Source organism: Arthrobacter sp. NPDC056886, from assembly GCF_042788715.1.
In the GTDB taxonomy this organism is placed as follows: Bacteria; Actinomycetota; Actinomycetes; order Actinomycetales; family Micrococcaceae; genus Arthrobacter.
This window is the reverse complement of sequence record NZ_JBHUBT010000009.1, coordinates 227,628-280,181: the sequence shown is the minus strand read 5'-3', so window position 1 is coordinate 280,181 and position 52,554 is coordinate 227,628. Positions and strand designations below refer to the sequence as shown.

Here is a 52,554-nt window from a genome sequence, read left to right as displayed (position 1 = left end):
GGCTCCCACCTTGAGGTGGGAGCCCGCCGTCGTTAAGTGTTCAGCGCGCGTGCGGCGTCCGGGCGGATGGGCCCACGCCCGCCGGGTTCCCTGACCGAGCTTGCGAGGTTAGGGTGCGGGCGGGGACTAGCTGGCTTTGGCCAGGCCCGTGCGGGCCATGGCATCCGCGTACGCGGTGTGCATCTCGGCCAAGTACTCTTCCTGCCGGGCCGGGGTGCCGGCGAATGCCCGGCCGCTGAGCGAGCGGACCTTGTAGGTCTTCAGGCCGCGGCGCCAGATCATGGGCACCTCGGTCTTGAGCAGCAGGTTGGCGAGGCGGTTGGCCTCGGTGCCGTGCGCCACGATCACGGACGCACGCGGGACCAGGGCGAGGAACTTCAGCAGCGGCTTGAGCCCGGCCGAGATCTGGTCCGGGGTGAACTTGCCATTGGGCTCGTCGCCCACGTGCCACGGGTGGACGTTCCACGGCATGACGTATTCAGGACGCAGGCCCAGCTTCCATTGGATGCCCAGCATGCGGGTGGCCGCCTCGTCGTCGCCGGCGGTGATGAAGCCTGACGCATCCGCCGTGCCGATGTTGGAGTACAGGCTGATGATGCGGCACTCATCGACGTCGTGCATGGGGTCCACGTAGGGGACAGCGGTGCCAGCCTTGGTTGCCTGGAGGGCATCAAGGAGCTCGTTGACGGGGGCGACGCTAGGTTCGTACCGGCGGCTCAGAAGCTCTTCGCGGAAATTTTCGGTGGCCAGGGCTGTCATATGTTGCTGGGTCTCCTGCGGGATTGGCAAAGCAGCCACACCGGATGCGGGCATGCCGAATATTGGGCATGCGCAGCAATGGTGTGGTGTGAAAATGTGGTGTGGACCGATTCCTGGTCGATCCTTATCAGTCTATCAAGCCCCGCGAAATGCAACGCCGGCCGGCGGCCTTGCCGGCCGGTGCTGCTACCAGAGCCGCTTGGTGGCGCGGCGTGCCCCTTCGCCGAGGGCCTCCAGCTTGGCGTAGGCAATTTGCGGATGCACCCGGCCGCCCAGCCCGCAATCTGTGGATGCAATCACGTTGTGACGCCCCACGAGGTCCGCGAAGCGCACGATCCTGTCGGCCACGAGGTCCGGGTGCTCCACGACGTTAGTGGCGTGCGAGACGACCCCGGGGATGATGACCTTCCCCTCGGGCAGCTTTGTATCCTCCCAGACCCGCCATTCGTGTTCGTGCCGGACGTTGGCCGCCTCGAACGAGTAGCCGCCGGCATTGATCTGCAGCACTGCGTCGACGATGTCCGCGAAGGGGATGTCCGTGGTGTGCGGGCCGTGCCAGGAACCCCAGCAGACATGGAGCCGGATCTGCTCCGGGGGAAGATCACGCAGCGCCCAGTTCGTTGCCTCGACCCGGAGCTGGATGAACTTCAGGTAGTCCGCCAGGCTCGGCTCGGGGTTGATCTGGTCCCAGCTCTCGGCCAAGGAGGGGTCGTCGAGCTGGACCGTCAGGCCGGCGTCGATGATGGCCTTGTATTCCTCGCGCATCGCGTCGGCGCAGGCGTAGAGGAGTTCCTCATCGCTCCGGTAGTACTCGTTGGCCACGCGGGCGCATGACCCGGGGGACAGGGAGGCGACAAATCCTTCGGTGAGGCCGGCCGTCGCCAGGCCGGTCTTCAAATTGGCGATGTCCGAGGCCACGAGATCCTGGCCCGTGTAGGTCAGCGGCCCGGCGATCTTCGGCTGCGTGACGGCCTTGCGGTGGGCCAGGATCCCGGAGGAGGGGTCGTTGTAGGCTTCGTCGAACGCCAGCCGGTCCCGGCGGTCGGGGAAGGAGGTCAGGACGATGTGGCCCGGGGAGGAGCGGTGCACCTTGGCGTCGGCCCAGCGGTCCACGTCGGTCGGCTCCAGGCCGCCGAGCCGGGAGAAGGAGTAATTCCACCACGCGCCGTAGTCCACGGAGCTGGACATCGTGTGCCCGTACTCGCCGTCGTTGGGGATGTCGATGCCCAGCTCTTTCTGGCGCTGGACGACGTCCACCACGGAAGTTTCGAGCAGGTCGAGGAACTCGGGCGTGATGCCGTCGGTTTCCTTGGCCTCGTTCGCGGCGATCAGCTCGAGTGTGCGCGGCAATGAGCCGGCGTGGGTCACGCGGATATGGTCGGCGTTCTGCGACATGGCGCGGTTTCCTTTCCATCGGTCCTGGCGGTAGCAGCCTGGCCGGCCACGGCGGCCGCGGTAAGCCGCTAGGGATGCTCACTCCCACTCAATTCCACTCCGGGTGGTCCCGCAAGTGGTGCCCGCTATGTGTCGAGCCTGACCTGGTGGATGATGCACCCGGAAGCCGCCCTCGCGTTCACCACAAGCTAGCTGCCAGGTCCAAGCAAGGACCCAAAGCGATGCCGATCACCGATTTCGGCTAAACTTGGGTGGTAAGAGCCCCGGAACTCTGGCGTTGGGTAAGAGCACAGCGGTAGATTCGGGGCATTCTCATGAACGGCGCTGAGCTGCGGCGACCACCTGGTCAATCCCGCAGTTCGGCCCGAACGAATGGGGGAGGATCCCATGCCAGCAATCGTGATCGTCGGAGCCCAATGGGGCGACGAAGGCAAAGGTAAGGCCACTGACCTGCTTGGTGGCCGCGTCGACTACGTCGTCAAGCCCAACGGCGGTAACAACGCCGGGCACACCGTCGTCGTAGGCGGTGAGAAGTATGAGCTCAAGCTCCTTCCGGCCGGCATCCTGAGCCCGAACGCGATTCCGATCATCGGCAATGGCTGCGTGGTGAACCTGGAAGCGCTGTTCCAGGAGATCGACGGACTGGAGGCCCGCGGCGCGGACACCTCCAAGCTGCGGGTTTCCGCCAACGCGCACCTCGTGGCGCCCTACCACCAGGTGCTGGACAAGGTCACCGAGCGGTTCCTCGGCAGCCGCGCCATCGGCACCACCGGCCGCGGCATCGGCCCGGCCTACATGGACAAGGTGGCCCGCCTCGGCATCCGCGTCCAGGACGTCTTTGACGCCTCCATCCTGCGCCAGAAGGTCGAAGGCTCGCTGCGCCAGAAGAACGAGCTCCTGGTCAAGGTCTACAACCGCCGCGACATCGAGGTGGACGAGATCGTGGAGTACTTCCTGTCCTTTGCCGAGCGCCTGCGCCCGCTGGTGATCGACAGCACCTATGTCCTGAACACCGCACTGGACGAGGGCAAGGTGGTCCTCATGGAGGGCGGCCAGGCGACGTTCCTGGACGTTGACCACGGCACGTACCCCTTCGTGACGTCCTCGAACCCGACTGCGGGCGGCGCCTCCGTGGGCTCGGGCATCGGCCCCACCCGGATTTCGCGTTCCATCGGCATCATCAAGGCCTACACCACCCGCGTGGGCGCAGGCCCATTCCCCACCGAGCTGTTCGACGAGATGGGCATGTACCTGCAGAAGACCGGCGGCGAGTTCGGCGTCAACACCGGCCGTCCCCGCCGCTGCGGCTGGTACGACGCCGTGCTGGCCCGCCACGCCTCCCGCGTCAACGGCTTCACGGACTACTTCGTCACCAAGCTGGACGTCCTGACGGGCATCGAGCAGATCCCGGTCTGCGTGGCCTACGACGTCGACGGCGTGCGGCACGACGAGATGCCCATGACCCAGACCGAGTTCCACCACGCCAAGCCGATCTTCGAGTACTTCGACGGCTGGACCGAGGACATCACGGGCGCCCGCACCCTGGAGGACCTGCCGGAAAACGCCCGGAACTACGTCCTGGCCCTGGAGAAGCTCTCCGGCACCCGGTTCTCCGCGATCGGCGTCGGCCCGGACCGCGACCAGACGATCGTGGTGAACGACCTCATCAACGACTGACGCTTCACTCACTGGCAATTCACTAGCCGGCGAACGACGGCGGCGGGCCACCCTGGAAAGGGCGGCCCGCCGCCGTCGACGTTTAAGCGCCAGCAACGCCGGCCCCCGCGTCGCCCAGCCACCGGCTGCGGGCTGCGGGTTGACGCCTGCCGGTGTCCGACCATGCAATGTATTGCATCTTTGGTATTGCATATGTGTTGTTCACCCAGCCGTTTCCCACCGCGAGCGAAGGACCGACGATGGCCATCACCGATTTTGAGCGCTACCCCCTGATGTTTGGACCGAGTCCCATCCACCCGCTGCCTCGGCTCAGCGCGCATCTGGGCGGGGCACAGATCTGGGCGAAACGGGAGGACGTCAACAGCGGCCTCGCCTTTGGCGGGAACAAGACGCGCAAGCTCGAATACTTCGTTCCGGATGCCCTGGCGCAGGGCGCGGACACCCTCGTCTCGATTGGCGGCTACCAGTCCAACCACACCCGCCAGGTTGCGGCGGTGGCCGCGAAACTCGGCCTCAAGGCCCGCCTGGTCCAGGAAAACTGGGTCGACTGGCCGGATCCGCTGTCTGACCGCGTGGGCAACATCCTGCTCTCGCGCATCATGGGCGCCGACGTCCGGCTGGAGAGTGCGGGCTTTGACATCGGCATCCGCAGCAGCTGGGAGAACGCGATCGAAGAGGTCAAGGCCGCCGGCGGCAATCCGTACCCGATCCCGGCCGGCGCGTCCGACCACAGGCTGGGCGGGCTGGGATTCGCCAACTGGGCCTATGAGGTGGAAGAGCAGGAGCGGGAACTCGGCATCTTCTTCGACACGATCATCGTCTGCACCGTCACGGGCTCCACCCACGCCGGGATGATCGCCGGCTTCGCCGGCCAGGACAAGCCGCGCCGCGTGATCGGCATCGATGCCTCGGCGACCCTGACGAAGACCCGCAACCAGGTCGAACGCATCGCCCGGAACACCGCCGAGCTGATCGGCCTGGGCCGGGAACTCCGTGACGACGAAATCAACGTCATGGAGGGTTGGGCCGGGGACCGCTATGGAATTCCCGTCGACTCCACCCTGGAAGCCATCCGCTTGGGCGCCTCGCTTGAGGCCATGATCACCGACCCCGTCTACGAGGGCAAGTCCCTGGCCGGGCTGATCGACCTCGTGAAAAGCCGGGAGATTCCGGCCGGCAGCAATGTCCTTTACGCCCACCTGGGCGGACAGCTCGCCCTCAACGCCTACAGCGGGCTCTTCCGGTCTTAGAGGCTGTTGCGCTATCACCTTGGGTCGTTCTGAGCTCTGAGAACCACCCTAGGTGATAGCGCAACCGGTCGGAGCGCCGCGCATTAAGCCCCGGAACGCCGGCCCGAAAAAAGAAATCAAGAAACTTTCGATTGGTGCGTAACCTTTCCGGCCCGCCCAGCGATTACCTCTTTGTAAGCGCCGCCGGAGTTCGGACCCCCCACCAGACCCCGGCTGGCCTTCCACCGTAAGTGCCGACCGGCGCCTTCCCCCATTTGGTCTCCGGTCGGCCCTTTACCGCAAGCGCTGCCGGCGCCTGCCCCCATGGGCGCCGGCCAGCCTTTTCTGGACGAGAGTGGGCTGTCGACTGCCCCCCAACGAGGCCTCAGCCCGCCTTCCACCAAAAAAACAAAGGATGTATGTCTGTAATGAAGAGTGTTAGCAAGACCACCAAGATTGCTGTCGGCGCCGCCATCCTGGCAGTCGGAGGGTTCTCCGGCATCGGACTGGCCAACGCGGCCCAGATGTCCGGTACCGAGCAGGCTGAAGTGAACCACGCTACGCCCGCCACGCCAGCTGTCCCTGCCGTCCCGGCCACGCCTACGCTCCCGGCAAAGCCCGCCGTGCCGGCCGTCCCCGCAGTTCCGGCGACTCCCTCGACTGATGGCGCGGCCAGCGGCCACACCGGCGCCGACGTTGACGTTGACGGCACAGAGGCGGCCGGCGAAGGCTCCGCCGACGGTTCCGTTGACTCAAAGGACGGCGCCACCGTCAAGGGCGACGCCCGCGTCAAGGGTGCTGCCGGCGAGGCACGCGCCAACGCCAACGTCAAGGCCGCCGTTCCGGCCACCCCGGCCGTTCCCGCGGTCCCCGGCGCCCACGGCGTCCCGGCAACCCCGGCCGTCCCGGCCGTTCCGGCCCAGCCGTCGGTCGAGCTGCCCCAGCACGACAAGTAATTTCCGGCTGTTTAGCCTGGACCCGGCACGGGTCTGAAAGCAAAGAGGGAGTCCTCACTTTGAAGGGCTCGGGGGTGCGGCCACTAGACTTGCGGGGGCCGCACCCCAGCAGTGATGGAAGGATGCCTCTTGGCGCAGCAGCTAAGCGACGACGAATTGTCAGCCGCCTTAGCTGGTGACCCATCAGGTTTCAGCGCCGTGTACACGGTGATTTCCCCGGCCGTGCTGGGCTACTTCCGGGCCCGGGGCGTGGATGACGCCGAGGCCCTGACCCAAGATGTCTTCGTGGACGTCCTGCCGAAACTGGCCGGTGTCAGCGGCGGTCACACGGGTTTGCGGACGTTCATTTTCTCTGTGGCCCACGCCCGGCTGGTCGACTACAGGCGGCGGGCGGAACGCACGCCGCACCTGGCCGAATACGACCCCCTGGACGACGCGCGCTACTCGGCCTCGGCCGAGGACGAGGCACTCGGATCCTTGGGCGGCATCTCGGACACTCTCGCCCAGCTCAATGAGGAGCAGCGGGAAGTTCTGGTCTTGCGGATCGTCGCGGACCTTTCCATCGAACAGGTGGCCGGCATCATGGACAAGACGCCGGGTGCCATCAAACAGCTTCAGCGCCGCGGGCTCAGTGCCCTGCGCGAACTCGTAACCGAAAAGGACCACGCAGCATCATGACCGGCACCCGCGACCCCCAGCAGGATGGCAGCATCCATGCGATGCTGTGCGACTCCGGCCTCGAATCAGCGGCCGAGCTCCGGAGTGCGCTCGAACAGCTCCGCACCGTGGTCCCGGATGCGGCTCCCGCGCCCCGCGCCGACCTCGCGGCACTGCTCGCCGCCGGAGCAGCCGATGTCACCGCCCCCGTTTCGGCCACGACGACGGCGCTCCCCGTCGCGTCCGCGACGACGGCGCTGCCCGTGGTCTCATCCGCGGAGGCTGCGGCCGATGAAGCGCTGCCGGCCGGGGTCACGAGCCTCGCCGAGCGCCGCGGCCGGAAGCGCCGGCTGGCAATCGTCGGTGGCGCCGTCGTGGGTGCCATGACCCTAGGTGCCGGCGCCGTGGCGGCGTCCAGCGAGGACTTCCGGCACGGCGTCAGCCAGAGCGTCAGCGTCATCTTCCAGCCCGCGGGGCACGGTACGCTGGCCCCTGAGCATGTCCAGCCGTCTCCGTCCTCGGTCCCGGCCCTGCCTGCGCCCGCCGTCACGTCGCGCCCCGGTACGCCCGGGGCCGCACCTACGGGCGCGGGAACGCCAAACAGCTCGAGCGCTCCGGGCTCCCCGGCAGCCGGACACAAGCCGCCCGCCACCCCGCCCGCCGTCGGCCGCGACGGTATTCTGCCGACACCCAGCCGGAGGCCCGATGCGCCGGGGCTGCCCGGATCGCCCGGTCTTCCGGGCGGCGGCGGAAACGGCGACAAGGACCTGCCGCGCGTTCCCGGCCACATCAGCCCAACCCTGCCCGGCGTCGTTCCGTCCAAGGCCCCCGGTCACCCTTAATCTCAGTTGCGCTATCACTTAGGGCTGTTCTCAGCGCTGAGAACCGCCCAAAGTGATAGCGCAACGGGTGGGTTGGCGGGTGCTGGGGTGTTAGGCCAGGACCTGCCGCTTGGAGGAGATGACGCCGGTGTCGAAGCCGGCCAGGTGCAGGCCGCCGTGGAACCGGGCATGCTCAATCTTCACGCAGCGGTCCATCACGACGTCGAGCCCGGCAGCTTCGGCCTCCTTGGCCACATCCTCATGCCAGCTGCCCAATTGCAGCCAGAGGGTCTTGGCGCCGGCGGCGATGGCCTCGTCCAGGACGCCAGGCAGGTCACCGTGCTTGCGGAACACGTCCACAATGTCCGGGCTCTCCGGCAGGTCCGCCAGCGACGCGTACGTCGGCTGCCCAAGGATTTCCTTCACCACGGGGTTCACGAAGTAGACCTTGTACCGGGTGGAGGACTGCAGGTAGGTGGCCACGAAATAGCTCGCGCGCGACGGCTTGTCCGAGGCGCCCACAATCGCGATCGACTTCGCCTGCCGCAGCAGGTTCAGCCGCTCCGGTGCCGACGGCCCGGTCCAGGTCCTAGCAACTTCTGCGCTCATGCGTTCGCTCCGATCGTGCAGGCTGCTGCTTCATCCGGTCCGGCAGGCAGTGCCTCCGCGTGCGGCTCTACGGCCCGCTGGGACGCGGCGTCGAGCGCCTGGTCCAGGTCCCAGAGGATGTCGTCGATGTCTTCGAGCCCGATCGAGATCCGGACGAGGTCCTCGGGGACACCGGCGGACTCGAGCTGTTCGGGGCTGAGCTGCTGGTGGGTGGTGGACCCGGGGTGGATGACCAGGGTCCGGGAGTCGCCCACATTGGCCAGGTGCGAGGCCAGCTGCAGGGACTCGATGAACTTCTGGCCCGCGGCGCGGCCGCCCTTGACGCCGAAGGAGAAGACCGAGCCGGGGCCCAGCGGCAGGTACTTCTTGGCCCGCTCGAAGTGCGGGTGTGAGGGCAGGCCGGAGAAATTCACGTAGGCCACGCGCTCGTCCGCCTCGAGCCATTCGGCCACGGCCTGCGCGTTCTTCAGGTGCTCGTCGAGGCGCTGGGGGAGCGTTTCCACGCCCTGCAGCAGCTGGAAGGCCGACTGCGGGGACAGCGCCGGGCCGATGTCGCGCAACTGTTCGCAGCGCAGCTTGGTCAGGAACCCGTACTCGCCGAAGTTGCCCCACCAGGACACATTCCCGTAGGAGGCCACGGGCTCGGTCATCGTGGGGAAGTTGCCGTTGCCCCAGTCGAAGCGGCCGCTTTCCACAATCACGCCGCCCAGGGTGGTGCCGTGGCCGCCGAGGAACTTGGTGGCGGAGTGGATCACGATGTCCGCCCCGTGCTCGATCGGCCGCACGAGGTATGGCGTGCTCAAGGTGGCGTCGACGACCAGCGGGACGCCGGCGTCGTGCGCCACCTGCGCGAGGGCCGCAAGGTCCTGGACCTCCGAGGACGGGTTGGCCACCACCTCGACGAAGATGGCTTTGGTGTTTTCCCGGACTGCTGCGGCGTAGTCCGCAGGGTCGGTGCCTGGGACGAACGTGGTGTCCACGCCGAAGCGGCGCAGCGTGACGTCCAGCTGGGTCACCGTGCCGCCGTAGAGCTGGGAGGCGGCGACGATGTGGTCCCCGGCCTGGGTCAGCGCGGCGAAGGTGATGAACTCCGCCGCCATGCCCGAGGACGTCGCCACGGCCCCGATGCCGCCCTCCAGGGAGGCGATGCGCTCCTCGAACGCGGCCACGGTGGGGTTGCCGATCCGGGAGTAGATGTTGCCGTACTTCTGCAGCGCGAAGAGGTTCGCGGCGTCCTGCGTGTCCTTGAACACGAAGGAGGTGGTCTGGTAGATCGGCACGGCGCGGGCGCCGTGTTCGGCGTCGGGGGTGCCGCCGGCGTGCAGCGCGCGGGTGCGGAAACCGAACTTGCGGTCAGCCATTACGCAGCCACCTCAACGTTTGCCACCGGGGTCTGGGACAGGTCCAGCTCGACGCCGTTCTTGCGTGCCAGGTCCGCCTCAAGTTCGCGGACGATCGGCAGGACGTCCTGGCCGAACGCCGCGACCTCCTCCTGGAAGTGCAGGTAGCCGGTCAGGAACAGGTTCACGCCGATCTTCTTGTACGCCACGAGCCTTTCGGCGATCTGCTCCGGGGTGCCGATCAGCTGGGTCTTGAAGCCGTCGTTGTACTGGACCAGGTCCTCGAAGCTCGAGTCGGCCCACATGCCCTTGCCGTCCTTGGTGGACGCTCCGGCTTCCTGGACGGCAGCGCGGAACCCCTCGACGGCGGGCTTGTGCGCCTTCTCGACGATCTCGCGGAGGGTGTCGCGGGCTTCCTTCTCGGAGTCGCGGGCGATCACGAAGCCGTTGAGACCGAACTTGGGGGCGGGTAGCGAACTTCCGCTCCCGCGTCCGGCAGCTCCGGACGCCGCGACCACGCCGGCGATGTTGTCCTTGAACCCCTCGAGGTCCTTGCCGTTGGAGAAGTACCAGTCGGCCACCCGGCCGGCGGTGGCCTGCGCGGCCGTGGAGTTGCCGCCGAAGAAGATTTCCGGGTGCGCCCGGCCCGGCACGTCCACCGGGGCCGGGTTCAGGGTGAAGTCGGTGATGTTGTAGTACTTGCCGGACTGGCTGTACTCCTGCTCGGTCCAGAGCCCGCGGAGGACCTTGATGAATTCCTCGGTGCGGACGTAGCGCTCGTCGTGCTCGAGCCATTCGAGGCCGAAGTTTTCGAATTCCGCCTTGAGCCATCCCGAGACGATGTTCACGGCGGCACGGCCGTTGGAGATGTGGTCCGCGGTGATGATGAACTTCGCCAGCACGCCGGGGTGCCACATGCCGGGGTGGACGGCGGAGATCACCTTGAGGCGCTCGGTGGCGGCCAGCAAGGCCAGGCTGAACGAGGTGGCCTCGTGCTGCTTGTCCGCGCCGTAGGAGGCGGCGTACCGGGTTTGCGTCAGGGCGTATTCGAAGCCGGAGTTTTCCGCGATCCGGGCCAGCTTCTTGTTGTAGTCGAAGTCCCAGCCGGTGCGCTGTTCGATGGTGGAGACCACCAGGCCGCCGGAGACGTTGGGAACCCAGTAGGCGAACTTGAGCGGTTCGGAAAGTCGGGCGACGTTGCTGATTTCACTCATGAGTGGTCCTTTACTGCCGGGGTATTTCGGGTGCGCAGCACATCCTGGATGTCCGCGATGGATGGTTCGTTCTGGAGCGAGGTGGTGTCCCCGAGCGTGGTTCCTTCGAACAGCTGGGTCAGCAGCCGGCGCATGATCTTGCCGCTGCGGGTCTTGGGCACGTCGGGAACGACGACGACGTCGCGCGGCTTTGCGATCGGACCGATGGCCTTCGCGACGTGCACCTTCAGTGCGGACGCGATGTCCTCGGTGGCTGTCGAATCCTTCAACACCACGAACGCGACGATCGCGTGGCCGGTCTTGGGGTCCGCGACCGGGCAGACGCCGGCCTCCACCACGTCCGGGTGGGACACGAGCGCCGACTCGATCTCGATGGTGGAGAGCAGGTGTCCCGAGACATTGAGGGTGTCATCCACCCGCCCGAGGATCCAGATGTCGCCGTCGTGGTCGTACTTGGCGCCGTCACCGGCGAGGAACCAGCCCTGTTCGGCGTATTGGCGCCAGTACGAATCGAAGTAGCGGCGAGGGTTTCCCCAGACCGTCCGGGCGATCGCCGGGCCGGGGGAGTCCACCACGATGAAACCCTGGACGCCCGGCGGAACCGTATTGCCGGCATCGTCCACGATGCGCGTGCTGACGCCGGGCAGCGGGCGGGCCGCGCAGCCGGGCTTGAACGCGGCGTCCGTCGGGGCGGGGGAGAGTATGGTGGCGCCGGTTTCGGACTGCCACCAGGTGTCCACCACCGGGGCGGTGCCGGCGCCGATGTTGGTCCGGAACCAGCGCCAGGCCTCGGGGTTGATGGCCTCGCCCACCGTGCCGAGCAGGCGGATGGAGGAGAGGTTGTACGTGTCCGGGACGCCGTCCGGGAACCAGCCCATGAGGGAGCGGACCAGGGTGGGCGCGGTGTAGTACTGCGTGACCCCGTAGCGTTCGATGATCTCAAAGTGCCGGCCCGGATGCGGGGTGTTGGGGGTGCCCTCGAAGATAACCTGCGTGGCGCCGTTGGAGAGCGGGCCGTAGAGCTCGTAGGTGTGCGCGGTGACCCAGGCGAGGTCGGCCGTGCACCAGTGCACGTCCTGGTCCCGGAGCGCGGGGTCGGGGTTGCTGAACAGGTGCTCGAAGCTCCAGGACGCCTGCGTGAGGTAGCCCCCGGAGGTGTGGACCAGGCCCTTGGGCTTGCCCGTGGTGCCGGAGGTGTACATGATGAACAGCGGCGTCTCGGCGTCGAACGCCTCCGCTTCATGGACGTCGGAGGCGGTCCCGACGGCGTCGTGCCACCATACGTCGCGGCCCGCGGTCATCGGGACGGTCCCGAGCTCATCCACCGGAGTGGTCCGGTTGACCACCAGGACGTGCTCGATCGCGTTATCGCCGGAGACGGCGGCATCCGCGTTGTCCTTGACCGGCACGGCGGTGCCGCGGCGGAACTGGCCGTCGGTGGTGACCAAGAGTTTGGCGCCGGTGTCCTCCACCCGGAACCTCAAAGCCTCGGCGGAGAAGCCGCCGAAGACCAAGGAATGGATGGCGCCGATGCGGGCCACGGCGAGGGTGATGATCACGGTTTCGGGGATGACCGGGAGGTAGATGACCACACGGTCGCCCTGGGTGATGCCCAGGTCCAGGAGCGCATTGGCGGCCCTGGACACCTCGCGCTGGAGTTCGGCGTAGGTCACGGCACGGCGGTCACCGGGCTCGCCCTCGAAGTGCAGGGCCACCTTGTCCCCGCGCCCCGCCGCTACATGGCGGTCGACGCAGTTGTAGGCGACATTGAGCTTGCCGCCTTCGAACCAGGTGATCTGCGGGCCGGTGCCGGCCTCGACGTCGGCCGGGACGCGGCGGTGCGCGGTGTGCCAGGGCTTGCCGCCGTCGTTGGAGGAACCGGCCGGCAGGTCGGCCCAGTCGAGGCGGAGGGCCTGGGTTTCCCAGAACGCAACCGACTCCGCCTGGACTGTTCCTGCAGTGGGTGTGCCGCTGTGGCGGGGGGTGGTGCTGCGGTGACGCGCCGGTCCGTCGGTGGGGGCGCCGTGCACTGCGCCGTCCGTGGGCTCGGTCAGGGACCATCCCGAAGAGCCGCGAGAGGAGCCGGGCGCGTCACGCAGCCCTGCTTCGATCGCCGTCGCGTCCGAAGTGGTTTGTGGGGATGCCTCGGACGCAGTCCGGGCAAAGGTGGGCAGGGCGGAAGAATTCTCTGGGGTCATTGCAGCACTCCATCGGTCCTGGCAGTAGCACCCTTGGTTCCTCCAGTTCCCTCGAATTTCATCGAAAGAGAGAGGAACAGCTCCGTGGGAATGGTCGTCTCACGTCACCGGGGGTTGCTGCGGCTTCATTGATCCAGGTCTCTCGGCCGCTCGGGATGGTCACTACCTACTAGAACTGAAGTGCAGCATTCCACAAAATCCGCGCCTCCCGCGCTGTAATATTCGTTCACGGCGGCCCGGGGCCGTTGGAATCAGTCATTTATTCGATGATTACCCGGAAAGGTTGCAGGAGTAAGGTTGATGCATGGCCCACGTTAACGATCCGGCAGTCATTGACCGCCTCATGCGAACCAAAGGCACGTGGGCGGTGGTCGGCCTGACCACCAACCAGTGGCGCTCGGCGTACGAGGTCTCCCTGTATGTCCGGGACCGGATGGGCATGGAAATCATTCCGGTCAACCTGCCCGGAGACGACGTTCACGGCGAGAAGGGGTACCGCTCCCTGGCGGAGATCCCCGTGGCGAAACACCCCCTCGACGTCGTGGACTGCTTCGTCAACTCCCAGAAGGTGGGGGGCGTCATCGACGAGGCCATTGCCATTGGAGCCAAGGCCGTCTGGCTGCAGCTGGGCGTCTTCGACGACGCCGCGGTGGAACGCGCCAAGGCCGCCGGGTTGGACGTCGTCGTCAACGAGTGCCCCGCCCGCGAAGGATGGCGCGTGGGCCTCTAGCGGCCCAGGGAAACACGATCAACAGATAGCGAAGAGTCGGTTACAAAATGTGACCGGCTTTTTCCGTATCCCCGCCTGGCCGTGTGAGATGGACTCGTAACCATCCCGAGCGGCTGAGAGATCTGGCTCCGTGACGCCGCAGCAACCCCCTCGTTGAGGACGGTGCTACCGCCAGGACCGATGGAGAAGGCGCCGTCTTCCGCTCGGATTTCCGGCCCTGTCAGCCTGAATCGCGGAGGCAGCGCTTTCCCGGCATACGCCAGGAGACCGCATATGAGTACTGAAACACGCCCGCAGAAAATGACCGGGAAGGTGGCCGTCGCCAGCTTCATCGGCACCACCATTGAGGGCTACGACTTCGTCCTGTACGGCCTCGCCGCGGCGACCGTCTTCGGCCCCCTGTTCTTCGCCCCGGCCGACCCCCTGGTGGGCACGATTGCCGCGTTCGCCACCTACGCCGTCGGGTTCGTTGCCCGGCCCATCGGCGGCGTGCTGGGCGGCCACTACGGCGACAGGATCGGCCGGAAATCTGTCCTCGTGGCCTCGCTGCTCTTGACCGGGCTGGCCACCACCGCAATCGGGCTCCTGCCCACCTACGCCCAGATCAGCTGGGTGGCGCCGGCCCTGCTCCTCCTCCTGCGCGTGATCCAGGGCATCGGCTACGGGGCCGAGTGGGCCGGTGCCGCCCTCATGACCGTGGAACACGCGGCCCCCAAAAAGCGCGGGCTGACTTCCAGCGCCACGCAGCTCGGCCCAACCTCCGGCATGCTCCTGGCCACTGGCGTCCTGCTGGTGCTGGAGAACTCGCTGAGCGATGAGCAGTTCCTGGCATGGGGCTGGCGCGTGCCCTTCGTTGCGAGCCTGGTCCTGGTGGCCGTGGGCCTGGTCATCCGCCTTTCCGTCGAGGACAGCCCGGAGTTCAAGCACGTCCAGTCCGTCCAGAGCGTTGCGGCCCGTCCGGTGCTGGAGAGTTTGAAGACCCACCCACGTCAGATCCTGCTGACCACGGGCCTCCGCATCGCCCAGAACGCCTTCTACTACGTCTATACCGTGTTCATCCTGACGTACCTGACCCAGGTGTCCGGCACCGACCGCAATACCGGCCTAACGGCAGTCCTGATCGCGTCGGCGCTGGGCCTTGTCACCGTGCCGCTCTGGGGCGCGTTGTCTGACCGGTTCGGCCGCCGTTCCGTCTATCTCTTCGGCGCCGTGGCCAGCGCTGCAGCCATCATTCCGTTCTTCTGGCTGCTGGACACGGGCAACATCCTGCTGATCATCCTCGGCGTCGTGGTCGGCCTCAACATCGGGCATGACGCGATGTACGGCCCCCAGGCGGCGTTCTTCTCGGAACTTTTCAGCACACGCGTCCGCTTCAGCGGTGTGTCCATCGGCTACCAGATCGGTTCGGTGCTCGGCGGCGGGCTGGCACCGCTGGTCGCCACGGCCCTGTTGGCCGCCGGCGGCGGAAATCCGGTCTGGGTGGTCGTCTACTTCCTCGCCGTCTCCGCCATCACTATCGTGGCCACCCTCAAGGCACCGGAGACGAAGGACCGCGCCCTTGGCGAAACCGAACTTCCGGGTGAGGCACGTGCCGAAGCGGCCGCTGAAAGCCGGGAACCCGCCGTCGTGCGCTGACCACACCTTTTTCATGAATTTCGCATTGCCATGATTTTTACATTGCAAGGAAAGGGGCCCCATGGCCACCGCTGACACTGCACACCCGGACGGACGGCCCAGGCTGCTGCTGAGCGCCTTCGTCATGAACACCACCAGCCACATCATGGGCGGCCAATGGCGACATCCGGCGGCGCAGCAGCACCGCTTCAACGAACTTGAGCTGTGGACCAGCCTGGCCCGGCAGTTGGAGGACGCCAAGTTCGACGTGATGTTCTTCGCCGACGTGGTGGGACTGTACGGGAACGACGACGGCGGCTGGGCACCGCACGTGCGGCGCGGCATGCAGGTGCCCGCCAATGACCCGCTGATTCTCCTCGGTGCGCTGGCCGCCACGACGCGCAACATCGGCCTGGCGGCGACGTCCTCGGTGGTCCAAAGCCACCCCTTCCAGTTCGCCAGGCAGATTTCAACCCTGGACCATCTCTCCCAGGGGCGTGCGGCCTGGAACATCGTGACCAGCGCGGCGGAGAATGCGCACCGGAACTTCGGCGACGGCCTGGTGGCCCACGATGACCGTTACGCCTGGGCGGACGAATACGTGGCGGCCGCCTACAAACTGTGGGAGGGGTCGTGGGACGACGGCGCGCTGGTCCAGGACAAGGAGAACGGCATCCATGCGGATCCGGACAGGGTCCACAAGATCTACCACCGCGGCCACCGGTACTCCATTGACGGGCCGCACCTGTCCGCACCCTCGCCGCAGCGCACACCCGTGCTGTTCCAGGCCGGGAGCTCCGGGCGCGGGCAGCAGTTCTGCGCCGCCCATGCCGAGGCCACCTTCATGCTGTCCCCGAACCCGGCCGCCGCCGCCGAATACACGGCGTCCGTGCGGCAGCAGGCCGTCGCCGCCGGGCGGCTCGCCGGGGACGTGAAGTTCTTCCAGGGGCTCCACTTCATCGTCGGAAGCACCGAGGCGGAAGCCGCCCGCAAGGCCGCGGAACTGGACGAGTACCTGGATTCCGGGGCGCTGATAGCCCACATCGGCGGCGGGGCCGGGGTGGACCTTGGCGGCCTGGATCTCGATACGCCGCTGGGCGAGTTCCACACCGAAGGCACCCAGGGGCACCTGGACAGCCTGCGCAAATCGGTTCCCGGAGGCAATCCGACCCTGCGTGATGTGGCCAATTTCCGCAGCCGTGCCCACCGCGTCCTGGGGACCCCGGAACAGATCGTGGACCGCCTCGAGGAGTGGCAGGACGCCGGGGTGAACGGCATCAACATCATCAACCAGCTGATTCCGGATTCGTACACCGACTTCATCGAACACGTGCTGCCGGAGCTGCGCCGCCGCGGCCTGGCCCAGCAGGACTACGCGGAAGGCACCCTGCGCGAAAAACTGTTCGGCGCCGGCGACAACGGCGCCGGGCTCAATGACCGGCACCCGGCCCGCAGCTACCGCGGCGCCTTCACCGCCAACTCGGCAACGGCCGAGCAGGCACAGAACGCCTTGGAGGACGCGCGATGAGCGGGGCACTGAAGACAGCTGAGATCTCGGCCGACGCCGCCTACGAGAAACTGGCGCAGCGTTTCCGGACCGTGTTTGCCCGGATTGCCGAGGGGGCGCTCGCCCGCGAGCAGGACCGGGTCCTGCCCTTCGAACAGGTCCGCTGGCTGAACGAGGCAGGCTTCGGGCGGCTGCGGGTGCCTGCCGAACACGGGGGCGACGGCATCGGCTTTGAGCCCTTCTTCCGGCTGCTCATCGAACTCGCCGAGGCGGATTCCTCCGTGGCCCACCTCTACCGCTCGCACTTCGCCTTCGTGGAAACCGTCGGTCTGGAATCCATTGCGTTCCGGAACCGCTGGTATCCGAAGGTGGTGGCGGGCGAGATCTTTGGAAACGCAGCCACGGAAAAGTCCGGAAATGTCCTCGGCACCACCGGAACCAAGCTGACGCGCGACGGCGGGGACTGGCTGCTCAACGGCAGGAAGTATTACACCACCGGCACCATCTTCGCCGAGTGGATTGCCGTCATGGCCAGCACCGAGGGCGTGGAGGGCCGCCAGTACGCCGTGGTCAGCACCACCCAGCCGGGGGTAGAGATCCTCGACGACTGGGACGGCTTCGGCCAGCAGCTGACCGGCACCGGCACCACCATCTTCCGCGACGCCGTCGTTCCCGACGCCAACATCATCCGGCGCTCAGAATCCACCACGCACGAGCCCGCCTTCTTCCAGCTGGTCCTGCTCGCCGTCCTGGCGGGCATCGGCCGGGCGGCGCTGGCCGACGCCCGGATACTGGTCCGCGACCGCAAGCGCACGTTCAACACCGGTTCCGGCGAGCTGTTCCGCAGCGACCCGCTGATCCTGCAGCTGGTGGGCCAGCTCTCCGCCAAGGTCTTCGCGGCGGAGTCCGTGGTGCTGGCCGCGGCCCGGGAGCTCGACGCCGGCGCCGATCCGGACCTGGATCTCACCCCGGACCAGCGCTACGTCCGCGGCGAGATCGCGGTGGAAAAGGCCCAGCTGCTGGTGCCCGAGTTGGTCCAGTCCGCGGCGCAGCAGCTCTTCGACGTGACCGGGGCGTCCGCCACGTCGCAGTCCAAGTCGCTGGACCGGCACTGGCGCAACGCCCGGACCGTCGCCACCCACAACCCCGCCGTGTTCAAGGCCCGCACCGTGGGCGACTACGAAGTCAACGGCACCACCCCGGAAGGGCTGCACAGCATCGGCGATGCCCGCGCTGCCGGGTCTGCCGGGCAGGCCGGGTAGGCCGCAGCCGGATAGGCTCGTGCCATGGACGTTGCCACCCTCCGCCAGATCTGCCTGAGCTTCCCCGGCGCCTTCGAGGACTTTCCTTTCGGCCCGGAAACATCCGTGTTCAAGGTGCGGGCCGCCGTGGCGGGCGGCGCGCGGCAGGACGCCAAGATGTTCGCGGCGTCCGCCATGGACCCGGCGGACTGGTCCGTGAGCCTCAAATGCGAGCCGGCCCTGGCCGAACAGCTCCGGGCCATCCATCCGGAAATCACCGGTGCGTGGCACATGAACAAGACGCACTGGAACGGGGTCCGGCTGGACGGGTCGCTGCCGGACGACATGATCAGGGACATGGTGGAGGATTCCTATGACCTGGTGGTCGCATCGTTCAGCCGAAAGCAGCGGGAGCAGCTGGGCTGGGCCGGACTGGCGAGGGGCGAGGACACATGAGCGGCGACCCTGACGCCGCCCGCCTCGCATCCGGCGCGCGGGCCGAGCTGAACTATCCGGGCATTGGCTCCACCGAGCACGGGCAGGCTCCGGAAGGCTTTCCCTGTCTGGTGTACCGGACGTACCTTGGCGACGGCCCTGCCCTGTACCGGCGGGTGGCGCAGGGGATCCTGACCTGGCAGCTGCAGAAACGCTCCGGGCTGCGCGTCCGCACCGACTCCGATGCCGTCGTGCCCGGCGCGCGCGTGGTGAGCGGATTCGGCGTCGGGCCCTTCCGGATCAACGCCCCCTGCGAGGTGGTGTGGGTACGCCGGCCGGTGTCCGGCGGCGGGCCGCAACGGGCCGGGTTCGGGTACGGCACGCTCCCGGGTCATCCCGTGCGGGGCGAGGAAGCGTTCGAAGTGGAGATCGACGCCGCGGGCCGGGTGTTCGTCAAAATCACGGCGTTCAGCAGGCCGTCCAACTGGTTTTACGCGGCTGGCAGCGCCTTCGCGAGACGTGCGCAAAGGCATGTCACTTGCCGATACATTGGGAGTGCACACGAACTGGCCGCAGGTGAAAACTGAGCAGGAGCAGCTGGATGCTGGAACAGAAGACCCTTGACCAATTGTGGGATTTTGACGACCCCGCCGGATCCGAAGCCCGTTTCCGGGCGGCCGCCGCGGATGAAAGCTACGACGCCGACGAACGCGCCGAACTCGCCACCCAGCTGGGCCGGGCCATCGGGCTGCAGGGCCGCTACGAGGAAGCCGACGCCCTGCTGGATTCGGTCGACGCCGACGAGCCCACCGTCGCCGTCCGCGTACTGCTGGAACGCGGGCGGGTGCTCAATTCCAGCGGTCACCCCGGGATGGCCGTGCCGCTCTTTGAGCAGGCCGCCGAACTCGCGGACCACCTGGGCGAGGAATTCCTGGCCGTGGACGCGCTGCATATGCTCGCCATTGCCGACTCCGCACATGCCGAGACCTGGACCAGGAGCGCGCTGGAGTATGCCTCCACGGTCCACGATGAGCGGACCAAACGGTGGATAGTCTCCCTGCACAACAACCTCGGCTGGACGCTGCACGACGCCGGCCGCTGCACTGAGGCCATGGTGGAGTTCCAGCTCGCCGAACAGTGGGCCGACCGGATCGGCACCCCGCGGCAGCAGGAACTGGCCCGCGAGGCCATCAAGGCCTGCTGACCGGCCTGACCGCCTGCAAGATGACCGCCTGCAAGAATGGAACCTCCGGAAATCCGAATGAAAGGCAACAGCCCGTGATCTTCATCGTCGTCAAATTCAAGGTCAAGCCGGACTGGTCTGAGCGCTGGCTGGGACTCGTGGACGAATTCACCCAGGCCACCCGCCAGGAGCCCGGGAACCTGTGGTTCGACTGGTCCCGCAGCGTGGAGGATCCCAACGAATTCGTCCTCGTTGAGGCCTTCAAGGACGACGCCGCCGGAGACCACGTCAACAGCGCCCACTTCAAGCAGGCCATGGCGGCCATGCCGCAGGCGCTGACCGAAACGCCCCGGATCATCAGCCGCCAGCTCGACGGCGAAGGCTGGGACCGGATGGGCGAACTCACCATCTAACCCCGTCCTGACCCGCCCAAACCCCGTCGATTGCTCCGTAGCCGCCCTTTTGAGGCCTCAAAAGGGCCGTTGGGGAGCAATGGATAGGCTTAGGGCATGTGGATCGGATGGATCGAATTCGATATCCTTCTGGGCGACGTTCACAGCCTCAAGGAGAAGCGCTCGGTGGTGCGCCCGCTGCTGGCGGAGCTGAAGCGTCGCTTTGATGTCTCCGTGGCCGAGGTCGGGGACCACGAACAGTACCGGCGCACGCAGTTAGGTGCCGGCCTGGTCGCCGCTGACCGGGCACACCTCGTGGACGTGCTCACCGCCGTCGAACGCTTCGTTGCGGCCCGGCCCGAACTCGAACTCCTCAGCGCCCGGCAGCGGGAGCTCCGCAGCGACGACTAACCCCCTCGACTGCCCCCTAAACCCCGTCGATTGCTCCATAAGTGCCCTTTTGAGGCCCCATAACGGCACTTATGGAGCAACCGATGGGTGTTGTGGATAACTTCTGCGGCGCCGGCGCCGAACTGGTCTGATGAGGCCATGAAAACCGCGCGCCCGTTGCCCGGCGAACTCCAGGGACGTCCCTTCACTGTCACCGAAGCGGCAGAGGCCGGAGTGTCGCCAAAACGGCTCCGGCACCGCTCGCTCGCCGCGCTGGGCAGGGGAATCCGCGTGCAAAGCGCGACGCCGGGGCTTCCCTTGAGCGTGCGCGTGCGGCCTTTCATTGAGGTCAATGAGCGATGCGCCGCGTCGCACCTCACCGCGGCGGAGCTTGGTTCGCTTCCGGCGCGGCAACAAAAGGAGGCACCGCCGATGTACCACGTGATCAGGCCCGAGGGCGCGGCCCATCTCAACCGGCCACATGTCATCGTTCACCGGATGAAGCTCTACGACGACGAGATCACCCTGCTGGACGGGATTCCCATCACCACCCCGGAGCGGACCTGGCTGGATCTGGCTGAAATGCTGACCGTGGACGAACTCGTTGTGGCCGGCGACAGCTGCGTTCGGGTGCCCAGGCCTGAGTTCGAAGGCCGAGACATGCCGCTCTGCAGTCTCCAGGACCTGCAGCGGATGATCGACCGGCACAAGGGAAAGCGCGGACTGCGCAAGGCCAAGGAAGCCATCGCCCTCATCCGGGTGGGCTCGGATTCGCCGCAGGAGTCCTTGCTGCGGCTAGCCATAGTCCGGGCCGGTCTCCCGGAACCCGAGCTGAACGTGCCGATCATCGACGATGCCGGAACGCGGCACCACAAACCCGATTTGTCCTATCGGGAACACAGAATCGGCGTCGAGTACGAGGGCGAACTCCACGGTGACGAGGGGCAGATCGTACGGGACATCGCCCGTTCGGAGAAATAAACGGCCCTCGGCTGGACCGAGGTTCGGATCTCCAAGCGGCACATGAACGGTGATGCCAAAGCCGCGGTGGCCAAGGTCCGGGCCGCACTCCTGCAGGCGGGCTGGCGGCCTCGCCGTTAACGAACGATTGCTGCGCAACTGCCGTTCTGAGGGTTCAAAACGGCAGTTGCGGAGCAATCGATGGAACCGAGGAGCGGGTGGGCCCACGCCGCCAGGGTTCCCTGGCCGAGCTTGCGAGGCTAGGGCGGCGGTGGGGATTAGCCGAAGTACTTCGGCAGGGTCGCCTCGTGGGCTTCGCGGAGTGCGTCGAGGCTCATGGTCTCGACGCCGTTGATCTCCAGCGTGCCGCCCTCGGCATCCACCACACCGATCCGGACGTGCGCGAAGCCGCGGGCGGTGCACATGTCCGTAAAGCGGATTTCCTCCGAACGGGGCACAGCGACGACGGCGCGGCCCTGGGTCTCGGAGAACAGCGCCGTGAACAGGTCCACGCCGTCTCGGTCCAGGACGTCCTGCAGTGCGATCCGGGCGCCCACGCCGTAGCGCAGGGACGACTCCACGAGGGCCGCCGCGAGGCCGCCTTCGGAGAGGTCGTGGGCGGAATCCACCATGCCGTCGCGGGAGGCGTTGATCAGGATCTGCCCCAGTTCGCGCTCGGCTTCCAGGTCAACCTTGGGCGGCAGGCCGCCGAGGTGTCCGCGCATGTTGGACCATTCCGAACCGTCCAGCTCTGCCGCCGTCGTGCCCAGCAGATAGATGGCCTGGCCGTCTTCCTTCCAGCCCGACGGCGTGCGGCGGGCGACGTCGTCGAACTTGCCCAGCACCGCCACCACGGGGGAGGGGTGGATGGGGGTGGTCCCGGTCTGGTTGTACAGCGAGACGTTGCCGCCGGTGACCGGGATGCCCAGCACCATGCAGGCGTCGGACAGGCCGCGGATGGCTTCGGCCAGCTGCCACATGACGTCGGGATCCTCGGGGGAGCCGAAGTTCAGGCAGTCGCTGACGGCCATCGGCACGGCGCCGGAGGTGGCGACGTTGCGGTAGGCCTCGGCCAGCGCCAACTGCGCGCCGTGGTACGGGTCGAGGTAGGTGTAGCGGCCGTTGGCATCGGTGGCCAGGGCCACGCCCAGGCCGGTTTCCTCGTCCACCCGGACCACGCCGGCGTCGTCCGGGAACGCCATGGCGGTGTTGCCGCCGACGTAGCGGTCGTACTGCTTGGTGATCCAGGACTTGTCGCACATGTTCGGCGAGGCGACGAGTTCGGTGATCGCTGCGGCCAGGTCCGCGGGGGCGGAGGGGCGGCCGGTGTCCTGCACGGAGCCGGTGAAGGAGTCGGCCTGGACGGCGTCCTGCCATTCGGGGCGGGCGTACGGGCGGTCGTAGACCGGCCCGTCGTGGGCCACGGTGCGGGGGTCGACGTCGACAATCACGTCGCCTTCCCACGTGATGATCAGGCGGCCGGTGTCGGTCACCTCGCCCAGCCAGGAGTACTCCACGGCCCACTTGTCCATGACCGCTTCGAACGCGGCGATGTTCTCGGGGGTGACCACGGCCATCATGCGTTCCTGCGACTCGGACATCAGGATTTCGCCCGGGGTCAGGGTGGGGTCGCGCAGCAGGACCGAGGTCAGCTCGACCTCCATGCCGCCGTCACCGTTGGAGGCGAGCTCGGACGTGGCGCAGGAAATGCCTGCAGCGCCAAGGTCCTGGATGCCCTCAACCAGGGAACCCTTGAACAGCTCCAGGCAGCACTCGATCAGGACCTTCTCGGCGAACGGGTCGCCCACCTGGACCGCAGGGCGCTTGGAGGGCTTGGTGTCATCGAAGGACTCCGAGGCCAGCACGGAGGCGCCGCCGATGCCGTCGCCGCCGGTGCGGGCGCCGAACAGCACCACCTTGTTGCCCTTGCCGGACGCGTTGGCGAGGCGGATGTCCTCGTGGCGCATCACGCCGACGGCGAGTGCGTTGACCAGCGGGTTGCCCTGGTACACGGAGTCGAAGACCATTTCGCCGCCGATGTTGGGCAGGCCCAGCGAGTTGCCGTAGCCGCCGATCCCGGCGACGGCGCCGTGCATGACGCGGGCGGTGTCCGGGTGGTCAATGGCGCCGAAGCGCAGCGGATCCATCACCGCTACCGGGCGGGCGCCCATGGAGATGATGTCGCGGACGATCCCGCCGATGCCGGTTGCGGCGCCCTGGTAGGGCTCCACGAACGACGGCGAGTTGTGGGACTCGATCTTGAACGTCACGGCCCAGCCGTCGCCCAGGTTGGTGACACCGGCGTTTTCGCCGATGCCAACGAGCATGTCCTTCTTCATTTCCTCGGTCACCTTGTCGCCGAACTGGCGCAGGTGGTTCTTCGAGGACTTGTAGGAGCAGTGTTCGCTCCACATCACCGAGTACATGGCGAGTTCCGCGCCGGTGGGGCGGCGGCCCAGGACCTTCACCACCTCGTCGAACTCGTTCTGCTTCAGGCCCAGTTCGGCCCAGGGGAGCTCGGTGTCCGGCGTTTTGGCCGCGTGCTCGACCGTGTCGATGTTGAACTTCCGGGTGGTCTCCGCGGGCGCCGCCACTGCGGGTGTCTCCGTCATTTGTTGTCTCCCACGATTTTGTTCAGGACAGAGGTGAAGAACCCGAGGCCTTCGGTGCCGGAGCCGAGTTCGGGGCCGAAGCCGGCCTCCACAGCGTGCTCGGGGTGCGGCATGAGGCCCACCACATTGCCTGCGGCGTTGGAGATGCCGGCGATGTCGCGGCGGGAGCCGTTCGGGTTGAAGCCGACATAGCGGAACACGACGCGGCCTTCCGCCTCGAGCGCATCCAGCGTCTTCTCGTCGGCGATGTACTGGCCGTCCTGGTTCTTCAGCGGCACAGTGATTTCCTGGCCGGCGGCGTAGTCCCCGGTCCAGGCCGTCGTGTTGTTCTCCACGCGCAGGACCTGGTCCCGGCACATGAACTTCAGATGATCGTTCTTGATCATGGAGCCGGGCAGCAGGTGCGACTCGGTCAGGATCTGGAAACCGTTGCAGATGCCCAGCACGGGCAGCCTGGCATCGGAATTGGCGGCGTCGATGATCTTGGACATCAGCGGCGCGAAGCGGGCGATGGCGCCGGCGCGAAGGTAGTCGCCGTAGGAGAAACCGCCGGGAATCACGACGGCGTCAACGTCGCCCAGGGTGGTGCCGGCGTGCCAGAGCTCCACCGGGGTGGCGCCGGCCAGCCGGACCGCACGGGCGGCGTCGCGGTCGTCCAAGGTGCCGGGGAAGGTGACGACGCCGATCTTCGCACCAGTGAGCCTGGGGTGCGCAGCGACGGCGACAGCCTCGCCGATCAGGGGTAGTTCAGTCATCTCAGGCCTCAACGACCTCGACGTTGACGACGTCCTCGATCACCGGGTTGGACAGCAGGGTCTCCGCGGCGTCGCGGGCCTGTGCCAGGATCTCCTCGGTCACCTCGCCGTCGACCGTGAGTTCAAAGCGCTTGCCCTGGCGGACAGAGCTGAAAGCGGTGAAGCCCAGCCGGGGCAGAGCACCGACGATGGCCTTCCCTTGCGGGTCCAGAATCTCGGGCTTGGGCATGACGTCGACAACGATCCGGGGCATCCGGCAACTCCTGTGCGTGAGCGTTGGGTAAGGGCGCAGCGGAGTGGTGCCGTCTCACGCCGATCCGCTGTGTGTTGAGGACTGCTTTGTGAACACAACGTGAAAGGGCGCTCCGCGAGCTTGCATGCCCATTCTACCGGCCCCGGAGCGTCCGGCCGTATTCGGGCTGGGAGTGTGAACCCGGCCGCATGGGCACGTCCTTGAACTGGAGAAATGCCGCGGCCGGGGCGCCTGCGGCCTATGGTCCGGGCTGCCGCGGGTCAGTAGGATGTGCGCATGGCTGAGAAACCGAAATCCGTGGTGTTGTCTGTTGTGGCTGTCGCAGTGTTCGCCGGGCTGGGCCGGATGGTGCTGCAGAAGATCAAGGCCGACCGTGCGGCGAGGGCAAGCAAGGTGGCCGGTCCCCTGGATGAGAAGACCCGTGCATGGATCAGCGACGTCGTCCGGACCCCGCGAAAGTAGGCCGGCGGTAGCCGCCAGCTGGCCAGTGGTGGGCCGTCGGGCGGTTCGCGTCCTCCGGCGCTGGGGCGCCGCAGGGGGTACGTGCCAGCTCGGGCCGGCCGCCCCAATTGACGCAGTTCAGCGGCGCCGGCATCGCATCATGTCGTGTCGCGTGACAAATTTCAAAAACCTCGTTGTGGTCTATGTCATATCTCGCTCTCAGTCTGTACTGTATGAATCGGCTGGTATCCGTCGGGGCAGGCCGGGCGACCGCCCAGTGAGTTCCCGCCAGTCCGCTGGGCCCGGCATTGAACCGGGCCGTTCCTTTACGAAAGGTTCGAACACTCGTGACATCACCAGGAAAGAGCTTCCTTCGAAGCGGGGGACTACGGAGGGCCGCGGCACTGACCCTGGGCCTGCCGGTTCTTCTGTCCAGCATCGCGATCGCCCCCGCCAACGCGGCCCCGGCGCAAGGCCCGGCAGTAGCCGGCGTCGCACAGAAGAATGTTGATCCGAACAACTACAAGGACGGCCGCTACATTGTGGTCCTGGCGGAAAAGCCGTCCGCAACGTACGACGGCGGGACGGCAGGCTTGGCGGCCACCAAGCCTGCGGCCGGCAAGAAGCTGGATGCCAGCAGGGCTGAAGTCAAGCAGTACAAGGCGCACCTGGAACAGAAGCAGGCCCAGGTGGCCGGCCAGCAGGGCGTCAAGATGCAGCGCCAGTTCACGGCAGCGCTCAACGGCTTCAGCGCCACGCTGACGGCGGACCAGGCCGTGAAGCTGGCCAAGAACCCCTCGGTCCTGCTGGTCGCGCCGGACACGGAGAACGCACCCGACTACTCCAGCACCGACTTCCTCAAGCTCAGCGGGCCCAACGGTACGTGGAACACCAAGTTCGGCGGCAAAGACGCTGCCGGCAAGGGCGTCGTGGTCGGTGTTATCGACACCGGGTACACTCCGTCCAGCGCCTACTTCGCCGGCCAGGCGGTCAAGCCGCTCACCGGAGATCCCGTTGTTGGCGTGCCGTACCGCAACGCGGACGGCAAGATCCAGATGCTTAAATCCGACGGCGAACTCTTCACGGGCGAGTGCCAGACCGGTACCGACTTCGACGGCACCGCCTGCAACTCCAAGGTCCTGAGCGCCCGCTACTTCGGCGACGCCTTCGCGGAAACTGTCCCGCCGGAAGACTGGGCTCCGGGCGAACGGCTGTCTCCCGTCGACGCTGACAGCCACGGAACCCACACCGCCAGCACGGCTGCCGGAAACGCCGACGTCGAAGCCACGGTTGACGGCCGGAGCTTTGGCCAGACCAGCGGCATCGCGCCGGCCGCGAAACTGTCCATCTACAAGGTCTGCTGGGAAGACAACGATCCCAACTCCGGCGGCTGCTACTCGTCAGCGGCCATCGATGCCGTCAACCAGGCCATCATGGACGGCGTGGACGTCCTGAACTACTCGATCTCCGGCGCCACGGACACCACCACGGACCCGGTCTCCATGGCATTCCTTTCCGCCGCGTCGGCAGGCATCTTCGTCGCCGTCTCCGCCGGCAACTCCGGCCCGACCGCCAGCACCGTCAACCACGGCGCACCCTGGCTGACCACGGTCGCCGCCACCAGCTTCTCGCAGGAACTGCAGGGAACCGTCGAGTTCTCCGACGGCAGCAAATACCGCGGCGCCAGCATCATGAACAGCCAGGTATCCAACGCCGGCGTTGTGCTGGCAGCCAACGCAGCAGCCGCCGGGAGCACCAGCCCGGCCTTGTGCGGCGACGGCTCGCTGGATCCGGCAAAGATCGCCGGCAAGGTTGTGGTCTGCGACCGCGGCGTCGTTGACCGAGTCGCAAAGAGCGCCGAGGTCAAGCGCGGCGGCGGCGTCGGCATGATCCTCGTCAACCTGACCAACTCCTCGCTGGACACGGACAAGCACGCGGTCCCCACCGTCCACGTGAACCCGCCCGCCACCGAGGCCATCAAGGCCAAGGTAGCCGCCAACCCGGCCATCACGGTTTCCCTGGTAAGCAAGGACACCACAGGCCTGCCCCTCGAGGCGCAGCCGCAGATCGCCGGGTTCTCCTCCCGCGGCCCGCTGCTGGCTGCCGGTTCCGACCTCCTGAAGCCCGACGTCGCGGCGCCCGGCGTGGCCGTGCTGGCCGGTGTTTCGCCGATCGGCACGGGCGGAGACAACTTCGGTTTCCTCTCCGGCACCTCCATGGCGTCCCCGCACGTGGCCGGCTTTGGCGCGCTGATCCTGGCCAAGAAGCCCATGTGGTCCCCGGCGACGGTCAAGTCCGCGATGATGACCACCACCAGCGACGTCAAGAACGCCGACGGTTCCAAGAACACCGATGTCTTTGCCACCGGTGCGGGCCAGGTGGACCCGGCACGCGTGCTGGATCCGGGCCTGGTCTACGACGCCACCACGGAGGACTACCTGGCGTTCGCCCGGGGCACGGGTTTCGATGTCAGGATCCCGGGGATCGGCACCATCAAGCCGCGGGACATGAACCTTCCCTCCTTCGCCCTGGGCAACCTGGCCGGGAAGATCGAGGTCACCCGCACGCTGACCGCCCTGACCCCGGGGGTCTACAAGGCCAAGTTCAATGTTCCCGGCATCAAGGTCAGCGTGACCCCGGCTGTTCTGAATTTCAGCGCCGCCGGTGAAAAGCGTTCGTTCAAGGTCTCCTTTGAGAACCAGGGCGCACCCCTGGGCAAGTTCGCGACCGGTTCGCTGACCTGGCAGGGCGCCAATAAGAACGTGGCGTCGCCGATCGCGGTCCGTCCGCAGTCGGCTGTGGCCTTGTCCGATGTCGCCTTCACCTCCCAGGGCGGCAGCGGTTCCGGCGCCATCAAGGTGGTCTCCGGCACCAACTCGCCCATCAACATGACCCTCGACGGTCTCTCGAAGGCCGACTCCACGGCCGTCGAACTCGTCCCGGGCCCGTTCACGGGCGGCCAGGATGCCTCGAACGTTGTCAAGAGTGTCCAGGTCGAGGCGGGATCCCCGCTGGCCAAGTTCTCGGTCATTTCCGCGGATCCGAACGCTGACTTCGACATGTACGTCATGACCCCGGAAGGCCCGCTGACGGTCGCGACGTCCTCGGCCAGCGAATCGGTGTCCATCCCCAACCCGTCCCCGGGCAAGTACACGATCTACGCCAACCTGTACGCCAGCCCGAACAACCAGCCCACCAAGGCCTCGGTCGACGCTGCCGTGCTGGGCAAGGTGGTGGGCAAGGCTTCGCTGAACCCGAACCCGCTGCGGCTCGCCAACGGCAAGGCCGGCAAGGTCACGCTGAACTGGGCAGGTCTGGAGACCGGGTCGTACATCGGCCGGGTCACCTTCGCCGGTGCCAGCGATCCCACGTTCGTCTCGGTCCTGGTATCCCCGGCGGGCGCCGTGGTGGTCCCGCCGACTTCGGAGGACCAGGACTCCAACGACGGTCCGGATGACAACGCCGATGGCGACACCGGTCACAAGGACAAGAAGGACAAGGGCAAGAAGGTGAAGCAGGAGCAGGGCAAGTTCCAGAACAGCGATCGGTCCTTCGCTTCGAACAACGCCATCTAGTGGATCCCAGCTAGGCAGAATCACCAAGAAACGGCAACGGCCGGCGGCACACACCGCCGGCCGTTGCCGTTTAATTCGCCGGGGCCAGGCGGCTGGTATGGGGCGCAGACCCGGGGAGACCGTGCCTGCACGGTCTAGGCCGCCGGGGCCAGGCGGCCCTTGCCCGGAAGCGTCAGATGGCGCCAGTGGACCCGGCTATGCCGCCGAGCAGCGGCGCCATGGCGCGCCAGCGGGCGATCTCGCAGCCGTCGGTCCGGCTGAAGCGGCTGTTGACCTCGCGTCCGAGGTACCAGCCGGTCACGACGGCGGTCTGCGGGCCGCCGTACTGCTGCGTGCACAGCCGCGGCGGCCCCGGCTTGGGGAAGAAGATGGCCTCGCCGTGGCGCCGGACGGCTTCGAGGGCGGCGGCCGGATCGGGCAGAGTGGATGCGGCGGAGGGGGCGCCGTCGCCGGCTTCCAGCCTGAAGGTGTATTCCGGGGCGCCGGGGGCCTCGGTGAGGCGGATGGTCAGATCGATGTCGTGAGGGTCGTGCCGGGCGTTTTGGGGGCTGGCTGGGTCTGTCATGTCGGTCCCTTCAGGCGGTTGTCCGGCTCCGGGTGCCGGCCTCCGGTGGTGGGGGCGGTCGCGGCCGCGGCGTTGAGCAGCGGCGTCAGCTCGTGCAGGAGCCGCTCCCGGAGTTGCTGGGACTCGGCCGCGAACGCCCGCTGATAGTCGACGTATTCGGCCTTGCCCTCCGGTGTCTCGATCCGGATGGCCGGGTACCCCCAGTCGGCGAGGTCATAGGGCGACGCCCGCATGTCCATGGCCCGGATCCGCCACGACAGTTCGAAGCAGTCCATGACCAGCTCGCTGGGCAGCAGCGGGGAAAGCTTGTAGGCCCACTTGTAGAGGTCCATGTTGGCATGCAGGCAGCCCGGTTGCTCCATGGCCCGCTGGTTCTCCCTGCTGGGAACCATGCTGTTCAGCGGAACGGCGTCCGGCGTATAGAAGCGGAAGGCGTCGAAGTGCGAACACCGGATCCGGTTCTCCTCCACCACCTCGTCGGTGCGCCCGGAGCCCAGCCGCAACTGCAGGTACTCGTGCCGGAGGTCGAATTTGTCCTGCCGGTAGACCATGGCCCACTCGTGCAGCCCGAAGCAGCCGAACTGGGCCGGCCGCGCGGCGGTCCCGCCGAGGATGATGCCGGCGAACTGCAGCGCCTCCCGTCGGTCCCTGAGGAAGGCGCCGACGTCGACAGTCACCGCCGGCGACTCTGCCGGCAGCCCGGCGGCCGCAAGTTGGGCGGCGTCGGCCGCGCGGTAATACTTCCATCCGGTCCGCGCCGCAGCCTCGGGGCCGGAGAGCACGACGCCGGCGCCCGGGTGCCAGCGCAGCAGCTGGCCGGGTTTTTGCGTGTAGTAGGTGAAGAGGAAGTCCTCCACTGGGTGTTTCCGGCCGGCGGAGCGCCGCTCGAGGTACGGATCCGCATAGCGGCGGACGCGTTGCTGGTGGGCGGCCTGGCGTGGCAGCCACTCTTCCTGCTGGAGGTGCAAGGGCTTAGCTCGCCCCGCCGGATGAGCCCAGAACATCCTTGGCGGCGTTCCAGGCGGCGATTTCACAGCCGTCCTTTTGGCTGTAGGTCGCCTGAACCTGATGTCCGTCCACGACGCCGGTGACCGTTGCCACCTCTGGGCCGCCGTAAATCGCCGGCTGTCCGGCCCCCTGCTGCACGGTCGCCTGCTGCGTGCAGATCCGGTCCTTGCCAGCCGGAACCGGGCTAAGGATGGCCGGGTTGTTCTTGATGGCGATGCATGCTGCGGCGGCGTTGGGATGCTGGCTTTCGGCCGCGGGAACCCCGTTTTGGCAGACGAGCGTTAAGTTGGTCGCGGTGCCGGTTTCGGTCGGCTTGATCATGATGGCGAGCTCGGCGTTGCCCTGTCCCGGGCCGGACGGCAGCGGGACAGCAGACGGTGACGGTGCCGGGGACGTCGTCTCTGTGTCCGGCGAAGGGGAGCCGGAAGGGGCTGTAGGCGCCGGGCTGGTGGGGGCGCCCGTCGTCGTGCCGGGGGAGGGGGACGGCGTGGGCCCGCCGTTCGGCGTGCAGGCGGCCAGTGCGGCCGCGGCCATTAGGACGGCCGCCAGGGCAAGTGCCGGGCGGCCCGATTGCGTGCGCATCAGCAGTCCTCCTCTTTTTTGCCCAGTCTACCGCCGGGGCGCGTTGTCCGGGCCTGGCCGTGTGGCCGCGATCAGGTCCATCATGGACGTGTGCAGCTGGCCGACCTGTTCACGGGTCAACTTCAGCCGGGCCATCATGATGCCAGGGACTTCGGTGGCCTGCTCTCTAAGGGCGGCTCCGCGCGGCGTCAGCCGGACGTCCAGGGTGCGCTCGTTTCCTTCCATCCGCTGGCGGGTGATGAAACCGGCAGTTTCGAGGCGGCGCAGCAGCGGCGAGATGGTTGCCGGCTCCTGGGCCAGCGCGTCGCTGATGTCACGGACCGACCGTGGGCTCGCTTCCCAAAGGCACAACATGACGAGGTACTGCGGGTGCGTCAGGCCGAGCTTGTCCAGGACGGGTTTGTAGGCGCCCACCACGCTTCGGGAGGCCACCGTCAGGGCGAAGCAGAGCTGTTGTTCCAAGAGGAGGTCGTCCTGTGCTGCCTGGGCGTCCTGCATTGCCTGTAGGTCATGCACGCCCGGCGCGGCGTGCCGGTCCTGGATTGCTGGGGTTCTTTCGGTCACACCGTCTCCTTCAAATGATTAGTGCACTAATGATTAGCGTACACTGGAAGCATTGTCTTGTTCCCAGGAAAGGATAGTCATGGCCAAGGAAAACGCCGTCGAGAGATTCATGCGGGCCACCGGGAAGTTCCGGGCCGTGTTCGGCCCGGCCAACCGCAGTTCACTCGGCCACGAGATGACCGACCAGAACAGGCGGCTTCTGGCGATGCGGCAGGCTGAAACTGAACAGTGGGAGACCTTGCACCGCCCCGACGGCAGCACCTATGTGGTGCCCCGAAACCCTGACGACAAGTCCCTGCGCTAGGTCCCTTTTCGCGGCACCCCACCCGGGTCATTTCTCGCCGTCGGGCGTAAAATGAGGGCACTGACACACCGCAGTGCAGCATCCTGAACCACCCGGGACGAGGAAAGGGGGTGGGACTAGTGACACGTGCTGTCAGGGCTTTCATGGAAAAGACCGACAAGCTAAGGCTCCTGTTCGGGCCCGCAAATCGGGGCGATACGGCGGCGCCTGTAGTTCACAAGCACGACGACTTCGAGCACGCCTCGGAAGACGACCTGGCAGGGTTCGAGGTCGAGACGGATGACCAGGGGCACCACTACGCTGTCCGTAAAACGGATCTCGGGAAAGAAGAGATCTGACGAGGCCTGCTGCGCCCATCCCGCCGGTGCCGGGATCCCGGGTGCCGGGGGCATCCGGGCGGCGGCGTTTCACGCGGTTGCGTGGAACGCGGCCCGAAACGTGGGGTTGCGGCCGAAGGCGGGGGAACGCGGCCGCAGGCCGGCGGAGATGGGAAAGGGAGCGGCAAGCGCCGCTCCCTTTCCCATCTCTATGCCGTCGGGGTTCCCGCCCGGGCGCTTGGTGCGGCTAGCGGCCGGTGCCGCCGTAGACCGTGGCTTCGTCCTCGCTGTCGAGGTCAAACGCCCTGTGGATGGCGCGGACAGCGTCGTCGAGCAGGTCCGCGTGGGTGACCACGGAGATGCGGATCTCCGAGGTGGAAATCATGTTGATGTTGATTCCGGCCTCAGAGAGGGCCGCGAAGAAGCGCGCGGACACTCCGGGGTGCGAGCGCATGCCGGCGCCGATCAGCGAGAGCTTGCCGATCTTCTCGTTGTATTCGATGCTCTCGAAGCCGATCCGTTCCTGCGCGGCGTGCAGGGCGGCCAGGGCTTCCGCACCCTCGACGATCGGGAGCGTGAAGGAGATGTCGGTCCGGCCCGTGCCATGGGTGGAGACGTTCTGGACGATCATGTCGATGTTCGAGTGGGCGTCCGCGATGACTTGGAAGATCGCCGCAGCCTTGCCGGGGATATCCGGTACGCCGACCACCGTGACTTTGGCTTCGGAACGATCGTGTGCAACACCGGAGATGATTGGCTGCTCCAAGGCAACTCCCTCTTGAGTCGTGATCTTGTCGTCGGCGCCTGGCAGGACCCAGGTGCCTTCGTTCTGGCTGAATGAGGATCGGACGTGCAACGGTACACCGAAGCGGCGGGCATATTCGACGCAACGCAGATGCAGAATCTTAGCGCCGGATGCGGCCAGTTCCAGCATTTCCTCGCTGGAAATGCGGTCGATCTTCTTGGCGGACGCGACGACGCGCGGGTCGGCCGTGTAGACGCCATCGACGTCTGTGAAGATCTCGCACACATCGGCGTCGAGCGCCGCGGCGAGGGCGACCGCCGTTGTGTCCGAACCGCCTCGGCCGAGCGTCGTGATCTCGTTCGTTGTGTGGCTCATGCCCTGGAATCCGGCCACAATCGCGATGTGCCCCTTGTCCAGGGCGGTGCGGATGCGGTGGGGGTCGACGTCGATGATCCGGGCCTTGCCGTGGATGCCGTCGGTGATCATGCCGGCCTGGGAACCCGTGAAGGACTGGGCCGAGGCGCCGAATTTGTTGATGGCCATGGCCAGCAGCGCCATGGAGATGCGCTCCCCGGCGGAGAGGAGCATGTCCATTTCGCGGGCCGGGGCGGAATCGGTCACCTGGCCGGCAAGGTCAAGGAGCTCATCGGTGGTGTCGCCCATGGCAGAGACCACCACCACCACCTCGTCGCCGGCGTTCTGGGCGTCCACGACCCTGCGGGCGACGCGCTTGATGCCCGCCGCGTCCGCCACCGAGGACCCGCCAAATTTCTTCACGACAAGGTGCTTGGTGGCGGCGGCCGAGACGGGCAGCGTCTGCGGCTGCGATCCGGGCTGGATTTCGGTAGTGGGCAAACTCATTCGCGCACCCTCACTGGAGCATCGGGGTTTCTGAGCCAGGCAACCAAACGGCGCGACGGCGTAACTTCTCACCCCAGTTTATCGCCGTGCCGCCCGCGCCGTTGAATTGTGACCGAATGGCAGACACGCCGGGCCTGTCTCCACTGGACATGCCCCCGTGCTCCCGCTGCCGGCTGCCACGAGTGGACATGCGCTCCCGTTCCACGGGACATGCTCATTCTTGGCGGGCAGGAGTGGGCATGGAGGGGTTGTGTCCATTCCTGGATGCGGACGCGGGACATGCCCGGTGGTGGGGCAGGGGAGAGTGCGCAAGTGAGTGCGGGCCAGCCAAGGCCTTCGCGGGACATGCTCCCCGCTGCCGGCTGCGAGTGGATATGCGCTCCCGTTCCGCGGGACATGCTCATTTTTGGCGGGCAGGAGTGGGCATGGAGGCATTGTGTCCATTCGTGGATGGGGCGGGGGACATGTCCGGTGGTGGAGCAGGAGAGAGGGAGTGCGGGAGTGCGGGCAGCCAAGGCCTTCGCTGGACATGCTCCCCGCTGCCGGCTGGGACTGGGCATGCTCTCCCGTGCCGCGGGGCATGCTCATTATTGACGGGCAGGAGTTGGCATGAGGGGATTATGTCCATTTGTGCGCGCGGGGGCGGGGTATGTCCGCTGGGCCGGGCGCGGGGGCGGGGCGTGTCCGCTGGGCCGGGCGCGGGGGCGGGGCGTGTCCGCTGGGCCGGGCGCGGGGCGGGGGAACCACGACACTGGTCCGCGGCACTGCCACCGGGCCAACAGCCAGACGAGTGCAGCTAGCCCCGCTCCAGCCGGTAGCGCCAGGACGGCAGCTGCTTCCCCGCCGTGTCCTCGGCAACGGGGAAGTAGTGGTCCTTCCGGAAGCCCAGGCCCTCCAGCAGCCTGCGCGAGGGGAGGTTGGGCTCGTAGACCCCCGCAAAAATGGTCTCGCTGCCGCGGGCGCGGAAAAGCCAGTCGACCAAGGCGCCGGCGGCCTCCCGGCCAAGGCCGAGCCCGTGTTGGTCCGGGTGCAGGACGTAGCCCAGACTGGCTGCCTCTGCCGGAATCCGGCCGGGCGCCGGGGGCTCCTCCGTATTCCAGGTCCGGCCATCCCCAACTACTTCACCGGTGGCCCGGAGCTCGATCGCCCAGCCGAAGTGAAACCACTCGGCAGTGGAGGCCGCCGCGGCCGTCAGCGCCTGCTCGAGCCGTTTGCGGTTCTGCGCCCGGGTGAGCGGACCGTGCGATAGGTAGCGCGTCGCCGCCGGATGGGCGCGGAACCGGAAGAGGGCGCCGGCGTCGTCCGCTGTCAACGGACGCAGCAGCAAACGCTCGGTGAGGAGCGGGGCCGGGGCATCGCTGCCAGTGGCTGCCACGAGTCCGTCAGCTCAGCGCGTTGCGGCGGCCCTCGAAGGCCCGGCCGAGCGTGACCTCGTCGGCGTATTCCAGGTCCCCACCTACGGGCAGGCCGGAAGCGAGCCGGGTGACGGCGATGCCAATCGACTTCAGCATCCGGGCAAGATACGTCGCGGTGGCCTCGCCCTCCAGGTTGGGGTCGGTGGCGATGATGATTTCCTGGATGGCGCCGTCGTTGAGCCGGGTCAGCAGCTCACGGATCCGGAGCTGTTCCGGACCGATGCCGGCAATGGGATTAATCGCGCCGCCCAGCACGTGGTACCTGCCGCGGAAGGACCGCGTGCGCTCCACCGCCAGGACGTCCTTGGATTCCTCGACGACGCAGATCACCGAGGGATCCCGGCGCGGGTCGCGGCAGATGTTGCACAGTTCCTGCTCCGTCACGTTTCCGCACACCGTGCAGAACTTGACCCGTTCCTTCACGGAGGTGATGGCATCGACGAGCCGTTTCATGTCCTGGGGATCCGCCTCGAGGATGTGGAAGGCCAGCCGCTGCGCTGACTTGGGCCCCACCCCGGGAAGGCGTCCGAGCTCGTCGATCAGCTCTTGAACTGCGCCTTCGTACACAATGTCCTCGTTCGTTTGGGGTGGTGCCGGGGCGAGCCGGCATTGGGTCTGCTAGAAGCGGGGCGGCAGCGGGCTTCCATCCAGGGAGCGCTCCTCGACCAGTTTCCCGCCCAGAATACGCTCGACGGCGGCGCGGCCGAAGACACCCGATTCCTCGATCGTTTCGTCGTCGGCGCTGGGGATGTCCTGCACGTACACGGTGGTGGCGGCAGCGCGGGTGGGGGCTTTCGCCCGCCCGGCCTCGGCTTCGGGACTGTTCGACAGCCGCTGGTACAGGCTTTGCCGGCCAGTCGGGGCGTCGGCCTCGGGAGCGGCGGTCACCGCAACAGCCTCCGCGACGGCCGCGGCGGCAGCGGCAGCCACGCGCGGAGCAACGGACTCCGCGACGGCCGGCATCGGAGCCGCCGCAGCACGGGCAGGGTGATCGGCGGTCAGCCCGGACGGCGAGGACACAACGCCTGCGTACTCGGGGATCTGTGCCGCCGCCGGTTCGTAGTGCACCGCTGCCGGTGCCGGCTCGGGCTCGGGGGCTGCGGGCTCGGCACCGGGAGCCGTGTACCGGCCGAGGTTCGAATCGGTGCCGACCGTCCAGACCCCGGGTGACTGCTCGACGGCGCGGGCCCACGCGTCGGCCGCCGGGTCCTGGCCTGCGTGCGGTGTCCCGGCCGGGGAACCGGCGGCCTTGGATGTCCGGGAAGTCGGGGATTTGCGGGCTGGAGCTGCTGCCGCGGGCTCGGGGCGGCGCGGCGTAGCAGCGGGTGAAGGGTCCCAGTCCATGGGCGGTTCTTCGTCCAGCGGCGGGGCGTCCTCGTCCCGGGGCGGTCCCCAGTCGTCATCAGGGTCGGCATAGGAACCCGAAGCCTCCGAGGGCCCGCCCGTTTCGAGGGCAGGCTCGGCCGGGCGAACCTCAGCCTGGTCGGCAGGGGAAGGCGCCTGGGTTTCCGCTACCGGCGGGGCCTTGGGAGCCTCGGCCGTGGGAGCCGGCATGGCCCCTGTGGAGGCCGACATGGTTGGCGTCACCGGCGGTGCGGTGGCGGGGACGTGCGTCGGGGTCGGCGCCTCCGCGGCGATGCCGTCAGCGGGTTCGTTGGCCGGAACTGTGGGCGGCTGGGGTGCCGGGCTCAGGCCCCAGGCGACGTCCGCCGACGTTGCCGTCGTGGCTGCCGGAGTCTCCGGGCTAGCCAGCGCTTTTGGGTTTGGCTCAGAGCTCGCTGGGCTGTTGTTGCCGCCGGCCACGGCCCGGATCTGGCAATCGATGCCGATCGTCTTGTGGATCGCCTGCCGGAGGTTGTCGGCGTGGTCGGCCCGGCCGAAGGCCCCCGCCAGCCCCGTGGTGGTGAACGCCAGAGTCAGGACGTGGTCCTCGAAATGGCCGACCTGGGCATTGGGTTCCACCAGTGCCCAGGTGCTGCGTTTGATCTTGGTGAGCGTTTGCAGGACTTCGGGCCACGCGCGGCGCAGAACCTCGACGTCGGCTCCAGGGCCGGCGGCAGGACCGGGCGCCGGGCTGGGAACCGCGGCAGGTGCCCGGCCGGCTTCGGCGGGCTCGGGGCGTGCAGGGGCGGCCGATGCAGGGACGGACGGTGCTGGAGCGGTCGGGGCAGTCTGGGATGTGGCTTCCCGTGCGGGTTCGGCTGACGGGGCCGCGGCCGGGGCAGTCTCTGCCGGGGTCAGAACGGACGGAAGCGCGGCGGAGGGAACTGGCGCGGGTCGGCCAGCCGCCGCTGGTTCGTCTACCGGCCAGTCGCTGGTGCTGACCCGCGGTGCCGTCAGCGGTTCCCGCGCAGGCTCGTCGCGCCGGGCGGGAGCGGGCCCGGGGGCCGTGGCCGGCGGCTGCTCGGCCGGCGGCAGGGTGGATGCGGCAGTGGCGGTAGCCGGGGACGCAGGCGACGGCGCAGCGGGCATCTGGGCAGCAGGCGGCTGGGGAGAAGCCGTCTGCTCGGGGCGCGAAGGCGAAACGGCGGCAGGTGCGGGAGCACTGGCGAGGGGAGCTCCGACGTCGTTCCCGGCGTAGTTCAACCGCCGCTCGACGCGGTCGATCCGGGCCGCGATGCCGCGCTCGGTCTGCTCGGAGCTGGGCAGCAGGATGCGGGCGCACAGCAGTTCCAGGTGCAGGCGCGGCGAGGTGGCCCCGGTCATGTCCGTGAGCGCGGTGTTGGTGACGTCGGCCGCGCGGGAGAGCTCGGCCGCCCCGAGGTTGTGCGCCTGGTTCTGCAGGCGCGCGATCTGGTCCGCCGGCATGCCGCGGAGGATGGACTGGGCGCTTTCTGGCATTGCCTGGACGATGATGAGGTCGCGGAAGCGTTCCAGCAGGTCTTCGACGAAGCGGCGCGGATCGTGCCCGGTCTGGATGACCCGGTCCACAGCGCGGAACACCGTGGCCGAATCCGACGCGGCGACGGCCTCGACGACGTCGTCCAGCAGGGAGGCGTGCGTGTAGCCGAGCAGGGCGACCGCGAGCTCGTAGTCCAGGCCGTTAAGTCCGGCGCCGGCCATGAGCTGGTCCAGCACGGAGAGGGAGTCGCGCACCGAGCCCCCGCCCGCGCGGATGACGAGCGAGAGCACGCCGGGCGCCACGGGGACGTTCTCTTGTGTGCAGAGCAGCTCCAGATACGCCATGAGCGGCTCCGGCGGCACCAGCCGGAAGGGGTAGTGGTGCGTGCGGGAGCGGATGGTGCCGATGACCTTGTCCGGCTCCGTGGTGGCGAAGATGAACTTGATGTGTTCCGGCGGTTCTTCGACGATCTTGAGCAGGGCGTTGAATCCGGCCGACGTGACCATGTGGGCTTCGTCGATGATGAAGATTTTGTAGCGGTCCCGGACCGGGGCGTAAGTGGCCCGTTCGCGGAGATCGCGGGCGTCGTCCACGCCGCCGTGGCTGGCGGCGTCGATCTCGATGACATCGAGGGAGCCCGAGCCGCCGCGGGCGAGTTCGACACAGCTGGGGCACTTGCCGCACGGGGTGTCCGTGGGGCCCTCGGCGCAGTTCAGGCAGCGGGCCAGGATGCGGGCCGACGTGGTCTTGCCGCAGCCGCGGGGGCCGGAAAAGAGGTAGGCGTGGTTGACGCGGTTCTTGCGCAGGGCCGTCATCAGCGGCTCGGTGACATGCTCCTGCCCGATAACGTCCGCGAACGAATCGGGGCGGTATCGACGGTAGAGAGCGGTAGTAACAGTCACAGATAAACCCTACCAATCGGCACAGACATAAAAGACCCCTCATGCACCCGCCAGAGCCCGCTTACCCTTGCTACCTTCCGGTCCTGGGGGAGTTCAACAGGATGACGCCACATGAGGGGCCGTCAGCAATATTACCTGACGATTGGGTGTGCCTCGAATTGACCGGGTTTGGCCCCTCATCCTCGCCGGGACATGCCCATTTTTCGCGGGCAGGGCAGGGCTATTTGGGATTATGTCCAGCCCCGGTGCGGGCCGCGGGACATGTCCCGTGGTGGGGCGGGGGAGCGTAGGGTATGCCCATTTTTCGCAGGCGGGACGGCGGAGTCGGAGAGGTGGGCGGTGCTGGGGGTTGTGTCCAGCCCTGGGGCCGGCTGCGGGGCATGTCCCGTGGTGGGGCGGGGGAGCGTGGGGTATGCCCATTTTTCGCGGCCAGGACTGGGCTATTTGGGATTATGTCCAGCCTTCGGGCCGGAGGCGGGGCATGTCCCGTGGTGGGGCGGGGGAGTGTGGGGCATGCCCATTTTTCGCGGGCGGGACGGCGGAGTCGGAGAGGTGGGCGGTGCTGGGGGTTGTGTCCAGTACTCGTGCGGGCCGTGGGGCATGTCCCGTGGCGGGGTGTGGGAGCGTCGGACATGCCCATTTTTCGCGGCCAGGACTGGGCTATGTAGGACTATGTCCAGCCTTCGCGCCGGATGCGGGGCATGTCCCGTGGCGGGGTGTGGGAGCGTCGGACATGCCCATTTTTCGCGGCCAGGACTGGGCTATTTGGGACTATGTCCAGCCTTCGCAAGCAGGAGGGGGCATGTGCCCCGGGAAAGCCCTGGTCCGGGGCGGGGAGGGCCCAATTGGGCGAAGCTGGAAAGTTCAGGTATTCTAGTATCTGCTTTTGATTCAGAAGCAACTGGAGAATTCGCCTAGCGGCCTATGGCGCACGCCTGGAACGCGTGTTGGGTTAACGCCCTCGGGGGTTCAAATCCCCCATTCTCCGCGGTTGGCCCCGGTCCTCGGACCGGGGCCTTTTTGCGTCTCCCTGCCTGTGCATCCTCCTGAGATTTTGGCCCAAAGTGCGTCCGCGGCCGGGCCCGGTCCTTCGCCGGGCACCCGCCGCCGGGCCTGGTCCTTCGCTCGGCACCTAACGTCTCCGCCGGCCCCGGTCCGAGATCGGCACCAACGCCCCCGCCGGCCCCGAACGCCCCCCGGCCCCGATCCGCGCCGCCTCGGCCCCCGCCCCAGCCCAACGGTCCAGGCTCAGGCCGTGTACCCCAGCCGGCGCAGGCGGGTCCGGGCAGCCTGCTCGCTCGGACCCATTTGGCCCAGCGCAAGATGCACCACCCCGAGCGTCACCCGGGTGGCCAGGGATACCGGCAGCGGAACCGGGCCCAGCCGCGCGGTCCGCAGGCCCAGCAGCTCGCGGTACCTGGGTTCGAGGCTTGTTACGGCGGCCGCGAACAGCACCCGGTAGCCAGGCCTGAGCGCGGGGTGGAGGGGCGGGTCCCGAATGAACGCCACCGTCTCGGTGACCCGTTCGTCGCAACGGAGCTCGCCGTCGTCGTACCAGCGGTCCAGCTGCTGCCGCATTTCCGCTTCGCTCAACGGTGGCGCCTCCACGCCCATCAGCCTGCCGGCTTGGGCCCACTCGCGCACATAGGCATCAGGTCCGCCAGGAATCGGCCGACCCCATAGTTTGTGGGCGGAGAGGAAGGCATCGGTGAAGGCAATATGAACCCAGCGGAGCAGTTCGGGATCGTTGGCCGCGTAGCTGCGCCGGATGCCGTGGCCGTCCACGAATTCTCCCCGTACCGTCCGGTGCAGCCGCAGCACCCAATCCGACGCCGCCCTGGCTGTATCCGTGGAGCCATAGGAGACCGTAAAGATCCAGCGGATAGTGCCCGCCAACCGGCCCAGAGGGTCTTCGCGGAAACGGGAGTGATCGTGGACTCCGGCCAAGGCGCCGGGGTGGAGCGCCTGCATCAGCAGTGCCCGGATTCCCGCCACGATGGTTGGCATGTCCCCGTGCACGGCCCAAACTGCCGAGCCAGGCAAGTGGTAGCCGGCGTCGTCCCCCTCGGCAAGGCGCGGCACCCACGCGGGCACGGAATCGCGCGATCCGGTGAACGTTTGTTTGAGTTCGGCCTGCCATTCCCTCAGGACATTACGCATCCTCTATTCTTACCCGGCTCAGCGATGCCCGGCACCTGTAACTCCGCGGTGGACTACTGGGCCGCCACCGGCCAGCTACTGGGGATATCCGTGGATCTCCGATTCGTACGGCAAAAGGAGTACGCGGACGGTTCACAGACCCGGCCGTGTGTGGTCACATAGGGAGGTGAGTTCGTGAAGATTGGGGTCTTGCGGACAGATTGCGGGAGTCACATCGTGGGAAAACACTGGGGAAACTCATCGAGTGAGCAGTCAGCAAGGTCACGGACCATTGCCGTGCGTTGCGTGTCCGGAGGTCTGTGCCTGTCTCTGGCCGTTCTGGCATTCGGTGGCTTTCAGGGGCTGAGCGCGCACGCGCCGTACGGGGCGCCCTCCGCCGTGCCGACCGCCGCCATGCCGCCCGCCGGCGCCGTCGGGCCCGAGGCCCTGGACCCGCTGGCCCACTCCGGGGCGACCGCTGCCTCCGGGACTCTCGGCACGGTCACCGCCGACGCCCAGGCGCTTCTGGCCTTCAGCCGGAGCACCGTGGACACCGTCACCCGGCAAGGAGTGCGTGGCGAGCTTAACGTGGCCAAGGCGACCCTGAGCCGGCCCGCGGCCGGTTTCCTTATGGCCCCGCTGGAATCGCTCGTGCCATCGTCCCCCTTCGGGCTGCGAACCAGCCCCCTGACGGGACACGCAGGCGAGTTCCACTGGGGCCAGGACTTCGCGGCGCCCTGCGGCACGCGGGTCTACTCCGCCGACGCCGGTGTGGTGAGGGCCGTGGGGTGGCACCCGTGGGGCGGCGGCAACCGGGTGGAAATCGACCACGGCAACGGTCTCATCACCACGTACAACCACCTGGAGGCGATCGCGGTCAAGAAGGGCGACTCCGTGCGGGTGGGGGAAGTCATTGCCCGAGTGGGGACCACCGGATCCTCCACCGGCTGCCACCTTCATTTCGAAACGATCCTCAACGGCTCCCACACTAATCCGCGGGACTGGACGCTGCTCCCCATCACGCAGGTGGACCAGCTCGGCCCGATCGACATGACCAGCTACGCACCCGACGCCGGCAAGGCAACCAACACAGGGATTGGCTGGGCGATTCCTGTCCGGGAGGACCTGACCCACGTGGTGGCCGGCGGCGTACAGGAACAACCCGCCGCGGTGGCCGCCAAGCCGCCAGCGAGCGCCTCACCTGCAGCTACCGAAGCCGCCGCCGACTCACCGTCAGCAACGCCTCCCGCCACACCGACGCCGACACCGTCCGGCACTGCCCCCGCGAAGCCGACACCGTCGCCGTCCGGCACCCCTCCTGCGACCCCGACGCCGACCGGAACCGCTCCCGCGACGCCTTCGCCGACCGGTACTACTCCCGCGACGCCGACGCCGTCGGCAACTTCCTCCGCTCCCGCGAAGCCGACGCCGTCGGCAACTCCCTCCGCGACCCCAACGCCCACCCCGACGCCGTCGGCAACTGCCCCCGCGACCCCAACGCCCACCCCAACCCCGACGGGAACTACCCCCGCCAAGCCGTCAGCTCCGGCGCCGGTCATACCGTCGGTAACACCGACGCCCTCCGCGCCCGCATCAGCCTCCGCGACCGCGACAGAGGCTGCGGGCAGTACAGCTCCCGCAGCGCCGCCCAGTCGACCCCTTGCGCCGGCCCCGATCACTGTGCAGCCAGCCCCTGTCACGGCGACAGCTGATAAGCCGAAGCCAACGGCGGCGACGCAGTCGGCCACAACAGCTGTGACAACAAAGGCCTCGCCCACGCCCACGGCAACGCCAAGCCGCTAGCCGCCGCGAAGCCCGTCCACGCCCGGCGTCCATCCACTCACGTCGTCCACCAGCCTGCGACGGGTCCAGGCCACCGGCCCAGCGCCGCGTCCGGGATGCGCACCCATACCCATACGCCTCGGTGCCGAATAATGGGGGAACCAGTTACCAACCCCTGCTCCGGACCACCGACATCGCGAGGACTCGCCCCATGACAGCTCTGCACTCCATTCCCCTGACCCTCATTGACGGGACCGAGACCGATTTTGGCCGGTTCAGGGGAGAGACGGTCCTGGTGGTCAACGTGGCGTCCGAGTGCGGTTTCACGCCCCAATACGCAGGACTCGAGGCACTGCACAACAAGTTCCGCGGCCAAGGCTTCCAGGTCCTCGGCGTCCCCTGCAATCAGTTCGCCGGGCAGGAGCCCGGCGGCGACGCCGAGATCGCCGAGTTCTGCCAGCGCAACTTCGGCGTGACCTTCCCCCTGACGGCCAAGGCCAACGTCCGCGGAAAGAACCAGCACCCGCTCTACGCAGAGCTCACCAAGTTCAAGAACGGACTCCTGCCCGGCCTGGTGAAGTGGAACTTCGAGAAGTTCCTCGTGAACCGCGACGGCGAGGTCATCGCCCGCTTTGCGCCCACCGTGGAGCCGGACTCACCGGAGATCATCGAAGCTGTTCAGTCCGCCTTGGACTAGAACAGCCCGCCCGGATATACGCATCCCCGGCCTCTATCCCTCAGCATGCTTACCCCCTAGACTGGCCGCACCCTCCGACATTCCGGGCACATCCACGGCGCAGTCACCCCTGACGGCCGCCTTCGGTAGTGCGGCCGAAGTGTCCGTGCGGAGGGCGCATCAAACAACTTCGTCAATCACAGCAGGGCCCCGTGCGGGTCCGTGAACGCAGGAGGAATGAGATGACAGGGAACAAAGCTGTTGCCTACAAGGGGCCGGGAAAAGTCGAGCTGATAGACATTGACTACCCCACCTTTGAACTCAAGGACGGCCCGGGGGTCAACCCCGCCAATGTCGGCCGGCAGGTGCGCCACGGCGCCATCATCAAGACCGTTGCCACGAACATCTGCGGCTCGGACCAGCACATGGTCCGAGGGCGCACCACGGCCCCCACTGACCTGGTGCTTGGGCACGAGATCACCGGCGAAGTAGTGGAAGTGGGACCGGACGTTGAATTCATCAAAGTGGGGGACATCTGCTCCGTCCCGTTCAACATCGCCTGCGGGCGCTGCCGGAACTGCAAGGAACGCAAGACGGGCATCTGCCTGAACGTTAACCCCGACCGGCCGGGCAGCGCCTACGGCTATGTGGACATGGGCGGCTGGGTCGGCGGCCAGGCCAACTACGTTCTGGTGCCGTACGCCGACTGGAACCTGTTGAAGTTCCCTGACAAGGACCGGGCCCTTGAAAAAATCATGGACCTGGCCATGCTCTCGGACATCTTCCCGACCGGATTCCATGGCGCGGTCACCGCAGGCGTCGGCCCCGGCTCCACTGTGTACATCGCCGGGGCGGGCCCCGTAGGCCTGGCCGCGGCGACCAGCGCGCACCTGCTGGGTGCCGCCGTCGTGATTGTGGGCGATCTGAACGCGGACCGTTTGGCACAGGCGCGCAGCTTCGGCTGCGAGACCGTTGACTTGACCAAGGGCGGCCCGGCGGAGCAAATCGAGCAGATCCTCGGCGTCCCGGAAGTCGACTCCGGCGTTGATGCGGTGGGGTTCGAGGCAAGGGGCCATGGTGCCGGAGCCCAGGAGGCCCCGGCAACTGTCCTGAACTCCCTGATGGAAGTGACAGCCGCCGGCGGCGCCCTCGGCATCCCCGGGCTCTACGTCACCGGCGATCCGGGCGGGATAGACGAGGCAGCGCGGAAAGGCTCGCTGTCCCTCAGCCTCGGAACGGGCTGGGCAAAGTCGCTGAGCTTCACCACGGGACAGTGTCCGGTCATGAAATACAACCGGCAGCTGATGATGGCAATCCTGCACGACAAGGTACACATCGCCAAGAACGTCAACGCGAAGGCCATTGCCCTGGAGGACGCGCCGAAGGGGTACGCCGAATTCGACGCCGGCGCGGCGACGAAGTTCGTACTCAACCCGAACGGCTACCTGAGTTAGCGCAAAACCCTGTACCCGACGGCACTGCCCGTCCCGCCCCGCTGAGCTGGGGTTTCGGCAGTGCCGCCGGGCGGCGGCGCCCCCGCATATTCCTGCGGGAGCATATGAGGGCATGCCACCTGTTAACGCATGATTTTCCAATATGCCTGTCCCAGTTTTTACATTGTTTGCCCAATGTCTGGTTGGATAGTTCTTACTGAGAGGGACACTGGAGGCACCGCTTCCACCCAACCAAGAAGGTAGCAATGGAGCGCATCGAGGCCGAGCACCCCCGGCCACGTCATTTCCTACTTCACCTGAGCGACCCCCACTTGCTGGGGGGTCCGCAACCCCTGCACGGCGTCGTGGACAGCGAAGCCCTGCTCCGGCAGCTCTTCGAGGAGGTCCAGGCCTCGGGGGCCCGCCCCGAAGCGGTGATCTTCACGGGGGACCTCGCTGATCTCGGGGAACCGGAAGCCTATGCCAAGCTCCGCGCTATCGTGGATCCGGCGTGCAGGGCCATGGGGGCGAAGGTCATCTGGGCGATGGGCAACCACGACAACAGGGCCAATTTCCGGGCCGGGCTCTTGGACCAGGCCGACAACGACGCCCCGGTGGACCACAGCTACTTCGTCAACGGGCTGCGCATCATCACCCTGGACACCTCTGTGCCCGGCTTCCACCATGGCGAACTGAGTCAGGACCAGCTGGATTGGCTCGCTGCTGAACTGGCCACCCCGGCCCCGGACGGGACCATCCTGGCCTTGCACCATCCGCCGGTGCCGTCCGTGCTGGACTTGGCCGTGCTCGTGGAGCTGCGGGGCCAGTCGGCGCTGGCCGGCGTCCTGCGCAACTCCGATGTCCGCGCCATTCTGGGCGGCCACCTGCACTACTCGACCACCGCCACATTCGCCGGCATCCCCGTGTCCGTGGCCTCAGCCACCTGCTACACCCAGGACCTGAACGTTCCCGTGGGCGGCACCCGCGGCCGCGACGGCGGGCAGGCGTTCAACCTGGTCCATGTCTACGAACACACGATCGTGCACTCCGTGGCGCTGCTGGGCGATACGCCGGCCGTCGGCGAGCTTGTCACTCCTGCGGAAGCCCAGCGCCGGCTCGCCGCCGCGGGGATTTCGATCCCGGAGAAGGCCAAACTCGAGGCCCCCGCCCGGACGGCGGCGCACCCCAAGTTCACCACCCTGAACTGATACAGGCGCCGCCTGGCGTCGTTACGCCCTGACCGGCGCGGCGCCAGCTTCGGTCACGTTTCGTTACTTCTCCCAGGGCGCCTTGATGGGGTAGTACTTCTCCAGGAAGTCCGTGACCAGCTCGGCGCGCTCTTCCGCCGGGACCTCCGGGAAGCTGCCGTCGTTGAGGCAGAAGAAGTCCATGTTCCGCTTGGCAAGGAGCTTGGGCAGGTAGTTCAGGCCCGCCCGCGCCGTGGTGTCCACATATCTCACCTTGGCAGCCGTCTGGGTCACGGCCCGGCCCGTGAGCAGCGCGTAGTAGTGGTAGAACGAATTGGTCACGGAGATGTTGTCCGCGGCCCGGAACGTGCTTGCGGCGGTCTTGGCAAACTCGGCCGGGAACTCCTGTTCCATCTGCTCCACCACGCTGCGCCGCAGCGGGGCAGCCGTGTGCTCCAGGTGCCGGGTGGTGATGCGGCCGAAGCGGTTCCAGAGCAGCTTGCGGTTGACCCGGGCGGCGTTCTCAAAGCCGCTGCGTTCGGCGTCATTGTCGCCCAGCCCAATCCGGGTCTCAGCCTCGATGAACTTCGTGATGCCGCCGGGGGTGAAGAACATGTCCGGTCCCACGGCTCGGCCGAAGAACATGTCGTCGTTCGAATACAGGAAGTGCTCGGAGAGTCCCTCGATGTGGTGCAGCTGGCACTCCACGGCCTGCGAATTGTGCGTGGGCAGAACCGACGTGTCGGCGAAAAACTCTTCGCTGCGGACGATTGTCACGCCTGGGTGCTCCGCTAGCCATGACGGCGTGGGGGAGTCCGTGGCGATGAAGATCCGGCGGATCCACGGCGCAAACATGTACACCGAGCGCAGGGCGTACTTGAGCTCGTCGATCTGGCGGAAACGGGCTTCGTGGTCATCTCCCTCGCCCACCACCACTCCCTCCATGCGGGCACGGCGGGCCGCGATGTACTCGGGGGAGCTGCCGTCAACCCATGAGAACACCAGGTCGACGTCGAAGCTGATGTCGCTGGCATGGTCCGCGAACATGTTCTCGATGGTGGGCCACGTGTGGCCGTAGCGTTCCACGGTGCCGCGCACCGCGTCCTGGGCCAGCATGGTGCGGCGCGTCAGGGAATTCTCGATCGGCAGGATCAGCTGGTCGCCTTCGAAGCTCCACAGCTCCAGCTGGACGCCGGCGGAAGCGCCGAATTCAAAGCCGCCCTCCGGTTCCACCCTGGGCCGGTACAGCCGGAAGATCCGGGACTGCCGGTTCGGCGACAGCTCGCCGTCGGCCACCAGCACGGAGGACTTCTTCTTGGCGTCCACGCTCATGGAATAGAACGGCTCGTCGCGGCACGCTTCCACGAGGGCGTCGCGGAGTTCCTTGCGGTCTTTCCAGTCGACCGCGATCACCGGGCGGTGGTTGTTGCCGCGGACCAGCAGGTAGTTGAGGCCCGCGTCGGCCAGGACGGAACGCAGGAACATCAGGTCCTCGACCATGGCCTGGTACGGCGTTCGGTTCTCGTTGATCAGCGCGTAGCGGCCGCGGCGACGGACAACATCGGAGCGGGTCCGGAATCTGGCGACGGCGGCCGCCGACGTGATCTCGGCGTGGGCGTCCGCGGATGCCTGGCTGCCATAGTAAATCTCGTCTTGGATCGCTGCTTCGGTAATGTCTGAGCTCCCGCTTCTTTGAGTGCGTTGGTGTCTCCTTGCATGATAACGCGGGCCTCAAAATTGCCGCGGAAAACCGGCCGGCACCCGGGTGCATGACGACGGAATGTGACGGCGGATTGTGACGACGGCGGAACGGGCCTCAGCCGGTGACGACGGCCAGCCAGTGGTGCAGGAAGGCGCCGCCGGCGTCGTCGTGGATGACGTCCTCGGCGAGCCCCAGATCGGCAGCCGTGAGCACCTCGTAGGGTTTGACCGGGATGCCGTCCGCGGGCCGGACGTCCACGTGCTTCACGGCGTGATCGTTGTGGTGCAGCCAGTCGGCCATGGCGTAGTCCGTGCGGGAATCGCCCACCGTGCGCCAGGCCTGCGGCGTGATGCCCTGGGCGGCCAGGAACTCCACGGCCCGGCTCGCGCCCAGGTCCTTGCCGAGCCGGACCGATTCGATGTCGGTGGAGATGATGGTCGGATCGACGCGGTAGTCGACCTGGTCATCAGAATTGGGGACGTGGTGGTCCAGCCGCACCACGCCGAGCCCGTGCTGGGCCATGAGGCCCATGGCGTCGGCGTCGAAGAGTTCCTGCTCGGCCAGGTAGTCAGAGCTGGCGACGGCAATGTGCTGTTCCACGGAAACCATGGCCCGCTTGGTTTCGTCGTAGAACATGTGGGCGGAGTAGTCCTCGGCGACCAGCCGGCGGACGTCGTCGCCGAAGGCCTGCGGGATGGCGAGCTCACGGTCCACGTGGACCGGGCCGGGGCCTTCCGCGGTGTAGCTGAACCAGACGGCGCCCTTCTCGCAAATGGCGTGGATGAGGGTACCGGCGGGCATGCCGGCAGCGATCATCGGTTCCATGACCTGCTCGCGGATGAAGGCGTCGGACCGTCCCGTGTTGAAGATGACCGGCACGCCGGCGGCGGCCAGGGCCACCAGGTCCGCGATGATGCCGGGCTGCACAACGCGGGTGACCGGACTCGCGACCGGACCGTCGACGTCGAGCAGCAGCGCCAGCACGGGGGCCGACGGCGACGGAACAGGGGCAGTCTCGGGTGAACTCATGTGGCCATTCTGTCAGCAGCGCGGAACGTTTGCGTGAACTGTGCAGAAGATCGACTGCCCGGCGCTGGATGTGCGCTGGATGTGCGCTGTTGTGATAAGAGAGCGCATCATGTGACAGATGGTTACTCTTTGGCCACAACCTCACGCCGCCCGTGGACTTTGATTCCTTCGGGCGTCCAAGTTCCCTAGGCTGGCATGGTGATATTCAAAGCTGTGGGCGAGGGACGCCCGTACCCCGACCATGGTTACACCACGCCCAAGGACTGGGCGGCCCTGCCGCCGCGTCCGGTCCGGCTTGATGAGCTGGTGACCACTAAGCGCACCCTGGACCTGGAAGCCCTGCTGGCCGAGGACTCCACGTTTTTCGGAGACCTCTTCCCGCACGTCGTGGAATACCGCGGCGTCCTTTACCTTGAAGACGGCCTGCACCGGGCAGTCCGCACAGCATTGCACCAGCGCACCGCAATTCACGCGCGGGTCCTCGTGATAAATGGCTAGGAAACCGCGAGACCTCAAAATTCTGCACGGGCACCGCGTCATCAGTGGCTCCGAACTGCGGGCCACGTTCGTGGAGCAGGAAGATACCGCAGACAACCCCGTCCGGCTGCGACGCAGGATCCTGCACGGCGTGGTCCTGCTGATGCTGGTTGGCATGATCGCGGCGGCGATCTTTGTGGCCCTCGCCATCATGAACGGCCAGATCAAGCTTCCCGCGACGGCGGAGCGGAGCAAGGCGGCAGTGTCGCTGTGTCCGAAGGCCACTTACGACTACATGCCGCCGGGTAAGGTCCACGTCAACATCTACAACTCCACGAGCCGGCCGGGACTGGCCCGGACCGTGGCCGATCAGCTCGCTGCCCGGAAGTTCCTCGTGGGTGCCGTGGGGAACACCACGTCGAGCTACCGCGGGGTGGCGCTGATCGTCTCCGGTGCCGCCGGCCAGTCGGCCGCCTTCAGTGTCCAGCGCAACGTGCCCGGGTCGGACTATGTCCAGGACGGCCGGACGGACCCAAGCGTGGACGTCATCGTTACCGGCGACTTCAAGGCACTGGCCAAGCCGGAACTCGTGGACCAGACGCCGGGCCAGCTCAGCTGCCCTCGCGAGGACCGGCGCATCGTGGATGACTCCACGGTGCCCATCACGCCGACGGCCACGCCGGCGGTCTCGCCGACGGCGGCGGGCTAGGGCACGCAGCCAGGGAGCCGCAGCTTAGCTGGCGGCGCGCTCCGGTGACGGGTCCGAAAGCCGCAGCTCAGCCGGCGGCGCGGACCGGGCGGCCGGCGTCGTCGAACCTGGCCCCGGCCCCCAGCTGGATGAACCGCACCGTCCGCGCCAGCCGCGCCTCGGCCTCGGCGTCCTGGCCCGCGCCGTCGCCCCGGGCCGCGCTCGAGGAGAGCGTGCCGTGGATGAGCTGGGCGAGCTGGGCGATGTCCGACTCGGGCAGGTAGCCCTGGGCCATGCCGTCGCGCAGGATGCCCCGGAGGAGCACGCTGAGCTCGCCCACATGGTCCGCGAGTTTGGCGAACGACGACGGCGAGAGCACCGCCGCCATGGCCGGCCCCGGCGGCAGATGGCGCCGGCTCAGGTCCTCCACCTGGGCCCGGACGTACACGGCCAGTCGCTCCACCGGGTTCTCCAGCGCATCGAGCGATTCGCGCAAGTCCAGCAGGAACCGCTCCGTCTCGTCCAGGGCGTAGGCGATCAGGAGCTCTTCGATGTCCGCGTAGTAGTTATAGACGGCGGTCCGGCCGATCTGAGCGTGGCGCGCGACGTCGGTCATGGTCAGGCCGGGCAGCCCGTGGGTGAACAGCAGCTCCCCGAACGCGGTCAGGATGCGTCGCTGGGTCTCGGCACGTTGGGCGGCGTTGCTGGCGGCCGAAATCCTGGGCATACGGACACTTTAGCGCGATCTGTCACTAAAGCGGCCGGGTGGCGGACTGTGACACGGCCGGCGCGGCATCGGCGCGCAACCTGAAGCACGGCGGCGCTGCGCCGGACACTGTGGGTTGCCGGCGCACGTACGCCGACTGGCGGCCGCCCCGTCGTCGGGGTGGCCGCCAGTTCAATGCGCTCTTGGTCTTAGTGCTCCGCTTCCGCGGCAGCCTTCTTGGCGCTTTTCTCGGCGTCCTTCTCGGCGCGCAGAGCATCCGTCTCGTGCTGTTCTTCGGCTTTTTCCTGGTGGATGACCTCTGCGAACAGCTTCTCCATCTCCTTGGCCACGCCGGCGGCTGAGGCCGGGTTCTGGCCGGTCACCAGCCGATCGTCAACCGCCACCTTCTCCTCAAAGACACCAGCGGAGACGTGGGTGGCGCCCTGTTCCTCAAGCCGGTCTGCCAAAAAGAACGGGATGACCTTGTCCTTCCCCGCGGCAACCTCCTCGTCGTTGGTGAAGGCAGCCACCTTCCGGCCCTCGACGAGGCGAAGCCCGTTCTTCAATTCCACGTTCAGCAGGCCGGCCGGTCCATGGCAGACCGCGCCCACCAGGCCGCCGGCGTTGTAGACGCTGGCCACCAGATTCTGCAAACCTTCGCTGTCCGGGAAGTCCCACATGGTGCCGTGGCCGCCCACGAGATAGACGGCGTCGTACTGGTCGGGATCAACGACGTCGACGCGGGCCGTGTTGTAGAGACCGGCGCGCGTGGTCTCGTCCTCCGTGAAGGCGACCTGGATGGGGTCTTTTGAGTCCACCGCGTCGCGCGGGGGCTGGCCGCCCTGGATGGACGCAAAGTCGACGAAATGCCCGGAGTCTTTGAAGACCTTCCAGGGATGTGCGGCCTCGGCCACGTTGTAGCCGGTCTTCTCGCCGGTATCGCCGATCTCGGAAACGCTAGTCAGTACCATGAGGATTTTCTTCATGAGGTGCTCCTTTCGTCCAACTTCCACCCTACGCCCAGCCCAATTAACCCTGGAGGAGCCCGGCGCGGCGCAGCCAGGCCTCGACAGGCGGTCCGGCGTCCCGGGTTTCCTCGCCCCGCACCGCGAGCCCTTCGCCGATAGTCGCCCCCGGGCAGGAGCGGGCGTAGTCTCGTTCGGTGGTGCCGAGCCCGCTCATGGCGTGCGTGGTGACGGGGTGGACTGTTTTGCCGGTGAAGTCGTAGCTCTCGGCGAATGTCGCCATGATCATCGGCGCCCTGACGTTCCAGATCCCGCTGGCCAGCAGCACGGTGTCGTACTGCTCGATCGCGGGCAGCGGCGAGGCAATGGCCGGGCGGGCGTTGCCGTCCTGCTCGCGGACGTTGCGTACGACGGTCGCGTCGTAGCCGTTGGGGTAGGGGTCGGCGGCCTCGATGCGGTGCAGGTCGCACGCGATGAGGTTGCCGATCATGCCTGCCAGCACCTCGGTGTTGCCGACGACGAGGTTGGAGCGGCCGCCGTAATGGTAGTTCTCCCCGGCGCGTGAGAAGTAGGCAAGCAGGACCCGCCGGCCTTCCCCGGCCTCTGGCGTGTCCTGCATGGACGGAGAAGTGGCCTTGTCTTGGGAGGGCATGGGGCGTTCCGTTCTTCCGCGGCGCAGCCTGATGTTCCGGCCGTGATCATGGCCGCGCCTAGACCGCTCA

The 52,554-nt window shown here is 67.4% G+C and carries 48 protein-coding genes, 1 tRNA gene, 1 other RNA gene and 1 riboswitch; of the genes, 26 read left to right on the top strand and 24 right to left on the bottom strand.

Annotated elements, in window-relative coordinates; genetic code table 11:
• Positions 1–126 precede the first annotated feature (126 nt).
• Both ACFRJ8_RS17100 and ACFRJ8_RS17095 read right to left on the bottom strand, forming a co-directional pair.
• Complete coding sequence (locus ACFRJ8_RS17100) at positions 127–759, bottom strand: uracil-DNA glycosylase (RefSeq protein WP_377987335.1); 633 nt, start codon at positions 757–759, stop codon at positions 127–129.
• A gap of 186 nt (positions 760–945) precedes the next feature.
• Complete coding sequence (locus tag ACFRJ8_RS17095) at positions 946–2,154, bottom strand: cobalamin-independent methionine synthase II family protein (protein ID WP_377987334.1); 1,209 nt, start codon at positions 2,152–2,154, stop codon at positions 946–948.
• 387 nt (positions 2,155–2,541) lie between these two features.
• On the opposite strand from ACFRJ8_RS17095, the gene ACFRJ8_RS17090 reads away from it, so the two are divergent.
• From ACFRJ8_RS17090 to ACFRJ8_RS17070, 5 genes are all read left to right on the top strand, one after another.
• Positions 2,542–3,831 carry an adenylosuccinate synthase gene (locus tag ACFRJ8_RS17090; RefSeq protein ID WP_377987333.1) on the top strand — a complete coding sequence of 430 codons (1,290 nt, stop codon included), beginning with the start codon at positions 2,542–2,544 and terminating at the stop codon, positions 3,829–3,831.
• A gap of 239 nt (positions 3,832–4,070) precedes the next feature.
• Entirely contained in the window at positions 4,071–5,081 is a 1,011-nt protein-coding gene (locus ACFRJ8_RS17085; protein ID WP_377987332.1) for a 1-aminocyclopropane-1-carboxylate deaminase, read from the top strand.
• Between the two features lie 407 nt (positions 5,082–5,488).
• Complete coding sequence (locus ACFRJ8_RS17080) at positions 5,489–6,016, top strand: hypothetical protein (RefSeq protein ID WP_377987331.1); 528 nt, start codon at positions 5,489–5,491, stop codon at positions 6,014–6,016.
• A gap of 129 nt (positions 6,017–6,145) precedes the next feature.
• Positions 6,146–6,694, top strand: coding sequence for an RNA polymerase sigma factor (locus ACFRJ8_RS17075; RefSeq protein WP_377987330.1), 549 nt, complete (start codon positions 6,146–6,148; stop codon positions 6,692–6,694).
• Positions 6,691–7,515, top strand: a complete 825-nt coding sequence (locus tag ACFRJ8_RS17070) for a hypothetical protein (RefSeq protein WP_377987329.1) — start codon at positions 6,691–6,693, stop codon at positions 7,513–7,515. The genes ACFRJ8_RS17075 and ACFRJ8_RS17070 overlap by 4 nt, the downstream gene beginning before the upstream one ends.
• A gap of 90 nt (positions 7,516–7,605) precedes the next feature.
• Here the strand turns inward: ACFRJ8_RS17070 and ACFRJ8_RS17065 are convergent, their stop codons facing one another.
• The 4 genes from ACFRJ8_RS17065 to acs are packed head-to-tail and all read right to left on the bottom strand — an operon-like array spanning position 7,606 to position 12,855.
• A complete protein-coding gene (locus tag ACFRJ8_RS17065) occupies positions 7,606–8,103 on the bottom strand; it encodes a CoA-binding protein (RefSeq protein ID WP_377987328.1) in 498 nt (165 codons plus the stop codon).
• The gene (locus tag ACFRJ8_RS17060) at positions 8,100–9,464 is read right to left on the bottom strand and encodes an O-acetylhomoserine aminocarboxypropyltransferase/cysteine synthase family protein (RefSeq protein WP_377987327.1); all 1,365 of its coding nucleotides are present in this window, start codon (positions 9,462–9,464) and stop codon (positions 8,100–8,102) included. The genes ACFRJ8_RS17065 and ACFRJ8_RS17060 overlap by 4 nt, the downstream gene beginning before the upstream one ends.
• The gene (gene sfnG, locus ACFRJ8_RS17055; protein ID WP_377987326.1) at positions 9,464–10,657 is read right to left on the bottom strand and encodes a dimethylsulfone monooxygenase SfnG; all 1,194 of its coding nucleotides are present in this window, start codon (positions 10,655–10,657) and stop codon (positions 9,464–9,466) included. Before sfnG ends, ACFRJ8_RS17060 begins: the two co-directional genes overlap by 1 nt.
• Positions 10,654–12,855 (bottom strand): acetate--CoA ligase, encoded by a 2,202-nt coding sequence (acs, locus tag ACFRJ8_RS17050; RefSeq protein WP_377987325.1) that lies wholly within the window; start codon positions 12,853–12,855, stop codon positions 10,654–10,656. Before acs ends, sfnG begins: the two co-directional genes overlap by 4 nt.
• A gap of 304 nt (positions 12,856–13,159) precedes the next feature.
• Between acs and ACFRJ8_RS17045 the strand changes: the two genes are divergently transcribed.
• From ACFRJ8_RS17045 to ACFRJ8_RS17000, 10 genes are all read left to right on the top strand, one after another.
• Positions 13,160–13,585, top strand: coding sequence for a CoA-binding protein (locus ACFRJ8_RS17045; protein WP_377987324.1), 426 nt, complete (start codon positions 13,160–13,162; stop codon positions 13,583–13,585).
• A 97-nt stretch (positions 13,586–13,682) separates the two neighbouring features.
• Positions 13,683–13,772: riboswitch (SAM riboswitch) on the top strand.
• Positions 13,773–13,858: 86 nt separating this feature from the next.
• The gene (locus tag ACFRJ8_RS17040; protein ID WP_377987323.1) at positions 13,859–15,220 is read left to right on the top strand and encodes an MFS transporter; all 1,362 of its coding nucleotides are present in this window, start codon (positions 13,859–13,861) and stop codon (positions 15,218–15,220) included.
• 61 nt (positions 15,221–15,281) lie between these two features.
• A complete protein-coding gene (locus tag ACFRJ8_RS17035; RefSeq protein ID WP_377987322.1) occupies positions 15,282–16,727 on the top strand; it encodes an NtaA/DmoA family FMN-dependent monooxygenase in 1,446 nt (481 codons plus the stop codon).
• Complete coding sequence (locus tag ACFRJ8_RS17030) at positions 16,724–17,968, top strand: acyl-CoA dehydrogenase family protein (protein ID WP_377987321.1); 1,245 nt, start codon at positions 16,724–16,726, stop codon at positions 17,966–17,968. Before ACFRJ8_RS17035 ends, ACFRJ8_RS17030 begins: the two co-directional genes overlap by 4 nt.
• 24 nt (positions 17,969–17,992) lie before the next feature.
• On the top strand, positions 17,993–18,403 hold the full coding sequence (locus ACFRJ8_RS17025; protein ID WP_377987320.1) for an MmcQ/YjbR family DNA-binding protein: 411 nt from the start codon (positions 17,993–17,995) through the stop codon (positions 18,401–18,403).
• Entirely contained in the window at positions 18,400–18,969 is a 570-nt protein-coding gene (locus tag ACFRJ8_RS17020) for a DUF1990 family protein (RefSeq protein WP_377987319.1), read from the top strand. The genes ACFRJ8_RS17025 and ACFRJ8_RS17020 overlap by 4 nt, the downstream gene beginning before the upstream one ends.
• A 14-nt stretch (positions 18,970–18,983) precedes the next feature.
• The gene (locus ACFRJ8_RS17015) at positions 18,984–19,586 is read left to right on the top strand and encodes a hypothetical protein (RefSeq protein ID WP_377987318.1); all 603 of its coding nucleotides are present in this window, start codon (positions 18,984–18,986) and stop codon (positions 19,584–19,586) included.
• 74 nt (positions 19,587–19,660) lie between these two features.
• Positions 19,661–19,978 (top strand): putative quinol monooxygenase, encoded by a 318-nt coding sequence (locus ACFRJ8_RS17010; protein ID WP_377987317.1) that lies wholly within the window; start codon positions 19,661–19,663, stop codon positions 19,976–19,978.
• 96 nt (positions 19,979–20,074) lie between these two features.
• Positions 20,075–20,368, top strand: a complete 294-nt coding sequence (locus ACFRJ8_RS17005; protein ID WP_277528016.1) for a DUF503 domain-containing protein — start codon at positions 20,075–20,077, stop codon at positions 20,366–20,368.
• A 138-nt stretch (positions 20,369–20,506) separates the two neighbouring features.
• The gene (locus ACFRJ8_RS17000; protein WP_377987316.1) at positions 20,507–21,328 is read left to right on the top strand and encodes a hypothetical protein; all 822 of its coding nucleotides are present in this window, start codon (positions 20,507–20,509) and stop codon (positions 21,326–21,328) included.
• A gap of 257 nt (positions 21,329–21,585) precedes the next feature.
• On the opposite strand, the gene purL is transcribed toward ACFRJ8_RS17000, so the two are convergent.
• From purL to purS, 3 genes are read right to left on the bottom strand one after another with little or no spacing between them, the layout of a single operon-like run.
• On the bottom strand, positions 21,586–23,919 hold the full coding sequence (purL, locus tag ACFRJ8_RS16995) for a phosphoribosylformylglycinamidine synthase subunit PurL (RefSeq protein WP_377987315.1): 2,334 nt from the start codon (positions 23,917–23,919) through the stop codon (positions 21,586–21,588).
• The gene (purQ, locus tag ACFRJ8_RS16990; protein ID WP_377987314.1) at positions 23,916–24,674 is read right to left on the bottom strand and encodes a phosphoribosylformylglycinamidine synthase subunit PurQ; all 759 of its coding nucleotides are present in this window, start codon (positions 24,672–24,674) and stop codon (positions 23,916–23,918) included. The genes purL and purQ overlap by 4 nt, the downstream gene beginning before the upstream one ends.
• Before the next feature lies 1 nt (position 24,675).
• Positions 24,676–24,927 (bottom strand): phosphoribosylformylglycinamidine synthase subunit PurS, encoded by a 252-nt coding sequence (gene purS / locus ACFRJ8_RS16985; protein ID WP_018776110.1) that lies wholly within the window; start codon positions 24,925–24,927, stop codon positions 24,676–24,678.
• Positions 24,928–25,203: 276 nt separating this feature from the next.
• Between purS and ACFRJ8_RS16980 the strand changes: the two genes are divergently transcribed.
• On the top strand, positions 25,204–25,389 hold the full coding sequence (locus ACFRJ8_RS16980) for a hypothetical protein (protein ID WP_091564988.1): 186 nt from the start codon (positions 25,204–25,206) through the stop codon (positions 25,387–25,389).
• Positions 25,390–25,772: 383 nt separating this feature from the next.
• Complete coding sequence (locus tag ACFRJ8_RS16975; RefSeq protein ID WP_377987346.1) at positions 25,773–28,943, top strand: S8 family peptidase; 3,171 nt, start codon at positions 25,773–25,775, stop codon at positions 28,941–28,943.
• A gap of 172 nt (positions 28,944–29,115) precedes the next feature.
• Here ACFRJ8_RS16975 and ACFRJ8_RS16970 read toward each other — a convergent pair whose 3' ends face one another.
• The 4 genes from ACFRJ8_RS16970 to ACFRJ8_RS16955 are packed head-to-tail and all read right to left on the bottom strand — an operon-like array spanning position 29,116 to position 31,596.
• On the bottom strand, positions 29,116–29,508 hold the full coding sequence (locus ACFRJ8_RS16970; RefSeq protein ID WP_377987313.1) for a serine protease inhibitor: 393 nt from the start codon (positions 29,506–29,508) through the stop codon (positions 29,116–29,118).
• Complete coding sequence (locus ACFRJ8_RS16965; protein WP_377987312.1) at positions 29,505–30,512, bottom strand: 3-methyladenine DNA glycosylase; 1,008 nt, start codon at positions 30,510–30,512, stop codon at positions 29,505–29,507. The genes ACFRJ8_RS16970 and ACFRJ8_RS16965 overlap by 4 nt, the downstream gene beginning before the upstream one ends.
• Positions 30,481–31,098 carry a serine protease inhibitor gene (locus ACFRJ8_RS16960; protein ID WP_377987311.1) on the bottom strand — a complete coding sequence of 206 codons (618 nt, stop codon included), beginning with the start codon at positions 31,096–31,098 and terminating at the stop codon, positions 30,481–30,483. The genes ACFRJ8_RS16965 and ACFRJ8_RS16960 overlap by 32 nt, the downstream gene beginning before the upstream one ends.
• 27 nt (positions 31,099–31,125) lie before the next feature.
• Complete coding sequence (locus ACFRJ8_RS16955; protein ID WP_377987345.1) at positions 31,126–31,596, bottom strand: MarR family winged helix-turn-helix transcriptional regulator; 471 nt, start codon at positions 31,594–31,596, stop codon at positions 31,126–31,128.
• Positions 31,597–31,741: 145 nt separating this feature from the next.
• Between ACFRJ8_RS16955 and ACFRJ8_RS16950 the strand changes: the two genes are divergently transcribed.
• Together ACFRJ8_RS16950 and ACFRJ8_RS16945 are read left to right on the top strand one after the other, a co-directional pair.
• Entirely contained in the window at positions 31,742–31,966 is a 225-nt protein-coding gene (locus ACFRJ8_RS16950; RefSeq protein WP_229996176.1) for a hypothetical protein, read from the top strand.
• 143 nt (positions 31,967–32,109) lie between these two features.
• Positions 32,110–32,304: a hypothetical protein gene (locus ACFRJ8_RS16945; RefSeq protein ID WP_377987344.1), complete on the top strand. Its 195-nt coding sequence runs from the start codon at positions 32,110–32,112 to the stop codon at positions 32,302–32,304.
• Between the two features lie 226 nt (positions 32,305–32,530).
• On the opposite strand, the gene ACFRJ8_RS16940 is transcribed toward ACFRJ8_RS16945, so the two are convergent.
• The 5 genes from ACFRJ8_RS16940 to ffs form a co-directional block, all read right to left on the bottom strand.
• Positions 32,531–33,889 (bottom strand): aspartate kinase, encoded by a 1,359-nt coding sequence (locus ACFRJ8_RS16940; RefSeq protein WP_377987310.1) that lies wholly within the window; start codon positions 33,887–33,889, stop codon positions 32,531–32,533.
• A gap of 796 nt (positions 33,890–34,685) precedes the next feature.
• The gene (locus ACFRJ8_RS16935) at positions 34,686–35,264 is read right to left on the bottom strand and encodes a GNAT family N-acetyltransferase (RefSeq protein WP_377987309.1); all 579 of its coding nucleotides are present in this window, start codon (positions 35,262–35,264) and stop codon (positions 34,686–34,688) included.
• A 7-nt stretch (positions 35,265–35,271) separates the two neighbouring features.
• Positions 35,272–35,871 (bottom strand): recombination mediator RecR, encoded by a 600-nt coding sequence (gene recR / locus ACFRJ8_RS16930; RefSeq protein ID WP_223983752.1) that lies wholly within the window; start codon positions 35,869–35,871, stop codon positions 35,272–35,274.
• A gap of 51 nt (positions 35,872–35,922) precedes the next feature.
• Positions 35,923–39,048 carry a DNA polymerase III subunit gamma and tau gene (locus ACFRJ8_RS16925; protein WP_377987308.1) on the bottom strand — a complete coding sequence of 1,042 codons (3,126 nt, stop codon included), beginning with the start codon at positions 39,046–39,048 and terminating at the stop codon, positions 35,923–35,925.
• 27 nt (positions 39,049–39,075) lie between these two features.
• An RNA gene (gene ffs / locus ACFRJ8_RS16920) (signal recognition particle sRNA small type) lies at positions 39,076–39,172 on the bottom strand.
• Positions 39,173–39,951: 779 nt separating this feature from the next.
• Here ffs and ACFRJ8_RS16915 point away from each other — a divergent pair.
• Positions 39,952–40,036, top strand: a tRNA-Ser gene (locus ACFRJ8_RS16915).
• A 260-nt stretch (positions 40,037–40,296) separates the two neighbouring features.
• Here ACFRJ8_RS16915 and ACFRJ8_RS16910 read toward each other — a convergent pair.
• Complete coding sequence (locus ACFRJ8_RS16910; protein WP_377987307.1) at positions 40,297–41,208, bottom strand: oxygenase MpaB family protein; 912 nt, start codon at positions 41,206–41,208, stop codon at positions 40,297–40,299.
• A 285-nt stretch (positions 41,209–41,493) separates the two neighbouring features.
• On the opposite strand from ACFRJ8_RS16910, the gene ACFRJ8_RS16905 reads away from it, so the two are divergent.
• The 4 genes from ACFRJ8_RS16905 to ACFRJ8_RS16890 all read left to right on the top strand — a co-directional run bounded on the left by ACFRJ8_RS16905 (position 41,494) and on the right by ACFRJ8_RS16890 (position 46,286).
• Complete coding sequence (locus ACFRJ8_RS16905; protein WP_377987306.1) at positions 41,494–42,990, top strand: M23 family metallopeptidase; 1,497 nt, start codon at positions 41,494–41,496, stop codon at positions 42,988–42,990.
• A 190-nt stretch (positions 42,991–43,180) separates the two neighbouring features.
• Positions 43,181–43,666, top strand: coding sequence for a glutathione peroxidase (locus ACFRJ8_RS16900; protein WP_377987305.1), 486 nt, complete (start codon positions 43,181–43,183; stop codon positions 43,664–43,666).
• A gap of 221 nt (positions 43,667–43,887) precedes the next feature.
• Complete coding sequence (fdhA, locus tag ACFRJ8_RS16895; RefSeq protein WP_377987304.1) at positions 43,888–45,099, top strand: formaldehyde dehydrogenase, glutathione-independent; 1,212 nt, start codon at positions 43,888–43,890, stop codon at positions 45,097–45,099.
• Between the two features lie 245 nt (positions 45,100–45,344).
• Positions 45,345–46,286, top strand: coding sequence for a phosphodiesterase (locus ACFRJ8_RS16890; RefSeq protein WP_377987303.1), 942 nt, complete (start codon positions 45,345–45,347; stop codon positions 46,284–46,286).
• A gap of 63 nt (positions 46,287–46,349) precedes the next feature.
• Here ACFRJ8_RS16890 and ACFRJ8_RS16885 read toward each other — a convergent pair whose 3' ends face one another.
• Entirely contained in the window at positions 46,350–47,765 is a 1,416-nt protein-coding gene (locus ACFRJ8_RS16885; protein WP_377987302.1) for a stealth family protein, read from the bottom strand.
• Positions 47,766–48,081: 316 nt separating this feature from the next.
• A complete protein-coding gene (locus ACFRJ8_RS16880) occupies positions 48,082–48,996 on the bottom strand; it encodes a hypothetical protein (protein ID WP_377987301.1) in 915 nt (304 codons plus the stop codon).
• Between the two features lie 198 nt (positions 48,997–49,194).
• Here ACFRJ8_RS16880 and ACFRJ8_RS16875 point away from each other — a divergent pair, with 198 nt between their 5' ends.
• Positions 49,195–49,494: a type II toxin-antitoxin system VapB family antitoxin gene (locus ACFRJ8_RS16875; RefSeq protein ID WP_026266597.1), complete on the top strand. Its 300-nt coding sequence runs from the start codon at positions 49,195–49,197 to the stop codon at positions 49,492–49,494.
• Positions 49,487–50,182, top strand: coding sequence for a LytR C-terminal domain-containing protein (locus tag ACFRJ8_RS16870; protein ID WP_377987300.1), 696 nt, complete (start codon positions 49,487–49,489; stop codon positions 50,180–50,182). The genes ACFRJ8_RS16875 and ACFRJ8_RS16870 overlap by 8 nt, the downstream gene beginning before the upstream one ends.
• Positions 50,183–50,249: 67 nt before the next feature.
• Here the strand turns inward: ACFRJ8_RS16870 and ACFRJ8_RS16865 are convergent, their stop codons facing one another.
• From ACFRJ8_RS16865 to ACFRJ8_RS16855, 3 genes are all read right to left on the bottom strand, one after another.
• Complete coding sequence (locus tag ACFRJ8_RS16865; RefSeq protein WP_377987299.1) at positions 50,250–50,888, bottom strand: TetR/AcrR family transcriptional regulator; 639 nt, start codon at positions 50,886–50,888, stop codon at positions 50,250–50,252.
• Between the two features lie 188 nt (positions 50,889–51,076).
• Entirely contained in the window at positions 51,077–51,853 is a 777-nt protein-coding gene (locus ACFRJ8_RS16860) for a type 1 glutamine amidotransferase domain-containing protein (RefSeq protein ID WP_377987298.1), read from the bottom strand.
• Between the two features lie 43 nt (positions 51,854–51,896).
• Positions 51,897–52,484, bottom strand: coding sequence for a flavodoxin (locus ACFRJ8_RS16855; protein WP_377987297.1), 588 nt, complete (start codon positions 52,482–52,484; stop codon positions 51,897–51,899).
• Positions 52,485–52,554 lie beyond the last annotated feature (70 nt).

Excerpts from the sequence above, each read along its gene's own strand:
- ACFRJ8_RS17100 (WP_377987335.1), bottom strand. The coding sequence starts at position 759 with ATGACAGCCCTGGCCACCGAAAATTTCCGCGAAGAGCTTCTGAGCCGC.
- ACFRJ8_RS17095 (WP_377987334.1), bottom strand. The coding sequence starts at position 2,154 with ATGTCGCAGAACGCCGACCATATCCGCGTGACCCACGCCGGCTCATTG.
- ACFRJ8_RS17090 (WP_377987333.1), top strand. The coding sequence starts at position 2,542 with ATGCCAGCAATCGTGATCGTCGGAGCCCAATGGGGCGACGAAGGCAAA.
- ACFRJ8_RS17085 (WP_377987332.1), top strand. The coding sequence starts at position 4,071 with ATGGCCATCACCGATTTTGAGCGCTACCCCCTGATGTTTGGACCGAGT.
- ACFRJ8_RS17080 (WP_377987331.1), top strand. The coding sequence starts at position 5,489 with ATGAAGAGTGTTAGCAAGACCACCAAGATTGCTGTCGGCGCCGCCATC.
- ACFRJ8_RS17070 (WP_377987329.1), top strand. The coding sequence starts at position 6,691 with ATGACCGGCACCCGCGACCCCCAGCAGGATGGCAGCATCCATGCGATG.
- ACFRJ8_RS17065 (WP_377987328.1), bottom strand. The coding sequence starts at position 8,103 with ATGAGCGCAGAAGTTGCTAGGACCTGGACCGGGCCGTCGGCACCGGAG.
- ACFRJ8_RS17060 (WP_377987327.1), bottom strand. The coding sequence starts at position 9,464 with ATGGCTGACCGCAAGTTCGGTTTCCGCACCCGCGCGCTGCACGCCGGC.
- sfnG (WP_377987326.1), bottom strand. The coding sequence starts at position 10,657 with ATGAGTGAAATCAGCAACGTCGCCCGACTTTCCGAACCGCTCAAGTTC.
- acs (WP_377987325.1), bottom strand. The coding sequence starts at position 12,855 with ATGACCCCAGAGAATTCTTCCGCCCTGCCCACCTTTGCCCGGACTGCG.
- ACFRJ8_RS17045 (WP_377987324.1), top strand. The coding sequence starts at position 13,160 with ATGGCCCACGTTAACGATCCGGCAGTCATTGACCGCCTCATGCGAACC.
- ACFRJ8_RS17040 (WP_377987323.1), top strand. The coding sequence starts at position 13,859 with ATGAGTACTGAAACACGCCCGCAGAAAATGACCGGGAAGGTGGCCGTC.
- ACFRJ8_RS17035 (WP_377987322.1), top strand. The coding sequence starts at position 15,282 with ATGGCCACCGCTGACACTGCACACCCGGACGGACGGCCCAGGCTGCTG.
- ACFRJ8_RS17030 (WP_377987321.1), top strand. The coding sequence starts at position 16,724 with ATGAGCGGGGCACTGAAGACAGCTGAGATCTCGGCCGACGCCGCCTAC.
- ACFRJ8_RS17025 (WP_377987320.1), top strand. The coding sequence starts at position 17,993 with ATGGACGTTGCCACCCTCCGCCAGATCTGCCTGAGCTTCCCCGGCGCC.
- ACFRJ8_RS17020 (WP_377987319.1), top strand. The coding sequence starts at position 18,400 with ATGAGCGGCGACCCTGACGCCGCCCGCCTCGCATCCGGCGCGCGGGCC.
- ACFRJ8_RS17015 (WP_377987318.1), top strand. The coding sequence starts at position 18,984 with ATGCTGGAACAGAAGACCCTTGACCAATTGTGGGATTTTGACGACCCC.
- ACFRJ8_RS17005 (WP_277528016.1), top strand. The coding sequence starts at position 20,075 with ATGTGGATCGGATGGATCGAATTCGATATCCTTCTGGGCGACGTTCAC.
- ACFRJ8_RS17000 (WP_377987316.1), top strand. The coding sequence starts at position 20,507 with ATGAAAACCGCGCGCCCGTTGCCCGGCGAACTCCAGGGACGTCCCTTC.
- purL (WP_377987315.1), bottom strand. The coding sequence starts at position 23,919 with ATGACGGAGACACCCGCAGTGGCGGCGCCCGCGGAGACCACCCGGAAG.
- purQ (WP_377987314.1), bottom strand. The coding sequence starts at position 24,674 with ATGACTGAACTACCCCTGATCGGCGAGGCTGTCGCCGTCGCTGCGCAC.
- purS (WP_018776110.1), bottom strand. The coding sequence starts at position 24,927 with ATGCCCCGGATCGTTGTCGACGTCATGCCCAAGCCCGAGATTCTGGAC.
- ACFRJ8_RS16980 (WP_091564988.1), top strand. The coding sequence starts at position 25,204 with ATGGCTGAGAAACCGAAATCCGTGGTGTTGTCTGTTGTGGCTGTCGCA.
- ACFRJ8_RS16970 (WP_377987313.1), bottom strand. The coding sequence starts at position 29,508 with ATGACAGACCCAGCCAGCCCCCAAAACGCCCGGCACGACCCTCACGAC.
- ACFRJ8_RS16965 (WP_377987312.1), bottom strand. The coding sequence starts at position 30,512 with ATGTTCTGGGCTCATCCGGCGGGGCGAGCTAAGCCCTTGCACCTCCAG.
- ACFRJ8_RS16960 (WP_377987311.1), bottom strand. The coding sequence starts at position 31,098 with ATGCGCACGCAATCGGGCCGCCCGGCACTTGCCCTGGCGGCCGTCCTA.
- ACFRJ8_RS16955 (WP_377987345.1), bottom strand. The coding sequence starts at position 31,596 with ATGCAGGACGCCCAGGCAGCACAGGACGACCTCCTCTTGGAACAACAG.
- ACFRJ8_RS16950 (WP_229996176.1), top strand. The coding sequence starts at position 31,742 with ATGGCCAAGGAAAACGCCGTCGAGAGATTCATGCGGGCCACCGGGAAG.
- ACFRJ8_RS16945 (WP_377987344.1), top strand. The coding sequence starts at position 32,110 with ATGGAAAAGACCGACAAGCTAAGGCTCCTGTTCGGGCCCGCAAATCGG.
- ACFRJ8_RS16940 (WP_377987310.1), bottom strand. The coding sequence starts at position 33,889 with ATGAGTTTGCCCACTACCGAAATCCAGCCCGGATCGCAGCCGCAGACG.
- ACFRJ8_RS16910 (WP_377987307.1), bottom strand. The coding sequence starts at position 41,208 with ATGCGTAATGTCCTGAGGGAATGGCAGGCCGAACTCAAACAAACGTTC.
- ACFRJ8_RS16900 (WP_377987305.1), top strand. The coding sequence starts at position 43,181 with ATGACAGCTCTGCACTCCATTCCCCTGACCCTCATTGACGGGACCGAG.
- fdhA (WP_377987304.1), top strand. The coding sequence starts at position 43,888 with ATGACAGGGAACAAAGCTGTTGCCTACAAGGGGCCGGGAAAAGTCGAG.
- ACFRJ8_RS16890 (WP_377987303.1), top strand. The coding sequence starts at position 45,345 with ATGGAGCGCATCGAGGCCGAGCACCCCCGGCCACGTCATTTCCTACTT.
- ACFRJ8_RS16885 (WP_377987302.1), bottom strand. The coding sequence starts at position 47,765 with ATGGTCGAGGACCTGATGTTCCTGCGTTCCGTCCTGGCCGACGCGGGC.
- ACFRJ8_RS16880 (WP_377987301.1), bottom strand. The coding sequence starts at position 48,996 with ATGAGTTCACCCGAGACTGCCCCTGTTCCGTCGCCGTCGGCCCCCGTG.
- ACFRJ8_RS16870 (WP_377987300.1), top strand. The coding sequence starts at position 49,487 with ATGGCTAGGAAACCGCGAGACCTCAAAATTCTGCACGGGCACCGCGTC.
- ACFRJ8_RS16865 (WP_377987299.1), bottom strand. The coding sequence starts at position 50,888 with ATGCCCAGGATTTCGGCCGCCAGCAACGCCGCCCAACGTGCCGAGACC.
- ACFRJ8_RS16860 (WP_377987298.1), bottom strand. The coding sequence starts at position 51,853 with ATGAAGAAAATCCTCATGGTACTGACTAGCGTTTCCGAGATCGGCGAT.
- ACFRJ8_RS16855 (WP_377987297.1), bottom strand. The coding sequence starts at position 52,484 with ATGCCCTCCCAAGACAAGGCCACTTCTCCGTCCATGCAGGACACGCCA.